The organism is Kitasatospora sp. NPDC042419 (genome assembly GCF_056437345.1).
Map to the genome: position 1 here is coordinate 1 of NZ_JBWKAW010000041.1, position 50,786 is coordinate 50,786.

50 protein-coding genes are annotated in these 50,786 nt (G+C 74.2%); 20 read left to right on the top strand and 30 right to left on the bottom strand.

Translation table 11 applies throughout. The features are described from left to right. Positions 1-362: 362 nt before the first annotated feature. On the bottom strand, positions 363-1,367 hold the full coding sequence (locus tag AC067J_RS39995) for a stage II sporulation protein M (RefSeq protein ID WP_478307721.1): 1,005 nt from the start codon (positions 1,365-1,367) through the stop codon (positions 363-365). A gap of 223 nt (positions 1,368-1,590) precedes the next feature. Between AC067J_RS39995 and AC067J_RS40000 the strand changes: the two genes are divergently transcribed. Continuing rightward, positions 1,591-2,532: an RDD family protein gene (locus AC067J_RS40000; protein ID WP_478307722.1), complete on the top strand. Its 942-nt coding sequence runs from the start codon at positions 1,591-1,593 to the stop codon at positions 2,530-2,532. Positions 2,533-2,644: 112 nt separating this feature from the next. On the opposite strand, the gene AC067J_RS40005 is transcribed toward AC067J_RS40000, so the two are convergent. Further along, positions 2,645-3,298 (bottom strand): hypothetical protein, encoded by a 654-nt coding sequence (locus tag AC067J_RS40005; RefSeq protein WP_478307723.1) that lies wholly within the window; start codon positions 3,296-3,298, stop codon positions 2,645-2,647. 194 nt (positions 3,299-3,492) lie between these two features. Between AC067J_RS40005 and AC067J_RS40010 the strand changes: the two genes are divergently transcribed. Beyond that, positions 3,493-4,062: a SigE family RNA polymerase sigma factor gene (locus tag AC067J_RS40010; RefSeq protein ID WP_478307724.1), complete on the top strand. Its 570-nt coding sequence runs from the start codon at positions 3,493-3,495 to the stop codon at positions 4,060-4,062. Further along, on the top strand, positions 4,059-5,213 hold the full coding sequence (locus AC067J_RS40015) for a hypothetical protein (protein WP_478307725.1): 1,155 nt from the start codon (positions 4,059-4,061) through the stop codon (positions 5,211-5,213). Before AC067J_RS40010 ends, AC067J_RS40015 begins: the two co-directional genes overlap by 4 nt. Positions 5,214-5,352: 139 nt before the next feature. Here the strand turns inward: AC067J_RS40015 and ahcY are convergent, their stop codons facing one another. From ahcY to AC067J_RS40045, 6 genes are all read right to left on the bottom strand, one after another. Further along, positions 5,353-6,801, bottom strand: coding sequence for an adenosylhomocysteinase (gene ahcY, locus AC067J_RS40020; RefSeq protein ID WP_478307726.1), 1,449 nt, complete (start codon positions 6,799-6,801; stop codon positions 5,353-5,355). A 362-nt stretch (positions 6,802-7,163) separates the two neighbouring features. Beyond that, positions 7,164-8,141 carry a cation diffusion facilitator family transporter gene (locus AC067J_RS40025; RefSeq protein WP_478307727.1) on the bottom strand — a complete coding sequence of 326 codons (978 nt, stop codon included), beginning with the start codon at positions 8,139-8,141 and terminating at the stop codon, positions 7,164-7,166. A gap of 91 nt (positions 8,142-8,232) precedes the next feature. Further along, positions 8,233-9,516 (bottom strand): SIS domain-containing protein, encoded by a 1,284-nt coding sequence (locus AC067J_RS40030; RefSeq protein ID WP_478307728.1) that lies wholly within the window; start codon positions 9,514-9,516, stop codon positions 8,233-8,235. A gap of 175 nt (positions 9,517-9,691) precedes the next feature. After that, positions 9,692-9,874 carry a Trm112 family protein gene (locus AC067J_RS40035; RefSeq protein ID WP_478307729.1) on the bottom strand — a complete coding sequence of 61 codons (183 nt, stop codon included), beginning with the start codon at positions 9,872-9,874 and terminating at the stop codon, positions 9,692-9,694. An 86-nt stretch (positions 9,875-9,960) separates the two neighbouring features. Then, positions 9,961-11,346, bottom strand: coding sequence for a phosphomannomutase/phosphoglucomutase (locus AC067J_RS40040; RefSeq protein WP_478307730.1), 1,386 nt, complete (start codon positions 11,344-11,346; stop codon positions 9,961-9,963). Positions 11,347-11,509: 163 nt separating this feature from the next. Continuing rightward, positions 11,510-11,875: a DUF3499 domain-containing protein gene (locus AC067J_RS40045; protein WP_376151580.1), complete on the bottom strand. Its 366-nt coding sequence runs from the start codon at positions 11,873-11,875 to the stop codon at positions 11,510-11,512. A 163-nt stretch (positions 11,876-12,038) separates the two neighbouring features. On the opposite strand from AC067J_RS40045, the gene AC067J_RS40050 reads away from it, so the two are divergent. Further along, complete coding sequence (locus AC067J_RS40050) at positions 12,039-12,494, top strand: metallopeptidase family protein (RefSeq protein ID WP_327677475.1); 456 nt, start codon at positions 12,039-12,041, stop codon at positions 12,492-12,494. A 69-nt stretch (positions 12,495-12,563) separates the two neighbouring features. On the opposite strand, the gene AC067J_RS40055 is transcribed toward AC067J_RS40050, so the two are convergent. The 3 genes from AC067J_RS40055 to AC067J_RS40065 all read right to left on the bottom strand — a co-directional run bounded on the left by AC067J_RS40055 (position 12,564) and on the right by AC067J_RS40065 (position 18,654). Then, positions 12,564-14,216, bottom strand: coding sequence for a DUF5719 family protein (locus AC067J_RS40055; protein ID WP_478307731.1), 1,653 nt, complete (start codon positions 14,214-14,216; stop codon positions 12,564-12,566). Positions 14,217-14,222: 6 nt separating this feature from the next. Next, complete coding sequence (locus tag AC067J_RS40060) at positions 14,223-18,113, bottom strand: glycosyltransferase (RefSeq protein WP_478307732.1); 3,891 nt, start codon at positions 18,111-18,113, stop codon at positions 14,223-14,225. Between the two features lie 271 nt (positions 18,114-18,384). After that, on the bottom strand, positions 18,385-18,654 hold the full coding sequence (locus tag AC067J_RS40065) for a WhiB family transcriptional regulator (protein ID WP_030310813.1): 270 nt from the start codon (positions 18,652-18,654) through the stop codon (positions 18,385-18,387). 619 nt (positions 18,655-19,273) lie between these two features. Between AC067J_RS40065 and AC067J_RS40070 the strand changes: the two genes are divergently transcribed. The 3 genes from AC067J_RS40070 to AC067J_RS40080 all read left to right on the top strand — a co-directional run bounded on the left by AC067J_RS40070 (position 19,274) and on the right by AC067J_RS40080 (position 22,296). Continuing rightward, positions 19,274-19,927: a cysteine dioxygenase gene (locus AC067J_RS40070; protein WP_478307733.1), complete on the top strand. Its 654-nt coding sequence runs from the start codon at positions 19,274-19,276 to the stop codon at positions 19,925-19,927. 69 nt (positions 19,928-19,996) lie between these two features. Next, positions 19,997-21,007: a 2-phospho-L-lactate transferase gene (gene cofD, locus AC067J_RS40075; protein ID WP_478307734.1), complete on the top strand. Its 1,011-nt coding sequence runs from the start codon at positions 19,997-19,999 to the stop codon at positions 21,005-21,007. Continuing rightward, positions 21,004-22,296, top strand: a complete 1,293-nt coding sequence (locus AC067J_RS40080) for a coenzyme F420-0:L-glutamate ligase (RefSeq protein ID WP_478307735.1) — start codon at positions 21,004-21,006, stop codon at positions 22,294-22,296. Before cofD ends, AC067J_RS40080 begins: the two co-directional genes overlap by 4 nt. Positions 22,297-22,310: 14 nt before the next feature. Here AC067J_RS40080 and AC067J_RS40085 read toward each other — a convergent pair whose 3' ends face one another. The 3 genes from AC067J_RS40085 to AC067J_RS40095 are packed head-to-tail and all read right to left on the bottom strand — an operon-like array spanning position 22,311 to position 23,988. Then, positions 22,311-22,757, bottom strand: coding sequence for a PIN domain-containing protein (locus tag AC067J_RS40085; protein ID WP_478307736.1), 447 nt, complete (start codon positions 22,755-22,757; stop codon positions 22,311-22,313). Then, on the bottom strand, positions 22,754-23,008 hold the full coding sequence (locus tag AC067J_RS40090; protein WP_478307737.1) for a type II toxin-antitoxin system Phd/YefM family antitoxin: 255 nt from the start codon (positions 23,006-23,008) through the stop codon (positions 22,754-22,756). Before AC067J_RS40090 ends, AC067J_RS40085 begins: the two co-directional genes overlap by 4 nt. 44 nt (positions 23,009-23,052) lie before the next feature. Beyond that, positions 23,053-23,988 carry a DNA-3-methyladenine glycosylase family protein gene (locus AC067J_RS40095; RefSeq protein ID WP_478307738.1) on the bottom strand — a complete coding sequence of 312 codons (936 nt, stop codon included), beginning with the start codon at positions 23,986-23,988 and terminating at the stop codon, positions 23,053-23,055. A gap of 39 nt (positions 23,989-24,027) precedes the next feature. Here AC067J_RS40095 and AC067J_RS40100 point away from each other — a divergent pair, with 39 nt between their 5' ends. Next, positions 24,028-24,519: an SgcJ/EcaC family oxidoreductase gene (locus tag AC067J_RS40100; protein ID WP_478307739.1), complete on the top strand. Its 492-nt coding sequence runs from the start codon at positions 24,028-24,030 to the stop codon at positions 24,517-24,519. 101 nt (positions 24,520-24,620) lie between these two features. On the opposite strand, the gene AC067J_RS40105 is transcribed toward AC067J_RS40100, so the two are convergent. Beyond that, the gene (locus AC067J_RS40105; RefSeq protein ID WP_478307740.1) at positions 24,621-25,961 is read right to left on the bottom strand and encodes a peptidoglycan recognition protein family protein; all 1,341 of its coding nucleotides are present in this window, start codon (positions 25,959-25,961) and stop codon (positions 24,621-24,623) included. A 104-nt stretch (positions 25,962-26,065) separates the two neighbouring features. Here AC067J_RS40105 and AC067J_RS40110 point away from each other — a divergent pair, with 104 nt between their 5' ends. From AC067J_RS40110 to AC067J_RS40120, 3 genes are all read left to right on the top strand, one after another. Further along, positions 26,066-26,857: a TIGR03089 family protein gene (locus AC067J_RS40110; protein ID WP_478307741.1), complete on the top strand. Its 792-nt coding sequence runs from the start codon at positions 26,066-26,068 to the stop codon at positions 26,855-26,857. 36 nt (positions 26,858-26,893) lie between these two features. After that, positions 26,894-28,255, top strand: coding sequence for an LCP family protein (locus tag AC067J_RS40115; protein WP_478307742.1), 1,362 nt, complete (start codon positions 26,894-26,896; stop codon positions 28,253-28,255). 215 nt (positions 28,256-28,470) lie between these two features. Then, positions 28,471-30,192 carry an LCP family protein gene (locus AC067J_RS40120; protein ID WP_478307743.1) on the top strand — a complete coding sequence of 574 codons (1,722 nt, stop codon included), beginning with the start codon at positions 28,471-28,473 and terminating at the stop codon, positions 30,190-30,192. Between the two features lie 29 nt (positions 30,193-30,221). Here AC067J_RS40120 and AC067J_RS40125 read toward each other — a convergent pair whose 3' ends face one another. Together AC067J_RS40125 and AC067J_RS40130 are read right to left on the bottom strand one after the other, a co-directional pair. Continuing rightward, positions 30,222-30,908, bottom strand: coding sequence for an acyltransferase (locus AC067J_RS40125; protein WP_478307744.1), 687 nt, complete (start codon positions 30,906-30,908; stop codon positions 30,222-30,224). Positions 30,909-31,022: 114 nt separating this feature from the next. After that, positions 31,023-32,063, bottom strand: coding sequence for a glycosyltransferase family 2 protein (locus tag AC067J_RS40130; RefSeq protein ID WP_478307745.1), 1,041 nt, complete (start codon positions 32,061-32,063; stop codon positions 31,023-31,025). A gap of 176 nt (positions 32,064-32,239) precedes the next feature. Here AC067J_RS40130 and AC067J_RS40135 point away from each other — a divergent pair, with 176 nt between their 5' ends. After that, a complete protein-coding gene (locus tag AC067J_RS40135; RefSeq protein ID WP_478307746.1) occupies positions 32,240-33,850 on the top strand; it encodes an LCP family protein in 1,611 nt (536 codons plus the stop codon). A 201-nt stretch (positions 33,851-34,051) separates the two neighbouring features. Here the strand turns inward: AC067J_RS40135 and AC067J_RS40140 are convergent, their stop codons facing one another. The 4 genes from AC067J_RS40140 to AC067J_RS40155 all read right to left on the bottom strand — a co-directional run bounded on the left by AC067J_RS40140 (position 34,052) and on the right by AC067J_RS40155 (position 38,630). Then, on the bottom strand, positions 34,052-36,616 hold the full coding sequence (locus AC067J_RS40140; RefSeq protein ID WP_478307747.1) for an ABC transporter permease: 2,565 nt from the start codon (positions 36,614-36,616) through the stop codon (positions 34,052-34,054). A 19-nt stretch (positions 36,617-36,635) separates the two neighbouring features. Then, the gene (locus AC067J_RS40145; RefSeq protein WP_478307748.1) at positions 36,636-37,424 is read right to left on the bottom strand and encodes an ABC transporter ATP-binding protein; all 789 of its coding nucleotides are present in this window, start codon (positions 37,422-37,424) and stop codon (positions 36,636-36,638) included. 379 nt (positions 37,425-37,803) lie between these two features. Beyond that, the gene (ssuE, locus tag AC067J_RS40150) at positions 37,804-38,358 is read right to left on the bottom strand and encodes an NADPH-dependent FMN reductase (protein ID WP_478307749.1); all 555 of its coding nucleotides are present in this window, start codon (positions 38,356-38,358) and stop codon (positions 37,804-37,806) included. Positions 38,359-38,543: 185 nt separating this feature from the next. Further along, positions 38,544-38,630 carry a putative leader peptide gene (locus AC067J_RS40155; RefSeq protein ID WP_355403890.1) on the bottom strand — a complete coding sequence of 29 codons (87 nt, stop codon included), beginning with the start codon at positions 38,628-38,630 and terminating at the stop codon, positions 38,544-38,546. Between the two features lie 319 nt (positions 38,631-38,949). On the opposite strand from AC067J_RS40155, the gene AC067J_RS40160 reads away from it, so the two are divergent. Both AC067J_RS40160 and AC067J_RS40165 read left to right on the top strand, forming a co-directional pair. Continuing rightward, positions 38,950-40,368, top strand: a complete 1,419-nt coding sequence (locus tag AC067J_RS40160) for an LCP family protein (RefSeq protein ID WP_478307750.1) — start codon at positions 38,950-38,952, stop codon at positions 40,366-40,368. Positions 40,369-40,416: 48 nt separating this feature from the next. Continuing rightward, positions 40,417-40,905, top strand: coding sequence for an LbetaH domain-containing protein (locus AC067J_RS40165; protein ID WP_478307751.1), 489 nt, complete (start codon positions 40,417-40,419; stop codon positions 40,903-40,905). A gap of 121 nt (positions 40,906-41,026) precedes the next feature. On the opposite strand, the gene AC067J_RS40170 is transcribed toward AC067J_RS40165, so the two are convergent. After that, positions 41,027-41,644 carry a hypothetical protein gene (locus AC067J_RS40170; protein ID WP_478307752.1) on the bottom strand — a complete coding sequence of 206 codons (618 nt, stop codon included), beginning with the start codon at positions 41,642-41,644 and terminating at the stop codon, positions 41,027-41,029. A 187-nt stretch (positions 41,645-41,831) separates the two neighbouring features. Here AC067J_RS40170 and AC067J_RS40175 point away from each other — a divergent pair, with 187 nt between their 5' ends. Continuing rightward, entirely contained in the window at positions 41,832-42,365 is a 534-nt protein-coding gene (locus tag AC067J_RS40175; RefSeq protein ID WP_478307753.1) for an NUDIX hydrolase, read from the top strand. Between the two features lie 52 nt (positions 42,366-42,417). Here the strand turns inward: AC067J_RS40175 and AC067J_RS40180 are convergent, their stop codons facing one another. Beyond that, positions 42,418-42,912: a barstar family protein gene (locus AC067J_RS40180; protein WP_478307754.1), complete on the bottom strand. Its 495-nt coding sequence runs from the start codon at positions 42,910-42,912 to the stop codon at positions 42,418-42,420. 1 nt (position 42,913) lies between these two features. Continuing rightward, positions 42,914-43,348 (bottom strand): ribonuclease domain-containing protein, encoded by a 435-nt coding sequence (locus AC067J_RS40185; RefSeq protein WP_478307755.1) that lies wholly within the window; start codon positions 43,346-43,348, stop codon positions 42,914-42,916. Between the two features lie 206 nt (positions 43,349-43,554). On the opposite strand from AC067J_RS40185, the gene AC067J_RS40190 reads away from it, so the two are divergent. Continuing rightward, complete coding sequence (locus tag AC067J_RS40190; protein WP_478307756.1) at positions 43,555-44,079, top strand: peptidylprolyl isomerase; 525 nt, start codon at positions 43,555-43,557, stop codon at positions 44,077-44,079. 39 nt (positions 44,080-44,118) lie between these two features. Here AC067J_RS40190 and AC067J_RS40195 read toward each other — a convergent pair whose 3' ends face one another. Further along, positions 44,119-44,712 (bottom strand): TetR/AcrR family transcriptional regulator, encoded by a 594-nt coding sequence (locus AC067J_RS40195; RefSeq protein WP_478307757.1) that lies wholly within the window; start codon positions 44,710-44,712, stop codon positions 44,119-44,121. Between the two features lie 98 nt (positions 44,713-44,810). On the opposite strand from AC067J_RS40195, the gene AC067J_RS40200 reads away from it, so the two are divergent. Further along, positions 44,811-45,251, top strand: coding sequence for a DoxX family protein (locus tag AC067J_RS40200; RefSeq protein WP_478307758.1), 441 nt, complete (start codon positions 44,811-44,813; stop codon positions 45,249-45,251). Positions 45,252-45,348: 97 nt separating this feature from the next. Here the strand turns inward: AC067J_RS40200 and AC067J_RS40205 are convergent, their stop codons facing one another. Continuing rightward, on the bottom strand, positions 45,349-45,843 hold the full coding sequence (locus AC067J_RS40205; protein WP_478307759.1) for a peptidylprolyl isomerase: 495 nt from the start codon (positions 45,841-45,843) through the stop codon (positions 45,349-45,351). Between the two features lie 146 nt (positions 45,844-45,989). Continuing rightward, on the bottom strand, positions 45,990-46,700 hold the full coding sequence (locus tag AC067J_RS40210) for a class I SAM-dependent DNA methyltransferase (protein WP_478307760.1): 711 nt from the start codon (positions 46,698-46,700) through the stop codon (positions 45,990-45,992). Between the two features lie 112 nt (positions 46,701-46,812). Here AC067J_RS40210 and AC067J_RS40215 point away from each other — a divergent pair, with 112 nt between their 5' ends. From AC067J_RS40215 to AC067J_RS40225, 3 genes are all read left to right on the top strand, one after another. Continuing rightward, complete coding sequence (locus tag AC067J_RS40215) at positions 46,813-47,421, top strand: NAD(P)H-dependent oxidoreductase (protein WP_478307761.1); 609 nt, start codon at positions 46,813-46,815, stop codon at positions 47,419-47,421. Between the two features lie 280 nt (positions 47,422-47,701). Then, a complete protein-coding gene (locus AC067J_RS40220; protein ID WP_478307762.1) occupies positions 47,702-48,301 on the top strand; it encodes a hypothetical protein in 600 nt (199 codons plus the stop codon). Positions 48,302-48,351: 50 nt separating this feature from the next. Next, on the top strand, positions 48,352-48,570 hold the full coding sequence (locus tag AC067J_RS40225) for a DUF397 domain-containing protein (RefSeq protein WP_478307763.1): 219 nt from the start codon (positions 48,352-48,354) through the stop codon (positions 48,568-48,570). A gap of 36 nt (positions 48,571-48,606) precedes the next feature. Here AC067J_RS40225 and AC067J_RS40230 read toward each other — a convergent pair whose 3' ends face one another. From AC067J_RS40230 to AC067J_RS40240, 3 genes are all read right to left on the bottom strand, one after another. Then, positions 48,607-49,092, bottom strand: a complete 486-nt coding sequence (locus AC067J_RS40230; protein ID WP_478307764.1) for a GNAT family N-acetyltransferase — start codon at positions 49,090-49,092, stop codon at positions 48,607-48,609. 58 nt (positions 49,093-49,150) lie between these two features. Continuing rightward, positions 49,151-50,407, bottom strand: a complete 1,257-nt coding sequence (locus tag AC067J_RS40235) for a beta-ketoacyl-[acyl-carrier-protein] synthase family protein (RefSeq protein WP_478307765.1) — start codon at positions 50,405-50,407, stop codon at positions 49,151-49,153. Between the two features lie 282 nt (positions 50,408-50,689). Then, positions 50,690-50,786: acyl-CoA dehydrogenase family protein (locus AC067J_RS40240; RefSeq protein ID WP_360021341.1), on the bottom strand; the 97-nt coding region annotated here is incomplete at its 5' end.

Consider the following 50,786-nt stretch of genomic DNA (forward strand, 5'->3'; position numbering starts at 1 on the left):
GCTTTCACACCGGCCCTCCGGGCGCTTCGTTCTTTCGTGTTTCCAGCTTACCAGATGTTTTCCGCTCCGTTTTCCGGAGTTTCATTCATCCGATTCCCACTGGGGGATTTCCTTCGACTTCGCTCCGAAGCTTATCAAAGCTTTCGGTGTGCTCAGTTCCGGGATTTACCTTGTCGGAGAGGATGCGCATTCATGAAACGCGCTCACCTCGACTCGGCGGTGTCGTAGACACTAACGCCTGTCCCCGACTGGTGTCCAGTCGGTCGCAACCGTTCAAACCTACTAGCCCAGCCCGACCACGTCAATGGTTTAGCTGAGATGCGAGAAGACTAGCAGGTCAGGAGCCTGCTGATCACATCGACTCAGGCGGCGACCGGCTGAAGGTCCGCCCGGTCGGCCTCCTCCAGATCGCCGGTTTCTCCCGTCGCCGCGGCCTTTCGTCCCAACACCAGCGCGTAGAAGAGGAAAGCGACCTCTGCCAGCACGCCGATCGCGATCCGTGCCCAGGTGGGCAGGCCGGAGGGGGTGACGAAAGCTTCCAGGACGCCCGACACGGCGAGGACGGTCGCGAGGCCCATGGCCATGCCGATGATGGACCGGCCCTGTTCTGCCAGGGCGGTCGCGCGGGTGCGCGGGCCGGGATCGACGATCGTCCAGCCGAGACGCAGACCCAGGCCACCGGCGACGAAGACCGCGGTCAGCTCCAGCAGGCCGTGCGGGATGAGCAGGCCGAGGAAGATGTCCAGCCGACCGGCGGACGCCATCAGGCCGACGCCCAGACCGAGGTTGAGGACGTTGCTCCAGAGCACCATCACCACCGGGACACCGAGCGCGACGCCGTAGAGCAGGCACTGCACGGCGATCCAGGCGTTGTTCGTCCAGACCTGGGCGGCGAAGGAGCTGGCGGGGCGGTCCGAGTAGTAGGCCTCGTAGTCGCCACCGGGCCTGGTCATCTCACGGATCTGGTCCGGGGTGGCCAGGCTGTTCCGGACCTCGGGGTGGCCGGCCACCCACCAGGCGACCAGTGCGGTCGCGAGCATGGAGAGGATCGCGACCGGCAGCCACCAGCGGCGTGAGCGGTAGAGCGCGGCCGGGAAACCCACGGTGTAGTAGCGGGCGACGTCCCGCCAGCCACTGGTCCGGCTGCCCGTGACCGAGTCGCGGGCCCGTGAGACCAGGCTGGTGAGCCGGCCTTCGAGGGTGGGGTCGGGCGCCGCGGCCTGGACCTTGGCGAGGTGGCCGGTGGCGCGCTGGTACAGGTGGACCAGCTCGTCCGCCTCCTCCCCGGTGAGGCGCCGCCGCCTGGCGAGGGCGTCCAGCCGGGCCCACTCCCCCTGGTGGGTGGCGACGAAGACGTCCAGGTCCATTCGGCGGCTCCATGGTCGGCGCGGGGGCGGGCAGGTCGGACAGGTGCGCCCAGCATGCCAGGGCACGGGTGCGCGCGGGCGTCCGGGACCTCCCTTCCCGACCGGGTCCGAGGCCCCGTATGTTGACGACTGCGGAACACGGGATCGTGGGGGCCGATCCGACGGATCCCCTTCTCCCCACGGATCGCGGACCACGAACCACCGACGGGAACGGACGGGTGTCTTGAGCGACCTGGTGACGGGCGAGGCGGTCGTCCTCGGCCTGCGCGCGGCGAAGCTTCCGAGCCGGGCGCTGGCCGTCGCACTGGACCTCGCCCTGCAGACCGCCGGACTGGTGGTGGTGTCGCTGGTCCTGAGCCTGACCCTCGTCGACATCGACGGCGCGGCGGTCGCCGCGGTGACGCTCGGGCTGATGGTGTTCTTCCTGGTGGCCCTGCCGGTCATGGTCGAGACCCTGACCCGCGGGCGCTCGCTCGGAAAGGCCGCGTTCGGGCTCCGGGTGGTGCGCAGCGACGGCGGGCCGGTGCGGTTCCGGCACTCGCTGGTCCGCGGACTGGTCGGCTTCCTGGAGATCATCGTGCTCTTCGGCGTACCGGCCGTGATCTGCTCGATGGTGTCCTCGGAGGGCAAGCGGCTGGGCGACGTCTTCGCGGGGACGCTGGTGATCCGCGAACGCGTACCCGGCAGCGGTGGTGCCGCCACGGCGCTGCCGCCGGTGCACCCGCAGCTGCTGCAGGCGATCGGCGGCGACCTGGTCGCGCTGGACCTCTCCGCCGTGCCGGAGCCGCTCTGGCTGGCCGTCCGCCAGTTGCTCGGGCGGGTCGGCGAGCTGGACCCGGCGGTGGCCCACCAGATGTCGGCCAGGCTCGCGGACGACCTGACCGCCCGCACCGGCCATCCGGTCCCGTACGGCGTGCATCCGGCGGCGTACCTCGGCGCGGTACTGACCGAGCGCCAGCGCCGTGAGTGGGACCGGGCGCAGGGGCACGCGTTCCAGCAGAGCCGACAGCAGGCACAGCACCAGGCGCAGGCCGCCCAGGCGCAGCCGCACCAGTCCTACCCGCAGCCGACGGCCCCCGCCGCGCCTGCCGCGCCCGCCGCCTCCGCGGCGCCGGAGCCCGCTCCGAAGCCGGCCCCCGGCACCGGCTTCGCCCCGCCCGCCTGAGCCCGCGCGCACCCCGCCCGCGCAGTCGCCCCCGCCCGGACGGACCTTCCGAGAAGCGGTCCGCCCCAGAACGCCCCAGAACGCTCCGGGACGCTCCCGGACTCCCCCGACCTCAGCCGCCCAGGCCCTCGCCGTACCCGAACTCGGCCGGCCAGGCGTTCGGCGGCGACTCCAACTCCTCCAGCTCGATCCCGCCCGCGGCCAGCACCACGTCCCCCGCCAGGTGCACCACCTGCTGCTCGCCCGTCTCCAGGTCCGCCACCTGGTACCGCTCGACCAGCAGCGGTCCCGAGTCGGTCGCGTGCGTGTCCACTCCCTCCAGCAGCCACCCCTGGTCGAAGGTGCGCGGCGCCAGCACCGGTTCGGTGAACGCGACCAGCCGTACCCGGGTGCTCGCCCCTTCCCGCAGCCGCAGCAGCCGGGCGGTGGCGACCAGGAACGCCGGCGAGCGCCCGGCGAAGCCGTGCGCCCGGTCGTGTCCCTCCGCCGCCTGCTCGCCGGCCGGGTCGTCCGCGTCGGCCCGCACCCAGGCGACCCCGTCGACGGCGCCGCCCCGCACCTGCCAGCCACCCGCCCGCAGTTCCATCCGCAGCGGCCGGGCCCGCGAGTCCAGCGTCAGGTCCACCGTGCCGAGGACGCGGCCGTCCGGCGCGTAGGTCTTGGAGACGTACCGCCAGCCGGCCGGGCCGGGCGCGCAGCTGAAGCGCTCCTCACCGAGCAGCAGGTGGTCATGGGTGTCGTGGAGCGAGTACCGGCCGTTGGGCATGCCCGAAAGCCTACGTCCGGCCCCGACCGGGCGTTCTCCCCCGTCCCGCCGCCTCCACCGCTCCCTGCTCCCTGCTCCCCACCCCGCCCCCGCGGCCGGGACGACTTCGAACAGCCGTGCAACCTCCCGCGGCGGCGCCGCATCAGGGAGGTGGACGCCGCGACCGTGGCGCCGCCGGAAGGGAGCAACCATCCATGGCGAAGCAGACCCGCGACGCCGAGTTCACGGAGTTCGTCGCGGCCAGGGCGCCGTGGCTCCGCAAGGTGGCCTACCTGCTCTGCGGGGACTGGCACCGCGCGGACGACCTGGTCCAGGAGTCGATCACCAAGCTGTACGTGCGCTGGGGCCGGCTCTCCGGCGTGGAGAACCTGGACGGCTACGCCCGGACGGTGCTGCTGAACACGTTCCTCGCCGAGCAGCGCTCCCCGTGGTGGCGGTGGACCGCCCGCCGCGGCACCGAGACGGTGCCGGAGGCCGCCGTCGCCGTGCCGGACGTGGACACCTCGGTCGACCTCCGCCGCGCGCTGGCCGCGCTGCCGCCCCGGCAGCGGGCCACGGTGGTGCTCCGCTACTACTGCGACCTGACGGTCGAGCAGACCGCCGCCGCGCTGGAGTGCTCCACGGGCAACGTCAAGAGCCAGTCCTCCCGGGGCCTCGACGCACTACGCCGCGCCCTCGACGTGTGGCAGCGCCGCGAGGACTTCCGCGAACTCCGCGAACTCCGGCTCCCGGTACCGGCAGAAGCAGAAGGGATCTCGCGATGACCGACCTCACCCACCGAAGCGACCTCACCCACCGAAGCGGCCAGACGGACCCGCTCCACACCGAAGGCGACGAGAGCCGCCTGGTCGCGGGGCTCGCCCGGCTGGCCGACTCCCCCGCGCCCGCCGGGCGCCCGGACACCGCCTCGGCGATCCGCGCCGGCCGGACCCGGCTGCGCCGCCGCCGGGCCGGGGTGCTCGGCGCGGTGACCGCGGTGGTCCTCGGCGCGTCGGTGGTCGGCGCGGCGCTGCCGTTCGGGAACCCGGACCCCCCGGACGCCACCACGTCGCGGCTCGCCGGCGGGGTGCCCGACCTCCCGCGGTTCGGTCCGGACACCGGCCGCGACCCGATGGTGGTGGACGCCGCCTACGGCTGGCTGCCCGCCGGCTTCGACCAGTACACGTACATCTCCGGCCCGCTCACCGCGCCGTGGAAGCTGAGCATCAAGGCGATCGGTCCGAGGCTGAACACCGAGAACCCCAACCGCAAGCTGATCTTCCTGGACGTCTTCGCGCCCGGCGAGGTGCCGCCCCTCGACACCACGGTGCAGGACGTCCAGTGGCACCTGGTCGCCACCGCGCCGGTGAACGGGCAGCCGGCGTACTGGCGCGGCACCGGGCCGGACAAGCCGACCGCGCTCGGCGGCCAGCGCATCCTCCGGTTCCGGACGGCCGACGGGCGCTGGGCCGAACTGACCGCGGCCTACATGGACACCGATCGCGTGGAGGAGCTGCTGCCCCTGATCGCCGCGGGCGTCCGGACCGGCCGGCAGGCCGCCGCCATGCCGTTCACCATCAAGGGCGTCCCCTCGGACGCCGTCCCGGACGGCGCGGTCTTCGACGTCGGTGTCGACCCCACCACGGGCTACCCGTGGGAGGCCTCCGTCAGCTACAAGCTGGGGAACGGGTACGTCAACGTCGTCGCCCGTCCCGACGTCGAGGTCGACCCGGCGTACAAACTGCCCCCGCGCCCTCCGGGCGAACCCGAGGTGCCCCGGGCCTGCAAGACCGAGCAGGGGTTGTACGTGTGCGCGATGTCCGACCTCGGCGACGCCCCGTTCGCCTCGGTCGGCGGCCTCCAGGGCTGGCTGGACCGCGTCACCGCACTGGGCACCGACCCGACCGGCTGGACCACCGACGTCGTCGTCCCCTGACCTCGCCCCTGACCGCACCCCCGGTCGCGCACCTGGACGGTCGCGCAGACGGTCACGCACCCCTGAAACGCCGGTGGCCGGCACCCCCGCGAAGGGGTGCCGGCCACCGGCGTGCTTCGACCGACCGCGCGCCAGCGGATCAGTAGCGGTACTGCTCCGGCTTGTACGGGCCGTCGACCGCGACGCCGATGTAGTCGGCCTGCTCCTGGCTGAGGGTGGTGAGCTTCACGCCCAGCGCGTCGAGGTGCAGGCGGGCGACCTTCTCGTCCAGGTGCTTCGGCAGCACGTAGACGCCGATCGGGTACTGCTCGGTCTTCGTGAACAGCTCGATCTGGGCGATCGTCTGGTTGGCGAAGGAGTTGGACATCACGAAGGACGGGTGGCCGGTCGCGTTGCCCAGGTTCAGCAGGCGGCCCTCGGAGAGGACGATGATGGTGCGGCCGTCGGCCTTGCGCCACTCGTGGACCTGCGGCTTGACCTCGGTCTTCACGACGCCCGGGAGCTTCGCGAGGCCGGCCATGTCGATCTCGTTGTCGAAGTGGCCGATGTTGCCCACGATGGCCTGGTGCTTCATCCGGGCCATGTGGGAGGCCATGATGATGTCCTTGTTGCCGGTCGTGGTGATGAAGATGTCGGCGGTCTCGACGACCTCGTCCAGGGTGGTGACCTGGTAGCCGTCCATCGCCGCCTGCAGCGCGCAGATCGGGTCGATCTCGGTGACGATGACCCGGGCGCCCTGGCCGCGCAGCGACTCCGCACAGCCCTTGCCCACGTCGCCGTAGCCGGCGACGACGGCGACCTTGCCGCCGATCAGGACGTCGGTGGCACGGTTGATGCCGTCGATCAGCGAGTGGCGGCAGCCGTACTTGTTGTCGAACTTCGACTTGGTGACCGAGTCGTTGACGTTGATGGCCGGGAACAGCAGCTTGCCGTCGCGGTGCATCTCGTACAGGCGGTGGACGCCGGTGGTGGTCTCCTCGGTGACGCCCTTGATGGTGGCGGCGACCTCGGTCCACTTGTTCGGGGTGTCCTTGAGCGTGCGGTTGAGCAGCTCCAGGATGATCCGGAACTCGTCGTTGTCCGCGGTGGACGGGTCCGGAGCGGCGCCCGCCTTCTCGAACTCGACGCCCTTGTGGATCAGCAGGGTGGCGTCGCCGCCGTCGTCCAGGATCATGTTCGGGGTCTGGCCGTTCGGCCAGGTGAGCGCCTGCTCGGTGCACCACCAGTACTCGTCCAGGGTCTCGCCCTTCCAGGCGAAGACCGGCACGCCCTGCGGGTTCTCCGGGGTGCCCTCCGGGCCGACCGCGATGGCGGCGGCGGCGTGGTCCTGGGTGGAGAAGATGTTGCAGGAGCACCAGCGGACGTCGGCGCCGAGCGCGGTGAGGGTCTCGATCAGGACGGCGGTCTGCACGGTCATGTGCAGCGAGCCGGTGATCCGGGCGCCGGCCAGCGGCTGGGTGGCGGCGTACTCGGCGCGGATCGCCATCAGGCCGGGCATCTCGTGCTCGGCCAGCTGGATCTCCTTGCGGCCGAACGGCGCCAGGGAAAGGTCGGCGACCTTGAAGTCACCGGTGATGTCGGTCGACATGCGTCTGCTCCTCGCTGATGGGGTGGGGCATGGCCAAGGTCCTCGGGGTGCGTCACAGCGCGGCGGGCCGCACGGGTACGCGGCGACGCCGGGACGGCCGCGGTCCGGGGCGGACCGGTGCCCTGCTGCTCGCACAAACCGTCGGAGGACCTCTGTCCCTCGACCGGCGCGCGCCCTCGCGGGCACGGGCGCCGATCGACCGCCATCAGCAGCGACGTTCTGGCTCTGAGGACGAATCTACACCGGAGGCCCCGGGCGGCGGCCCGGTACGACCGTTTTTCGGCCTCGCCCGGGACGGCGCGCACGCCCTCGCACACGCCCGCGCACGACACCCCGAGCGGGCGCGCGCGGTCAGTACGCGGTCAGTGCGCGGCGTCCGGCGCCGGCCCGCCGGGCGTGGCGTACGGGTCGTCGCCCTGGGCCTCCTTCTCCGCGCTGAAGATGTCCGGCTCCAGGTAGATCACCCGGGCGATCTTCACGGCGCGGCGGACGCGCGCCTCGGCGGCGTCGATGGCCTCGGCGACCTCGGTGGCGGTGGAGTCGGCGGGGACCGCGATCTTGGCTGCGACCAGCAGCTCCTCCGGGCCGAGGTGCATCGTCCGCATGTGGATCACCCGGGTGACGGAGTCGTGGTCGACCAGCGCGTCGCGGATCTCGGCCACCACCTCGGGGTGGGCGGACTCGCCGATCAGCAGCGACCTGGTCTCCACCGCCAGCACGAGCGCGATGGCGATCAGCAGCACGCCGATCGACAGCGTGCCGATGCCGTCCCAGACCGCGTCGCCGGTGATCACGGTCAGGCCGACGCCGAACAGCGCCAGCACCAGACCGATCAGGGCGCCGGTGTCCTCCAGCAGCACGACCGGCAGCTCGGGGGCCTTGGCCCGGCGGATGTACGCGGTCCAGCCGTGGCCGCCCTTGTCCTTGACGGCCTCGCGGTACGCGGTGAAGAAGGACCAGGCCTCCAGCCCGATCGCGAAGACCAGCACGCCGACCGGCCAGTACCAGTTGTGCAGCTCGTGCGGGTGGGCGATCTTCTCGTAGCCCTCGTAGATCGCGAACATGCCGCCGACACTGAACAGCACGATCGAGACCAGGAACGCGTAGATGTACCGCTCGCGGCCGTAGCCGAACGGGTGCTCCTGGGTGGCCGCGCGCTGCGAGCGCTTGCCGCCGACCAGCAGCAGCACCTGGTTGCCGGAGTCGGCGATCGAGTGGACGCCCTCCGCGAGCATCGACGAGGAGCCCGAGAACGCGAAGGCGACGAACTTGCTCACCGCAATGCCCAGGTTCGCGGACAACGCCGCGACGAGTGCCTTGGTACCGCCTTCGGTGCTCATGCTCGGGAAGGTCCCTCCGTCGGGGGCCGTCCACGCAGCCCGCGCCCAGTCGTTGTCGAGCGCATACGGTACCGGGCCCGCCCGGCCGTGTTCAGGACTGCGCCGCGAGCCCGAGGTAGACGGCGGCGAAGTCGGTGAGCGCGACCAGGTCGGCCAGCGCGTGCAGCGGGTCGGCCCGGCGGCTGGCGTACTCGGTCAGCCGGACGTCGTGGGCGGCGGCGAGCCGGTGCGCCCGGGAGGCGCCGAAGCTGCGCGGGCCCTCGTCGTCGGCCGGGACCTCGGCCGGACCGCCGTCCGGCTCACCGGGCGCGACCGGGGCGGCGGGGGGCCGCTCGCCGGGGATGTGCCGCAGCAGCAGGACCTGGAGGTGCAGCGGGTCCGGCTCCTCGACGCGGTCGCGGAAGAAGTCGTCCGGATCGGCGCCCGCGCCGAGTTGGCCGGTGAACATGCCGCGGTGCGCGGTGAGCACCTGCGGCAGCAGCCCGGCGAGGGCCGGTCGGCCGGCCCGGTCGGCGAGCTGGGCGGCGAACCGGCCCGCGGCCGCACCGGCCACCGGGCCCTCGGCCCAGAGCAGCGGCACCGTCCCGGCCAGCCGGGCGGCCAGCCCCTTGGCCGGATTGGTGTACGCGGCGGCGTCGGGGCGGCAGCGGACGGCGGTCTCGTCCAGCAGGTCGGCGGTGGCCGCCAGCGCGTCGTACGGCAGCTGGGTGATGCCGAGCTTCTGGCTGAGCGCCAGCAGCGGGGTCAGGTGGGCCCAGAGCGCGGCCGGGTCCTCGGCGGGCAGGTCGGGCTCGGCGCCGTGCGCGGCCGCGGACGGGGGGCCGTCGTCCGACGGGTCGACCGACGGGCCGGCCGGCACGAAGGGCAGCGGCAGGGCGCGGACCTGGAGCGCGGCCTCGGCGAGCGGGCTGCCCTCGGGCGCGGTGACGACGATGGCGCAGCCGCGCGCGTACGCCTGCTCGGCGAGGGAGACCAGGCCCTGCTCGTTGCCGTCGCCGGAGCTGACCACCAGCAGGTCGAGCGGGCCGGCCCAGCCGGGGAGCTGCCACGCCAGGCCGGTGGTGAAGACGGGCGGCGCGGTGGCCCGGTCGGTGCGCGGGACGGGCGCGGCGTCGGTGGGCGGCAGCGGGGTGACCAGGCTGGCGGTGCCGGCCAGGGCGGCGAGCATCTCGGCGGCGGTCAGGGCGCTGCCGTGCCCGGCGACCAGGACGGCGCGCGGGCGGCCGTCCGGGCGGAGCCGGTCGACTCCGGCGGCTTCGGCGAGCCGCAGTGCGGTGCGGACCCGGGCGCCGGAGCCGGCGAGGGCCAGCAGGGCGCGGTCGTGGTCGGCGCGCTGGAGGGCGGCCGGGTCGTCGAGCAGGGTGTCGTCGAGCATGCGGCGGGCCTCCGGCTGCTGGCTGGGCGCTGAGGGCTGCTGGCTGAGGGGGCGCGGCACGGTCGTACCGCGCGGAGATCGGGGCGTGCGGATGGTGCGGGTCGGGCGGGGCGTGCGGGTCGGGCGGGTACTGCGGGGCGTGCGGGTCGGGCGCAGTGGCGCCCGCCCCCAAGGATCACGCCGGGCGGCGGGCCTCGTCCACCAGCAGGACCGGAATGCCGTCCCGGACCGGGTAGGCCAGGCCGCAGCTCTCGCCGGTGCAGACCAGCTCCGGCTGCTCCTCGGTGCCGCCCTCGGTGAGCGCGGACCGGCACTGCGGGCAGACCAGGATCTCCAGCAGGAAGGATTCGAGCTTCATGGGGTTCGGGCTCCAGTTCAAAGGGGTGGCACGGCGGTGCCCCGGCCGAGAGGAAACCCTACCGGCCGGGGCACGACGGGTGTGCGTCAGGCGCGGACGAGCGCGAGGACGCCGTCGCGCAGCTCGGCCATCCTCGCCGGGTCCTTCGCCTCGACGTTCAGGCGCAGCAGCGGCTCGGTGTTGGAGGCACGCAGGTTGAACCACCAGTCCGGGCCGGCCACGGTGAGGCCGTCCAGTTCGTCGACGCCGGCGTCCTCCAGGCCGGCGTAGGCGGCGCGGACGGCGGCGGTCCGGTCGGCCTGGTCGGCGACGGTGCTGTTGATCTCGCCGGAGGCGGCGTACCGGTCGTACTCGGCGGTGAGTGCGGAGAGGGTGCCGTCCTGCCCGCCGAGGGCGGCAAGCACGTGCAGTGCGGCGAGCATGCCGGTGTCGGCGCGCCAGAAGTCGCGGAAGTAGTAGTGCGCGGAGTGCTCGCCGCCGAAGACCGCGTCGGTGACGGCCATCTCCTGCTTGATGAAGGAGTGGCCGACCCGGGTGCGGACCGGCTTGCCGCCGAGCTCGCGGACCACCTCGGGGACGGTCCACGAGGTGATCAGGTTGTGGATGACGGTCGGCTCGTCCTCGCCGGCGGCGCGGGCGCGGGCGATCTCGCGGGCGGCGACCAGCGCGGTGATGGCGGACGGGGAGACCGGCTCGCCGCGCTCGTCGACGACGAAGCAGCGGTCGGCGTCGCCGTCGAAGGCGAGCCCGAGGTCGGCGCCGGTCTCGCGGACCTTGGCCTGGAGGTCGACCAGGTTCTTCGGGTCGAGCGGGTTGGCCTCGTGGTTGGGGAAGGTGCCGTCCAGCTCGAAGTACATCGGGACGAGCTCGATCGGCAGGCCGTCGAAGACGGTCGGGACGGTGTGGCCGCCCATGCCGTTGCCCGCGTCGACGGCGACCTTGAGCGGACGGATCGCGGTGAGGTCGACCAGGCCGAGCAGGTGGTCGGCGTAGCCGCGCAGGGTGTCCTGCTCGGAGAGGGCGCCGCGCTCGACGTCCCTGGCCGGCACGGTGACGGTGTCGTCGGCGGCGGTCCAGGACTCGACCAACTCGCGGATCTCGGAGAGGCCGGTGTCCTGGCCGACCGGGGCGGCGCCGGCCCGGCAGAGCTTGATGCCGTTGTACTGGGCCGGGTTGTGGCTGGCGGTGAACATCGCGCCGGGCAGGTCGAGCGAGCCGCTGGCGTAGTACAGCTGGTCGGTGGAGCAGAGGCCGATCAGGACGACGTCGGCGCCGTAGCCGGCCGCGCCGTCGGCGAAGGCCAGGCTGAGCGACGGGGAGGAGGGTCGCATGTCGTGGCCGACCACGATCGCGGTCGCCCCGGTGACCTGCACGAACGCGGCGCCGAAGGCCCGGGCGAGGCTCTCGTCCCACTGGTCCGGGACGACGCCTCGGACGTCGTACGCCTTCACGAGCTGCTTGAGGTCGCGCACTGCGGCTCCACCCTGGTTCTCTGTCTGATCGACGGGTCGGTCGACGGGCTGGTCGCCCACGGTCACGATACGTCCGGGCCCGGCGGCGGCCGGTACCCGGTCAGGGGGCAGCGTACCGGGGCCGGTGGCGGCGTCCGTGCGAGGCGGGGTGGGGGCCCGGATGTCAGTTGTCGGGCGAGCGGAGCACCCGGAGGTGGCCGCGGCGGCCGCCCTCGGTGGAATCGCCCTCGGGGCCGCGGCCCTGACGGGGGGTCTGCGGGCGGGCGGCCTCGCGGACGGCGTTGGCGAGCGCTTCGAGGTCGTCGCTGCTGCGGCGGAGCGGGCCGGCCTCGGCGACCAGCCGGACCACCTCCCAGCCGCGCGGGGCGGTGAGGCGCTCGGCGTGCTCGGCGCACAGGTCGTAGCAGTGCGGCTCGGCGTAGGTCGCGAGCGGGCCGAGGACGGCGGTGGAGTCCGCGTAGACGTACGTCAGCGTCGCGACGGCCGGCCGGCCGCACGCGGTCCGCGAACAACGACGTACAGAGCTCACGAGGGTGGACGGTACAGCACTCCCCGCCGGGGAGCGAAGACCGCCTGCCCGGAGGGCGTCCCGTGTCGCGGTCCGCGCGCCCGTGCGTGCACCCGCCGCCCCGGGCGATTAGGTGCGGGGGTGGTCCACTTCCGACCGTCCAAGGACTACCCTCGGCAGTGATATGGACAGCTCCGCACCGCAGTCATCGACGGGTCCTTCGCGCCGCCCCCGGCACCGTGACCGGCACGGCAGGGGTCTGCGCGGCCCGCTGGCGCCCCCGCAGGTACCGATCTCGCTCACCCGCTCCGAGTTGTTCGACGACTATGTGCGCGAATCGGTGGAGCGGCTTGAACGGCGTTGGCCGCAGTTGATCGAAGTCGAGTTCGCCGTCCAGGAGGTGCCGCTGCACGAGCCGGACGGCTCGGCCGACCCGGACGGCGGGGTGCCGCTGGGCCGGGTGTCGCCGGGCCGGCAGGGGCGGAAGAGTCAGATCGTGGTGTACCGGCGGCCGGTGGAGATCCGGGCGAAGTCGCGGGAGGACCGCGCGGCGCTGGTGCACGAGATCCTGATCGAGCAGGTGGCGGAGCTGCTGGGGCTCTCGCCGGACGCCATCGACCCGCGCTACGACGAGGACTGACGGGCCCTGGCCCGACGCGCAGGGGGCGGTACCCGAACCGGGTACCGCCCCCTGCGCCGTCCTCCCGGCTCAGCGCAGGACCACGCCCGGGTCCTGGGCCGCCTTCGGGACCTGCACGCTGCTGCGGTCGTCGCGGAGCGCCTGGATGGTGAACATCGGCACGTCCTTGGTGGTGATCGCGAGCATCCGGGCGGCGGTGACCGGTCCGCCGGAGACGGTCTGCACGGTGAGCGCGTAGGAGCCGTTCAGCCCGGTGGGCTCGGGCGCCGGGATGGCGACCGTGCCGCCGGCCGGCAGTTCGACGTCCTTGGTGGCGGGGGTGCCGCCGCCGGTGCCCGCCGAGGCGGTGACCCGGACGGTGGCGGCCTCGCCGGTGGAGGTGAGGAAGAGCGTGGAGGCGCCGCCGCCGCGGTTGTCGGCCACGGTGGCGCGGGCGCCGACCGGCGCGGCGCCGCTCAGCCAGGCCGCGTCGGACTTGCCGTTGGCCGCGGCACGGTCGATCCGCAGGCTCGCCACCACCTTGGTGGGGTGCTTGTCGTCGGTGGGCGACAGGCGCAGGCCCGCCACCTCGTCGCGGGTGATCCTGCCGAGGTCGACGGCGGCCACCGTGCCGGCCTTGACGTGGATGGACTCGTTGCCGGCCGGGGTGAACCAGCCGTTCTTGCCGGAGAGCTCGATCTTCAGGTCGGCGTCGTCCTCCGGCGGGGCCCACACCACCAGCCGGGCGGCCGTGGTGTCGGCGGGCAGTCCGGGGATCACCTGGGTGGGGGCCGGGCCGGCGGAGGCCGGCACCCAGTCGGCGCCCTTGGAGCCGTCGGCGGCGTGCAGGGCGGCGCCGACCCGGCCGCTGCGGGCGACCACCTGCACGGCGAGGTCGGCGACCTGGCCCTTGCTGATCGTGGGCAGCAGCACCGACTGCGAGCTGCCGGGGGCGACGGTGATGCCGTTGGCGGCGTCGTTCTCGATCAGGCCCTTGTCGCCGTAGAGCTTGAGGTCGACCACGGCGGCGGTGGGCTCGGTGTTGACCAGGCTGATGTAGTCGGTGCGGTCCCCGGCCGTGGAGGCGCCGGCGAACCAGAAGCTGGTGCCGGACGGCGTGCAGGTGAGGCCGGACAGGCCGAGGCCGCGCTGCTCGGTGACCGTGGTGGTCTGGGTGACGGTGAAGCCGGGGGCGAGCGCGCCGGTGGCGACGGCCCCGGTGCCCGGGGCGGTGTCGCCGTTGGCGGCCGGGGCGGTCACCGGGGTGCCTGGCTTGGCCAGGGTGAGCCGGGCGTCGGCGGGCGCGGCGTTCTTGTCGACGGCGGGCGCGGGGGTGCCGGCCCCGGTCGGCGCCGGGGTGGCCGGGGCCGCGGACGGCGCGGCGACCGGCGGGGCCGCGGGCGCCGCCGCGTCGGAGATCCAGCCGGTGCCGCCAGCGGCCTCCCCGGCGCCCGGCGGGGTGTAGGCGGTGAGCGTGGTGGCGCCGGTGAGGCTCTGGATCGGCTGCGGGCAGACCGCGGAGGTCCGCTCGACCTGCGCCGAGGCGGCGCCGGCCGCGGTGGTGGTCGGGGCGGCCGGCGGGCGGAGCTCGGCGATCCCGTACACCGCCGCCAGCACCACGGCGGCGGCCAGCAGCGACCGGGTGGTCCGCGCCGCGCCGGAGCCCTTCGGGGCGGCGCCGGACGCCGGCGCTGCCCCCTCGGCCTGCGGGTCGGACTTCTTCTTGAACGCGGGCTTCTTCATCGCGGGTCAGCTCCCCGATCCGTGGTGGTGCGGGTAGCGGCCCGGCCCGTGCGGATCGTTCGGGTCGTGCGGACCGTTCGGGTCGTAGTAGGGCTCGGCCTGCGGCTGCCCCGGCACCCACGGCTGCTGGTCGGCCTGCTGGTACTGGTCGTAGCCGTACGTCGGGTCCTGCGGGTCCTGCTGCTGGTACGGGTCGTAGCCCGTGTCCTGCGGGTAGGCCTGCGGCTGGTAGCCGCCGTCCTGCCCGTACCCCGCCCCGCCGCCGTACGGCGCGGCCACCGGCTGCTGCGCGGTGTAGGGGTCGTAGCTGTACGGGTCGGCCTGCTGGTAGGCCTGGTACGGGTCGGCGTACGGCTCGGCCTCCTGGGCGGCGGCGGCCGCCTGGACCGCGCCGACCGGCTGCTCGCCGGCGGCCTGGGCCGGGATCGCGCCCGGCCGGCCCTCGTACACGCCGCCCTCCGGGTCGCCGTTCTCCGGGCCCTCGCCCTCGGCGCCCTCGCCGCGCTCGGCCATCCGGCGGGCCCGGCGGCTGCCGGGGGCGGGGGCCTGCGCCTGGGCGGCGGCGGCGAGTGCGGCGGCGGCGACCACGTCCTCGGGCAGGTCGTCGTCCTTGTGGCTGCGACGGCCGGGAAGGGCCAGCACCAGGACGGTCAGGCCGAGCAGCAGCTGGGCCCAGATCCAGCCGGTGTGCAGCAGGCTGCCCTCCCGGGTGACGGCCAGCTTGCCGCCGGCCGCCGGGAGCTTGAAGCCCTGCGCCCAGCCGTCGACGGTGGTCGCCTCCAGGGCGGTGCCGTCCAGGGTGGCCTGCCACTCGGGGCCGGCGGCCTCCGCGAGGCGGAGCACCCGGCCCTCGGGGCCGGCCGGGACGGTGGTGGCGAGGTCGCGCTCGCCGGACGGGACCACGACCGGGACGGTGCCCGGGGCGGTGATCAGGGCGCGGGTCGCCGGGGTGCCGTCGACCTGCCAGAGCGCGGCGCCGCCGTCCTGGTTGGCCTTGACCAGGCCGGGAGTGGTGTCGAGGACGTCCTTGAAGGCGCCGATCAGCGGCTGGTCGACCAGCACGTAGGCGATGCCGTAGCGGGAGAGCGCGTCGGCCTGGTCGGCGCCGGAGCCGGCCAGCAGGCTGCCGACCGTCCGGTCCAGGCCCGCGGTGGTGCCGGTGGCCGGGTCGACGGTGGACTCGGCCTGGCCGAGCGTCAGCCCGGCGCCGCGGACCACCGTGTAGCTGACCGAGCCGCCCTTGGAATCGCCGGTGACGACCAGGGTGCGGGAGCGGTCGGTGGTGCCGGCCTGCTCCGCGATGAAGGCGGGCACCTGGGCCGGGCGGGCCCGGTGCAGCGGTCCGTCGGCGCCGGTGAGCGCCCACCAGAGGCCGGTGCCGAGCGGCGCGAGCACCGCGGCCGCCACCACCAGGGCGGCGACCGGCTGGCGCCAGCCGAAGGCGATGCCGGCCACGCGGGCGTTGGCGCCGTCGGCGCCGATCGCGGCGGCGGCGAGCAGGGCGATGCCGGCCAGCAGGGTGGCCGGGCCGGACCAGGCGGGCACGTCCGGGCCGCCGGAGGCGGGGGTGACCGAGGTGCCGGCCACCGCGACCGCGAAGACCAGCCCGGCCCCGGCGGCGCCCCAGGCGGCGAGCACCGCGCGGCGGCGGTCGGCCCGCAGGAGGGCGGCCAGCGCGGCGAGCACCACGCCGGCGGAGAGCCAGACCGGCGGCACCCCGGCACCGCCCGGGTTCACCATGAGCAGGCCGGCCGCGGACGGGCCGGCGCCGTGCAGACCGGGCAGGCCGGCCTCCAGCAGCAGCCACCGGGGGTGCGACAGCACCTGGAACGACCAGGGGGCGAGCACCGCCACCGGCACCGCGAGGATCACCAGGACGCGCAGGCCGAGCAGGCGCAGCGCGGCGGCGCCGGAGCCGAAGGCGCCGCCCCGGATCACCGCGACGACCAGCATGGCCAGGCAGAGCGGGACGGCCAGGGCCCAGGCCAGCGGGACGAAGGCGGTGGCCAGGGTGAGCAGCAGGACGGTCATCCAGACCGGGCGCCAGCCGGGCCGGGCGCCCTTGGCGGCGCTCTCGGCGCGGATGCCGAGGCCGGCGCCGATCGCGGCGGCGCGGGCCAGCGGCGGCAGCAGCACGGCGAGGACGGCGGTGCCGATCCGGCCCTGGGCGAGCGCGCCGGTGGCGGCGGGCAGCAGCGCGTAGGTGGCGCTGGCCCAGGCGCGGACCAGCTTGGAGTCGATCAGCGGCCGGGACACCAGGTAGGCGCTGACCGCGGAGAGCGGGACGGCGAGGACGACCAGCAGGGTGACCGCGAGGTCGGCGTGGTCGAAGAGCAGCCAGGAGAGGACCGACAGCACCCCGAGGTAGGGCGGTGCGGCGGCGGTGGAGCCGGTGCCGACCGGGTGCCAGGCGTCGGCGTACATCGCCCAGAGGCCGGCGGCGCCGTCGGTGGCGGGCAGCAGGGCGCCGCCGAACAGGTGGCCGCCGCCGAACAGGTCGCGGCAGGCGACCAGGGCGAACACCAGCAGGGCGGCGAACAGCACCGGCGCGGGGCGCCGTGCCAGTTTCTTGACCAGGGTGAACTGCTCGACGACCAGGTCCTCGGCGTCCTCGTCACCGGGGCCGGCCTCGACGGAGCCGTGCCGGCCGGCTCCGGAGTCGTCCCCGCCCCCTATGCCGAGCGAGCCGATCGCGCCCTCGACCGCGAGCCGGGCGGTGGCGCCCGGCGCGGGGAAGAGCGTCCGGTCGTCCAGTGCGTCGGCGGCGCGGGCGCGCGCCCGGCGCTTGCGGGCGGCCAGCAGGCGGGGGAAGCGGATCAGTTCGTGGCCGAGGCCGGCCAGTTCGTCGAAGGCCTGCTTCGGGTCCTTGCCGAGCAGGTTGGCGACCACCCGCAGCACGGTGCCGAGCACCAGCCGCAGCAGGACGTAGGGGAAGAGCAGGCCCCGGGAGTTGGCGAGCAGCGTGTAGACGGCGCCGGCCTTGTCCATCCGGTGCGGGTGGGCGGGGCCGCAGTCGATGGCGCGGCGCTCGCGGCTGGCGGCCTCGGCGTGCCGCAGCACGGCGTCGGGGGCGACCACGACGCGGTGGCCGGCGGCGTTGACGCGCCAGCAGAAGTCGGCGTCGTCGCGCATCAGCGGCAGGGCCCGGTCGAAACCGCCGAGCTCCTCGAAGACGTCTCGGCGCACCAGCATGCCGGCGGAGGAGACGGCGAGCACCGGGCGGACCTGGTCGTGCTGGCCCTGGTCCTGCTCGCGGCGGTCGAGTCCGGTCCAGCGGCGGCCGGAGCGGGCGATGCTGACGCCGACCTCCAGCAGCTGGCGGCGGTCGTACCAGCTGCGCAGCTTGGGGCCGACCACGGCGGCGCTGGGGGTGGAGTCGGCGACCTGGAGGAGGCGGCGCAGCGCGTCGGTCTGCGGCTCGCAGTCGTCGTGCAGCAGCCAGAGCCATTCGATCGGCTGGGTCTCCCTGGGGCCGCCGCGGCCGAGGTCGTCGTCCTGGCCGAGCGGGTCGCCGAAGTCGTCCCAGCCGCCGGTGACCGGGTCGTAGCCGGAGGGGTCGAGGCGGTAGGGCAGGTCCTCGGGCCGCAGCGGCGGGCTGTTGAAGACGGCCTCGGCGACGGCGGTGCCGAAGCCGGCACGGCGGCCGAGGACGATCGGGCCGCTCTCCGGGAGCCAGTCGGCGAGGGTGTCGGCGAGCAGTCGCGGAGAGTCGTCGGTGGAGCCGGTGTCGACGGCGAGGACGCGCTGGACCTGGCGGTCCTGGCCGAGCAGGCCGGCGAGGGCCTGGGGCAGCCAGCGGGCGCCGTCGTGCGAGACGATCACGGCGGTGACCAGGTGGCGCGGATAGGCGGGCGGCCTGCTGGCGGAGAGTCCGCTCTGGTGGCTGTAGACGGTCATCGAGTGCGCGGGCCCCAGTTCTCGGTGGACACAGCCGGTGAACGGCAACCGGATGGCGCACCACACTAACGGCTCCGGATGACCGCTCCGTCCACGGTGTCCGTGCGAGCGGTGCGGGGGCGGTGGAGAAAGGGCCGGGAATGCGAAAGCGCCTCACCACCGGGGTGAGGCGCCTCTACGACGATGCGGATGTCCGGGCCGCGGTCGTCACCGCGGTCGTCGGGGGGTCGGGAGGGCTCCGGAGCGGTGACCGGGCCACGGGCCGGACCGGTCAGACGGCGCTCTTCTTGAGCCGGCGGCGCTCGCGCTCGGAGAGGCCGCCCCAGATGCCGAACCGCTCGTCGTTGGCCAGGGCGTACTCCAGGCACTCGGAGCGGACCTCACAGGCGAGGCAGACCTTCTTGGCCTCGCGGGTGGAGCCGCCCTTCTCCGGGAAGAAGGACTCGGGGTCGGTCTGGGCGCACAGCGCGCGCTCCTGCCAGCCGAGTTCCTCTTCCTCTTCGATGCCGTCACCGATCAACAGCTCAAAGAGCTCGCTCATGTGGCGCGCCTCCTCTGCCCCTATTGGCGTCCCCGTGGTTGCCGTTGCCTCGTGCGGCCGACGACACGAGTGAAATTACAGTTGCGTCACTCTGGCCCCGTCAAGCCGAGCTCTGGTATTGGGGCCAGGATTCACTCCCCGGCACCAAGCCGTTACGAATAGTGTACATAACCGGACACATCGGACTTGTCGCCCGATTGACCCGAAGGTTGATGAACCGTTCACAACCGGGGACCGAATGACATCCAGTCACCCTCACAGGCCGGTCATCGGGCTGCCTTCCCGGCGATCTTCCCATCGAAACATAGAGGGTGATTTATCACCCCATCGGGTAGTTCGTAGCCCATATCGCCCGAATGTCCGCTCTCCGGAGTTGACACCGCCCCTGCGGATGCGGTCTCCTTTCCCCTATGTCAGAGTTCGCCAGCCCCCGGAGCGGTTCCACGCTCCGCCGTGCCGTGAACTCCTGTTGTCGCCTCTGTTCCTGCCGCTGTATCTAGGCGCCCGCCGTCCCGCCGCGCGCCGCCCAGGAAGCACAGAGGCCGCCCGCGATTCCCGCCCCAGGACATCCCGGATCCGGCTGATCCCCTGACGAACCAGCCCTCCGAGGACGACTCCCGTGCGAATGATCCGCATCCGCAGGCGGAACCGCGACCGCAACAAGCTCGCCCGCCGCAGCCCCCTGGCCGCCCACCCCGTCACCCCGGTCACCCCGATCCGCCCGACCCGTGCCTGGGCCGACGGCCTCAGCGACGTCTCCATCGCCGGCGACCCGCTGGCCTTCCCGCACCTCGCCCGCACCGACCTGCCCAGCCACCCCACCACCGTCGCCGGCTACGCCCAGCTGGTCCGCGAGATCGCCGCCGACCGCTCCCGCTGGGAGCCCCTGGTCCGCTACGACGCGCTCACCCGCTGGTACGCCCGGCTGGAGACCGGCCCCGGCTACGAGGTGTGGCTGCTCAGCTGGCTGCCCGGCCAGAGCAGCGGCTTCCACGACCACGGCGAGTCCAACGGCGTCATGACCGTCGTCCGGGGCGAGCTCGTCGAGCGCTCACTCACGCACGCGGGCGAAGGGGCCCGGACGCTGCGCCCCGGCGGGCAGCGGGTCTTCTCCTCCGGCTACCTGCACGAGGTGGTCAACGGCACCCTGGAACCCGCCGTCTCCATCCACCTGTACACCCCCGGCCTGACCGCGATGAACCAGTACGGCGGCGCCGCCGTCCCCGAGCAGCACCCGCAGCAGCACCCGCAGGAGCAGGCCGAGGCCCACTGACCCGGGACCCCGGCGGCGGACGGTCGAGGGTCGGGCTGACGACCTGTCGGCGCGTGGCAGGATGGGCGCATGCGCATCGTGGCACTGGCAGGCGGGATCGGCGGAGCGCGTTTCCTGCGCGGACTCCGGGAGGCGATCGGTCCAGAGGACGAGATCACCGTCATCGGCAACACCGGTGACGACATCCACCTCTACGGACTGAAGGTCTGCCCCGACCTCGACACCGTGATGTACACCCTCGGCGGCGGCATCCACGAGGAACAGGGCTGGGGGCGCACCGACGAGACCTGGTCGATCAAGGCCGAGATGAAGGAGTACGGCGTCGGCCCCGAGTGGTTCGGGCTCGGCGACCGCGACTTCGCCACCCACCTCGTCCGCAGCCAGATGCTCACCGCCGGATACACCCTCAGCCAGGTCACCGAGGCGCTCTGCGTCCGCTGGCAGCCCGGCGTGCGACTGCTGCCGATGAGCGACGACCGGGTCGAGACCCACGTCAGGATCACCGACGAGCAGGGCACCCGGGCGATCCACTTCCAGGAGTACTGGGTCAGGCTGCACGCCGCCGTCGACGCCGAGGCGATCGTCCCGGTCGGCGCCGACACCGCCAAGCCCGCCCCCGGCGTGCTGGAGGCCATCGCCTCCGCCGACGTCATCCTCTTCCCGCCGTCCAACCCGGTCGTCTCGATCGGCACCATCCTCGCCGTGCCCGGCATCCGGGCCGCCGTGGCCGCCGCGCCCGCGCCCGTCGTCGGACTCTCCCCGATCATCGGCGGCGCACCCGTCCGCGGCATGGCCGACAAGGTGCTCGCCGCCGTCGGCGTCGAGGCCACCGCCGAGGCCGTCGCGCTCGACTACGGGAGCAGGACGGCGCCGCGGGACGGCACGGGCGAGGGCGGTGCCGGGCGGCGGGCCGGCCTGCTCGACGGCTGGCTGGTCGACACCGCCGACGAGGCCTCCGTCGCCGCCGTCGAAGCCGGCGGCATCGCCTGCCGGGCCGTCCCGCTGCTGATGACCGACGTCGCCGCCACCGCCGAGATGGCCCGGGCCGCCCTCGCGCTCGCCGAGCAGGTGCGCGCATGACCCTGCAGGTCCTCCCCGTCACCGGACTCCCCGAGATCGACGCCGACGCCGACCTCGCCGGGCTCATCGCCAAGGCCGCGGCGTACGAGGACGGCGACATCCTGCTCGTCACCTCCAAGGTGGTCAGCAAGGCCGAGGGCCGGCTGCTGCCGGCCGCCGACCGGGAGGCCGCGATCGACGCCGAGACCGTCCGGGTGGTCGCCCGGCGCGGCAGCGTCCGGATCGTCGAGAACCGCAACGGCCTGGTCATGGCCGCCGCCGGCGTCGACGCCTCCAACACCGCCCCCGGCACCGTCCTGCTGCTCCCCGAGGACCCGGACGCCTCGGCCCGCGCCCTGCGCGCCCGCCTCCAGCAGCTGACCGGCCGCCGGCTCGCCGTCGTCGTCACCGACACCTTCGGCCGCCCCTGGCGCTACGGCCTCACCGACGTCGCCATCGGCGCCGCCGGGCTGCCCGCCCTGGACGACCACCGGGGCCGCACCGACTCGCACGGCAACGAGCTGGCCCTCACCGTCACCGCCACCGCCGACGAACTCGCCGCCGCCGCCGACCTGGTGAAGGGCAAGGCCACCGGCACCCCGGTCGCCGTGGTCCGCGGCCTCGGCCACCTGGTCACCGCCGAGGACGGCGAGGGCGTCCGCCCGGTCGTCCGCCCGGCCGCCGAGGACATGTTCCGGCTCGGCACCTCCGAGGCGATCCGGCAGGCCGTCACCCAGCGGCGCACCGTCCGCGCCTTCACCCCAGAACCGGTCGACCCCGGCGCCGTCCGGCGCGCCGTCGCCGCCGCGGTCACCGCACCCGCGCCGCACCACACCACGCCCTGGCGGTTCGTCCTGCTGGAGACCCCCGGGGTCCGGACGGCGCTGCTGGACGCGATGCTCGCCGCCTGGCGCCGCGACCTCGCCGGGCTCGACGGCTGGGACGAGGAGAAGATCGCCCGCCGCACCGCCCGCGGCGACGTCCTGCGGGCCGCCCCCTACCTGGTCGTCCCCTGCCTGGTGATGGACGGCTCCCACGACTACCCGGACCCCCGCCGGTCCACCGCCGAGCGCGAGATGTTCACCGTCGCGATCGGCGCCGCCGTGCAGAACCTCCTGGTCACCCTCGCCGGCGAGGGCTACGGCTCGGCCTGGGTCTCCTCCACCATGTTCTGCCGCGACACCGTCCGCGAGGTGCTGGACCTCCCCGGGCACTGGGACCCGATGGGCGCCGTCGCCGTCGGCCACCCCGCCGAGGCCCCGCGCACCCGCCCGGAGCGCACCGCCGACGCCTTCATCGAGGTGCGGTAGCCGCACCGGGGGAGTCAGCCGTCCAGGTCGTCCGGCAGGAGCCGGAAGGCCTCGTGGTTGCTCAACGGCCGGATCGCACGGAAGTGCCGCCGGTCGACGGTCAGCACGGCGTCGGTGCGGAACTCGGCGGCCAGCGCAACGTTGACCGCGTCGGTCAGGCCGATGTTCAGCGCCGGGTACCTGCGCATCACAACCCTGGCTGCCGCCAGGTGTGAGGCGACCTCCGGCACCTCGAAACGGCCGACGGCGCACTTGTCGATCACGTCGTCGAGGATGCGCATCGCCCCGGCCGGACCGAGCGCCCTGGTGGCGAGGTAGTCCAGCTCCGCGAGCACCAGCGGCGAGACGACCAGGTGGCCCACGGTCCGCAGGGCCTTCCGGCAGGCGACGTGGTCGGGCTCGTCCCCCGCGTAGGCCGCGAGCAGGGCTCCGGTGTCCCCGACCACCGCGACCGCCGTCATTCGCCGAAGCCTTCCATGAGCCGGTCGAGGTCGGCCAGGATGCGCCCGCCGCCGCCGCCGATGACCGGCATGTCGTCGATCTCGTCCCCCATCGGGTCGGTCCGGAACCGGTACACCGGCTCGGCCAGGCCGGGCGGCACGATCGTCGCCACGTGGCGGCCGTCCTTGGTGACGGTGACCGTCTCGCCGCGCTCGACGGCTCCTATCACCTTGGCCGTCTGCTGGTTCAGCTCCCGCATGGTTGCTTCCATGCGGCCAGCGTACTACCACGTAGTACACCGCGTCCGGGATTCGGTCAGCGGTGGCGGTGGTCGTTGGGGGTGAGGCGCGGGCCGTAGCGGGGGGCGTGGGCGCCGGTGGAGACGAGCAGGCGGCAGAGCCGGTGGCGGTGCGGGCGGTACGGCTCCAGCAGGGCCAGCATCTGGGCGTCGTCGCTGCGCGGCCGGCCGGCCAGGGCCCAGCCGACCAGGTTGGGGAGGTGGAAGTCGCCGACCGAGACCGCGTCCGGATCCCCGTTGCTGCGCTGCAGGGTCTCGGCCGCCGTCCAGACCCCGATGCCCGGGACGGCCGTGAGGCGGGCGAACGCGGCGTCGTGGTCCAGCACCGAGGCCTCCTCCAGGCGGGGAGCCAGCCGGACGGCGCGCTGGACCGTCGCCGAGCGCTTCGGGTCCACCCCCGCGCGGTGCCACTCCCAGCTCGGCACCAGCGCCCACTCCCGGGCCGACGGCGCCACCCGCATGCCCTCGGCCGGGCCCGGCGCCACGGTCCCGAAGTCGAGCAGCAGGGTCCGCCAGGCCCGGTAGGCCTCCGAGGTGGTGACCTTCTGCTCCAGGATCGCCGGCACCAGCGACTCCAGGACCAGGCCGGTCCTGGTCAGCCGCACCCCCGCCGCGTGGCGCTGCGCGTCCCGGAGCGGGCCGGGCGGCAGCACCAGGCCCGCCGGGTCGTCCTCGGCACCGAGCAGCACGGGCAGCCGGTCCAGCAGCCATCCGGCACCCGGCCCCCAGGCGGTCGCCTCGACCGCCCCCTCGGACGGGCGGGCCAGCACCCGCAGCGTGCCGACGCCCGCCGGGGTGCGGGACGCCCGCCAGACCGCGCCGTCCCCGGTGGTCCGGTACGCCGGATCCGCGGGGCCGCGGCGCAGCGGGAGCAGGGTGCGGGCCGCGTCCAGCGGGAAGCCGGGACGCCAGCGGCGGGCGGCGCCGTCGGCCGTGGCGGCTGCGCCGTTCATCGCCGTGCACCTCCATCGCTCTCCCCCGACCATGGGGGTATGAACGATACGCGGCTGCCGGAGCTCTCCCCCGGGGACCAGAGCGCGGTGCGGGCGCTCTACCACCGGGCGCTGGAGGGGTGGAACCTGCGGGACGGCTCGGCGTTCGCCGGGCCCTTCGCGGTGGACGGGGAGGTGATCGGGTTCGACGGGACCCGGCACAGCGGGCGCTCGGCGATGGCCGCCGAGCTGGGCCGGGTGTTCGCGGACCACGCCACGCCGGAGTACGTCGCCAAGGTGCGGCGGGTGCGGGCGCTCGGCCCGGGGGTGGCGCAGCTGGACGCGGTGGCGGGGCTGGTGCAGGACGACGCGGAGGACCTCGACCCGGCGCTGAACGCGGTGCAGACCGTGATCGCGGTGAACGCGGGCGCGGGGTGGCGGATCGCGCTGCTGCAGAACACGCCGGCCCGGTACGACCTGCGGCCGGACCTCGCGCGGGCGCTGACGGCGGAGCTGCGGGAGCTGGTGCGGCGGGGGCCGGGGCCGGTGTAGCGCCCGCGCGGCCGCCGCCCGCACCGCCGCCCGCGCGCCCGGCGGGCCGGGGCGCGGACGGCGGCGGGGGCCGGCGTCGGGGCGTGGACGGGGCAGCGGGGTCAGCGGCCCTGCAGCTGGGCGGCCCGGGTGCGCAGGTCCGGCAGCAGCGGGTAGAGGGCCGCGCCGGGGCACTCGGTGTTGAAGCCGTCACGGTGACCGGAGACGGTGTCGAAGCTCACCCTCGTCCCCAGCGGGTAGCGGCTGGCGTTGGAGCCGGACACCAGCTGGGTACGGCCGGCGGCGTCCTGGTCGGTGAGGCCGAGCTTCCAGGCGGCGATCCCGGCGAGCCCTTCCAGCAGGGGCTGCGGCGGGACGTCGGTGACGTAGGTGCCGATCGCCGCGACCCCCGCCGAGTCGGTGTTGAAGCCCAGGGTGTGCGCGCCGTGCACCGGCAGGTCGGTGCCGCCGGCCCGGCCCTCGTAGACCGTGCCGCAGCGGTCGACCAGGAAGTTGTAGCCGATGTCCCGCCAGCCGTTGCCCTGCACGTGGTACTGGTAGATCGCCCGGATCACCCGGGGCGCGTCCGCGCACTCGTACGCGGTCGCCGTGGCGGTGTGGTGGACGAAGACCGCCCGGACCGCACCGGTGTACACGAAGTCCCGCTCGCGGATGGACTCGTCGGCGCCCCAGCCCGCCCGGGTGACGATCTCGGGCCGCGGCGCCTGGTGGCCGATCCGCCGGCCGCCCGGCGGATCGGCGGGCAGCACCCGGGCCGCGGTGGAGTCGGCGCCGTGCCCCGGGTCCACCAGGTCGACCCGCAGCCCGGCCGGCAGGCCCCCCGGGCCGGGGAGCACCTGGACGGCGACGCCGTCGCTCGGGCCGGTCCAGAGCGGTGCCGTGGCGCCGCGGGGAACACCGTCCGGGCTGTGCGGGACGCCGTCCGGGGCGTCCTCGCCGTCCGCCTCCAGCTCCTGCCAGCCGCTCCACACCCCGGTGGCCGCGTCCCTGGTGCGGACCCGGACGGTGCCGCCGGCCAGTGAGGTCGCGGGACCGTCCCAGCCGACGCCGAGCAGTTCGAACCGCGGGGTGGTGCGCGGCGAGAGGAGGTGACCGGCGGTCAGCGGCAGGGTGGTGACCGAGCCGCCGCCCGCCGACGTCCGGGTCCGGGCCGACGGATCGGCCGGAGCGGCGGCCGCCGCCGGCTGGAGGAGCAGGGCGGCGGTGCAGCCGGCGAGCAGGGCGGCGGGCAGGGCGGTGCGGACGGAGCCGGCGGGCCGGCGGGAGCGGCCGCCGGGGCTGCCGGAGCCGCCGGGGCCCGCAGGGCCGCCGTCGACCTCGGAACCGGCGGGGAGCGGACGGGAAGGGCCCGCGGGGCGAAGGGCCCTGAGGGAGCGGTAGGAGCGGAGGACGGACAGCGAGCGGCGGGAGGCGGGCAGGGCGGCCTGGAGAAAGATGCGCATAAACGGGATGTTCACCTCAAATCGGCCCACGCGCCACGCCGCCCCGCAGCTGCCCCGCCACCCCTCCCGGTCGTCCACCCGAAGGCCGTAGGCTGGGGCGCACCATGACTGCGCCTTTCGCTGCCGATGCCCAAACCCCCGTCGAGCTGCTGCACGCATTCCTGCGAGGTGGCACTCCCTCGGTCGACCCCGCGGCCCCGCTGGTCACCTTCTACGACGACGCCACCGGCGAACGGGTGGAACTGTCCGCCCGGACCTTCGACAACTGGGTGGCCAAGACCGCCAACCTGCTCCAGGACGAGCTGAACGCCGGCCCGGGCGACCGAGCCGCCCTGCTGCTCCCGGCCCACTGGCAGAGCGCCGTCTGGCTGCTGGCCTGTTGGTCCGTCGGAGTGGCGGCGGCTCCGGCCGGCGACCCGTCCGACGCCGACCTGGTGGTCAGCGGACCGGACGGCCTGGAGGCCGCCCACGCGTGCGAGGGCGAACGGGTGGCCCTCGCGCTGCGCCCGCTCGGCGGCCGGTTCCCGCAACGCCCGGACGGATTCCTGGACTACGCCGCCGAGGTCCCGGGCCAGGGTGACCGGTTCGCCCCGTACTCCCCCGTCACCCCGGACGCACCGGCGCTGGAGACCGCCGTCGACGGCCTGCCGCTGAAGCTGACCGGGGACCAGACCGTCCGGCTGGCCCGCGAGGGCGCGGCCCGGCTCGGGCTGCAGCCGGGCGACCGGGTGCTCTCCACGCTCTCGTACGACGACTGGACGGGCCTGGAGGCCGGCCTGCTGGCGCCGCTGGCGGCCGGCGCGTCCGTGGTCCTGTGCCGCAACTCGGACGGCCTGAGCGCCGAGCAGTGGGAGAAGCGGGTGGAATCCGAACGGGTGACACTGCGCCTCGGTTAACCCCCGGCCCGGGCTCGGCGGGTAGGGATCCCTGCCATGGCCGAGGATGACACCGAGCACCCCCCGACCGAGAACCCCGATGATCCGGACCCGGACGCTCCGGACACTCCGACCGCGCCCCGGCGACGGCGCCGGCGGTGGCTGATGATCACCGCCGGCGCCCTCGCCTTCCTGCTGGTCGCCTGCGGCACGCTGCTCTGGATCGCCTACCGCAAGCTCGACGGCAACATCCGGACCGACTCCACCACCGACCAGCTGCTGGCCCGGCTGGAAGCCGAACGTCCCAGCCGGACCGCCGGGGCCCGCGGCGCCGAGAACATCCTGCTGATCGGCAGCGACGACCGGACCGGCGCCAACGCCACCTACGGCGCGGTCGGCGGCCAGCGCTCGGACACCACGATCCTGCTGCACCTGGCGGCGGACCGGCACCACGCGACCGCCGTCTCCATCCCGCGCGACGTCATGGTGACCGTCCCCGCCTGCGAGAAGCCGGACGGCACCCGGAGCCGGCAGGGCCTGATGCAGTTCAACGCGGCCTTCGAGACCGGCGGACCGGCCTGCTCGATCCGGACCGTCGAGCAGCTCAGCGGCATCCGGATCGACCACTACGTGATCCTCGACTTCGCCGGGTTCAAGCGCATGGTGGACGCCGTCGACGGCGTCGAGGTGTGCGTCCCCCAGGCGATCCACGACAAGGACGCCAAGCTGGACCTGCCGGCCGGGCGGCACACCCTGCGCGGCGAGCAGGCGCTCGGCTACGTCCGGGCCCGGGAGACCCTCGGCGACGGCAGCGACACCCAGCGGATGGGACGTCAGCAGCAGTTCATGGCCGCGCTGATCCGCAAGGTGCAGTCGCAGGACGTCCTGCTCAACCCCACCAAGCTGTGGCCGGTGCTGGACGCGGCCACCTCCTCCGTCCGGGCCGACAGCGGACTCTCCTCGCTCGGCGCGCTGTACGACCTGACCCAGGACCTGCGCGGCATCCCCTCCTCCGACGTGGTGTTCCTGACGGCGCCGCGCCGGCCGTACCGGTTCGACTCGGACCGGGACGAGTTCGTGCAGCCGCAGACCACCCAGCTGTTCACGGCGCTGCGGGACGACCGGCCGGTGACCGTGCGGCCGCCGGGGTCGACCCCCTCGGCGGGGGCCTCCCCGTCGGCGAGCGCCCTCCCGACGGGGGAGCCGTCGGACGGGCCGTCGGGCGGACCGTCCGACGGGCCGTCGACGGGGCGCCCGGACGCCACGGCGGCGGGTCCGGCGGGCTCCGCTCCGGCGTCCCGTCCGGCGTCCGGCCCGACGGGCGGGGCCGGACGGACGGCCGGCGCCTCGCCGACCGCCACCGCTCCCCCGTCCTTCGAGGGCCGGACCGCCGACGTGGACGCCTGCACCGTGCATTGACCTCGGGTCAGATCACCTTTTCGTACACGGATAATGGTCCTCGCAGGTTCTCCCCGGGAATTCCCAGGAGTCGATTCACCTGCGGAATTCCCCGTGGCCGGACATGGCGGATATCACACCAGGAACAATTCCCCCACCCGGCTCGTCTAGGGTGTCCGAGTCGGTCGCGCAATTCGCGAACCGACCACCGGACCGGTCGGAGGGAGGGGATACCCGTGCAGCAGGACAGCCAGGACGTCGACCCCGCCGACCAGTGGGTGCTCGACCCGGAGACCGGCCAGTACCGCCTCGACCCGGCCGCCGGCATCCCCGCCCAGCGCCGCCGCGCCCACCCCGGGACCGCCGGAACGGGGACGGCGGGGACGACCGGTACCGGCGGGACGGCCGCGACCGTCCCCCACCAGGCCCGGACCGGCGGCCGGGCCGCCCACCGCCGGGCGGGTGCGAAGAAGCGCAACCGCCGGCGACGGCTGCTGAAGTGGACCGGCGGGATCGGCGCGCTGGTCCTGGTGGCCGGCTGCGGCGGCGCCTACTACGCGTACCAGCACTTCAACAACAACATCACCGCCGTCAAGGTGCAGCTGGGCGACGAGGCGGAGCGGCCCAAGGCGGTGCCCGGCGACGCGCTCAACATCCTGGTCATCGGCACCGACAGCCGGGAGGGCCTGGGCCGCCAGTACGGCGACGAGGGCAGCACCGGGCACGCCGACACCACCATGCTGTTCCACGTCGCCAAGGACCGCAGCAATGCGACCGCGATCAGTATTCCGCGCGATCTGATGGTGGAAGTACCGGAGTGCCAGAGCGCGGACGGAAAGAAGATCCCCGGCTCCACCCGCACGATGTTCAACAACAGCCTGGGCCAGGAGGGCCGTGACCCCGGCTGCACCTGGAAGACCGTCGAGAAGCTGACCGGGATACGCGTCGACCACTTCGTGATGGTCAACTTCGAGGCCGTGAAGACGCTTTCCACCGCCGTCGGCGGCGTCGAGGTGTGCGCGGCCAAGGACATCGACGACCCCGACTCGCACCTGAAGATGAGCAAGGGCCGGCACGTCGTCCAGGGCGACGAGGCGCTGGCCTTCGTCCGCACCCGGCACGACGTCGGACTGGGCGGCGACCTCACCCGGATCCCGCTCCAGCAGCAGTTCATCAGCTCGATGATCCGCTCGGTCAAGAGCAGCGACACGCTGACCAACCCGGCCAAGCTCTGGAAGCTCGCGGACGCCGCCACCAAGGCGCTCACCGTCGACTCCGGGATCGGCAGCGTCGACAAGCTGAAGGACCTCGCGCTGGACCTCAGCAAGGTCGACACCGAGCACATCACCTTCACCACGGTGCCGGTGGTCGACGATCCGGCGGACGAGAACCGGCTGGTGACCAAGCAGCCGGACGCCGGACAGCTGTTCTCGATGATCGGGAACGACCGGTCGCTGACCGGGACGGCCGCGCCGGCCCCCGCGGCCCCGGACGGCGGCGCCGCGGCCGCCCCCTCCGCCGCCGCCCCCGCGACCACCCCCGCCCCCGCGAGCGCCGCGCCGGCCGCCCCGGCGGTCGACGCGAAGGACGTGCGGGTGACGGTGCGCAACGGCACCGGGGCACCGGGCCAGGCACAGCAGACCGTCGACCGGCTCCAGGTCCGGGGCTTCGCCAAGGCCGCGACCGGCGCCAACGCCACCGCCACGCCGACCACCACGGTCTCCCACCCGGCCGGGAAGGCCGCCGAGGCGGCCGCGCTGGCCGCGGCGCTGGGCCTGCCGGCCGACGCCGTCAGGGCCGACCCGAAGGCGGGCCCGAAGGACGGGCTGGTGGTGGTGCTCGGCAAGGACCTGCCGGCGGCCCAGTCCCAGACCCAGGCCCCGAGCGCGGTGCCGACCGAGGCCCCGAAGGACCTCCAGCGGGTCCAGGCGGACGACACCGACGTCTGCGCGAAGTAGCGCCGCCGGGGGCTGCCGGGGCGGCCGCGTCAGGGCTGCCGGGGCTCCTCCAGCTCTTGGGGCTCCTCGGGCTCTTGGGGCTCCTCGGACTCCTCGGGCTCCCGGGGGGCGAGCACCCCGTCGGTCTCCCGGTACTCCTCGCCCGTGCGCGGGCAGCGCCAGCGGCCCTCGCCGTCCGGCTCCAACGGCTCACCGGCCCGGCCGACCCACTTGATCCGGCGGGCCGGGACACCGGCCACCAGCGCGAAGTCCGGGACGTCCCGGTGCACCACCGCACCGGCGGCGACCAGCGCCCAGCGGCCGACCGTCACCCCGGCGACCAGGACGGCGCGGCCGCCGATCGAGCAGCCCCGCCGGAGCGTCACCCCGCGGGCGTGCCAGTCCTCGCCGCGCTTGAGCCGTCCGTCGACGTCCACCGAGCGCGGGTAGAGGTCGTTGGTGAGCACCGCCGCCGGGCCGACGAACACGCCGTCCTCGACCACCGCCGGCTCGTAGACGAGCGCGTGGTTCTGGAGCTTGACCCGGTCGCCGATCCGCACGCCCGGGCCGACGTAGGCGCCCCGGCCGATGATGCAGTCGGCGCCGATCACCGCGTCCTCGCGCACCTGGGCCAGGTGCCAGACGGTGGTGCCGGCGCCGAGCACCGCCCGGTCGTCGACGTCGGCGCTGGCCTCGACCCGGGCAACGGCGGCGGACCCGCCCTCGACTGTCCCCATGGCGCCCGACGATAGCGCCGGGCAGGGGGACGGGAGGGCGGGTCCGCGGGATTGGCCGGATCGCCGTCGGGCGCACCGCGCACCGGATGGCGCGCCGGGTGCCGGGGGCGCGGGTCAGCGGTGCTCGGCGACCACGTTCCCGGAGGACGGGGCGCGGCTGCCGATCACCTTGCGGGCCAGCGAGCGCGGCGAGGTGAGGAAGCCGAAGCCCCAGCTGAGGTGCATGGTGGCGAAGGCCACCGGAAGCATCGCCTTGGCCCTGACGGAGAGGCCGCGCCCCTCGACCAGCGCGCCGCCGATGATGCCGAGCAGGTAGGCGCCGGGCAGCGCGAGGAAGCCGGGGTGGACGGCCGCGCCGAGCACCAGCCCGAGCACCACGCCCAGGAAGGCGGTCGGCGGGGCGAGGTAGCGGAGGTTGACCGAGCCCCGGTGGTAGCGGGTGACCACCCGGCGCCAGCGGCCGTAGTCCTTGTACTGCTTGGCCAGCGCCCGGATGCTGGGCCGGGGCCGGTAGGTGACGCGCAGCTGCGGGGTGAACCAGACCAGGCCGCCGTCCTGCCGGATGCGGTAGTTCAGCTCCCAGTCCTGGGCGCGGACGAACTCCTCGTTGTAGCCGCCGAGCCGCTCCAGCACCTCGCGCCGGAACACCCCGAGGTAGACGGTGTCCGCCGGGCCGGCCAGGCCGCCGGTGTGGAAGGCCGCGTTGCCTACCCCTATCTTGGAGGTCATCGCGGCGGCGACCGCGTTCTCCCACTCGGTCTCGCCCTCGGCGTGCATGATGCCGCCGACGTTGGCGGCCTCCATCTCGCCGAGCAGCCGGACCGCCGTGGTGATGTAGCCCGGGGTCAGCAGGCCGTGCCCGTCGACGCGGACCACTATCGGGTGGCTGGAACCGCGGATCGCGGCGTTCAGCCCGGCGGGCGTGCGGCCGGTGGGGTTCTCCACGGTCCGTACCCGCGGGTCCTCGGCGGACAGTTCGGCGGCGATCTGCGCGGTGCGGTCGGAGGACGGACCGAGGGCGATCACCACCTCCATCGGGCCGGCGTACTCCTGGTCCAGGATGTGCCGGACGGCCGTACGCAGGTGTCGTTCCTCGTTGAGCACCGGCATGATCACGGAGACCGCCGGCAGCTCCTCAGCAGCCTTGGTGTTCATCGGGGCCAACCGTACCGGTGAGGGTGGGCCGCCGTCTTGTCCCGGTCTGGGGGGCTCCGCCCGCCTCGCGGTCCGGAGCTGCCGGAGGAACGTTTCAGCGATCGGGGCCCACCGTACTCCCCGGCCACGGCGCGCCCTCACCCGGCCCGGTGGAGGCCGCCCCTACCATCCGAGAGATGCCCGTCTCCCCCCTCTCCACCCGGCCCGGGGCCCTGCCCCGAGGGCGCCGTCCATGGCCCCGCAGGCTGGCCGCAGGCGTCGCCCTGAGCATCCTCGTCACCTCCGGCGGCGGCTGGGCACTCCTGCACGGCATCGGTTCGATCGACCGGGTCGACGCCTTCAGCAACGACCTCGCCCGACCGGCCGACGACGGCTCCACCACCTTCCTGGTGGTCGGCACGGACGAGCGCGACGGCATCCCGGAGCGGACCCTCAAGGACGTCCTGCACGCCGGCGGCGGGTCCTGCCACTGCACGGACACGATGATGCTCGTCCAGCTCTCCGGGGACGGCTCCCGGGCCAGCGTGATCAGCATCCCGCGCGACTCCTACGTCGACATCCCCGCCCACCGGGACCAGGCCACCCGCAAGGAGGTCCCGGCCGCCAAGGGCAAGATCAACGCCGCGTACGGGCTGGGCGGCCCGCAGCTGGCCGTCGCCACCGTCGAGCAGAACACCGGGCTGCGGATCGACCACTACCTGCAGGTGAACTTCGCCGGGTTCGTCTCCGCCGTGGACGCCGTCGGCGGCGTGCGGGTGTGCACCGCCAAGCCGCTCAAGGACGAGTACTCCGGGCTCGACCTGCCCGCCGGCACCAGCACCCTGGACGGCGCGGGGGCGCTCAAGTACGTCCGGGCCCGCCATGTGGACGGCAGTTCCGACCTGGGCCGGATGCACCGGCAGCAGAAGCTCGTCGCCCAGCTGCTGCACCAGCTGACCAGCGGCGGCACCCTGCTCAACCCGGTCCGGCTGGCCCGGGTGACCGACAGCGTGCTCGGCTCGGTCAAGGCCGACAAGGGGCTCACCGCGGACGACATGATCACCCTGGCGACGCGGATGAAGGACCTCACGGCCGGGCGGGCCGACTTCGCGACCGTACCGCTGGCCGTGGTGGACCACCCGGTCGCCGGGTGGGGCTCGACGGTGCTCTGGGACCGGGCCGGGGCCCGGGCGCTGTTCGACGCGGTCCGGGAGGGGCGGCCGCTCGCCGGGACGGCCGCCTCCGCGACGCCGTCCGGCCTGCCCGCGGTGGCACCGACGGCGGTGGCACCGACTGCGATGGCGCCGACGACCGGGCCGGCCGTCCTGCCGGAGCAGGTGCACGTCCAGGTGTTCAACGCGGCGGGGATCGCGGGGCTGGGCGCCCGGGCCGACGCCGAGCTGCGGCGGGCCGGGTTCGCGACCACCGGGGCGCCGTCCAACGCCCCGGTCGGGACGGCGGGCGGGCGGACGGTGATCCGGTACGACCCGCGCTGGGCCGAGTCGGCACGGACGCTGGCCGGTGCGCTGCCGGAGGCCGAGCTGACGCCGGTCCCGGGGCTGGGGCCGACCCTCCAGGTGTACGCGGGCACGGACTACCCGGCGGGCGGGAGCCCGGCACCCGGCCCGTCGGCGAGCCCGTCGGCGGCGGCGCCGGCGCCCCCGGCACCCGGTACGGGGAGCGCGGCGGGCACGGCGGGTGCGGCGGCCGGTGCGGCTGGTGTGGCGGGTGCAGGGGCCGGGGCGGGTGCGGGCTCGACGGTGGCCGATGCGGGGGCGGGGCGGGCGAGCGACATCATCTGTCCGTGAGCGGGGGCAAGGCGGGGGCGGGTCGGGACCGAGCCGCTGCCGGGCAGCGCGGGCAGCAGACCGACCGGCCGCGGGAAGACAGGCGGGCGGGGACAGGCAGTCAGACCGCAGGGGCAGGGTGCGTGTCGGCACCCTGCCCCCGGGTCGGACGTCCCCCGGTCCCCCGACCCGGGGGACGTCCTCAGCCGGTCCCGTCCTGGATCAGTCCGTCGCGATCGCCGCGAGGACGTTCATCCGCCCGGCCCGGAAGGCCGGGACGAGGGCGGCCAGCAGGCCGATGACCACCGAAGCGGCCAGCGTGATGGCGATCGTCCCGACCGGGACGGCGAGCGCCTCCAGGCCCTGCGTCCTGAGCACCTGCTGGCCGGTGATCCCCCAGGCCAGGCCGAGGCCGGTGCCGAGGACCGCGCCGAACAGCGCGATCACCACGGACTCCAGGCGGATCATCCGGCGCAGCTGGCGGCGGGAGAGCCCGATCGCCCGGAGCAGGCCGATCTCGCGGGTCCGCTCGACCACCGAGAGCGCCAGGGTGTTGACCACGCCGAGCACCGCGACCACGATCGCCAGGCCGAGCAGGCCGTAGATCATGTAGAGCAGGGTGTTGACCTGCTCCTGGACGAGTTCCTTGTAGCCGGCCTGGTCGCGGACGGAGGCCTGCGGGTACTCCTTGAGCGAGTCCTCCAGCGCGGTCAGCGTCTTGGCGACGTCCGCCCCGGTGGCGGCCTTGCCGAAGAGCACGGCGTCGACCGGCAGGTCGGCGGCCGGGATCGCCTTGGCCACGGTGCCGAGGTCGGCGAAGGTGGAGCCGTCGAAGAGCGAGTTGCCCTTCGTCATGACGACCCCGACCGGGAGCGACTGCGTGCGGCCCTTGCCGTAGTCGATCCGGACGGTGTCGCCGACCTTGAGGCCGTGCTCCTTGGCGTAGTCCTCGCCGACGGCCAGCGAACCCTGCTTGAGGGAGTCGGCGGCGCCGGTCTGGACCGGCAGGCGGAAGTCGTCGGCGAAGGAGGAGGAGACCGCGGAGATGCCGTCCTCCTTGGTCTTGCCGTCCGGCGTGGTGAAGATCGCCGGCAGGAACTTCTGCTCGGTGACGTGGTCCACGCCCGAGGTCTTCCGCACCGCGTCGACCATGGCCGGGGTGATGCCGGTCTGCCCGGCCGAGATGATGTAGTCGGCGCCCACCGAGCGGTCGATCTGCTGGTTGGTGGACTCGATCACCGAGGAGGTGAACACCGAGGCGCCGATCACCAGCGCCAGCCCGATCATCAGCGCGGCGGCCGTGGCGCCGGTCCGGCGCGGGTTGCGCATCGCGTTGCGCTGGGCGAGCTTGCCGGACGGGCCGAACAGCGAGGGCAGGAACGCCCCCAGCACCCGTACCAGGGTGGTCGCCAGCAGCGGGCCGAGGACCACGAAGCCGACCAGGGTCAGGAACACTCCCAGGCCCAGGTACTGGCCGCCGGTGGCCGCCTTCTCGGCCTTGGCCGCCAGGACCAGCAGGCCGCCGCCGCCCACCGTCAGCGCCAGGCCGAGGACCGCGCGGACGGTGTTGGAACGGGCCTCGGCCGGGGTCCCGTGGTCGCGCAGGGCGGCGATCGGCGCGATCCGGCTGGCCCGGCGGGCCGGGATCCAGGCCGCGAGCACGGTGATCACGATGCCCACCGCGTACCCGGCGAGCGGGACGTTCAGCCCGATCTTCAGGTCCGAGGCGCTGAGGTGCATGCCGACGGCGTTCATCAGCTCGATCAGGCCGACCGCCAGGCCGAGGCCGGCGCCGATGCCGAGCGTCGATCCCACCGCGCCGAGCAGCAGGGCCTCCACCAGCACCGAGCGGTTGACCTGGCGGCGGCTGCCGCCGACGGCGCGGAGCAGGCCGATCTCCCGGGTGCGCTGGGCGACCAGCATCGAGAAGGTGTTGATGATCAGGAAGCCGCCGACCAGCAGCGAGACGCCGGCGAACCCGAGCATGGCGTACTTCATGAAGTCGAGGAAGGACCCGACGTCCTTGGCCCCCTCCTCCTTCTGCTCGGCGGCCGTCTTGGCCTGGTAGCCGGCGCCGAGCTTGGCGAGGGCGTCGGCCTTGAGCTGCTCGTCGGTGCGGCTGCCGTCGCCGAACAGCTCGACGGAGGTGTAGGCGGCCTGCCCGAGCAGGAGGCTCTGCGCCGTCCGGGTGTCCAGGAAGGCCAGCGCCGCGCCCGGGTTGGTGGTCTTGAAGGTGACGATGCCGACGATGGTGAAGTCGTGCTTCTCGTTGGTGAGCACGCGCAGCTTGCCGCCGAGGGCGAGGCCGGCCTTCTTCGCCGTGTCGGCGTCGAGGATGACCTGGTCGGCACCCTGCGGCGCGTGGCCCGAGGTGATCTCGACCGGGCTGCGCGGGGTCTCCACCCAGTTGCCGGTGAGCGTCGGGGCGCCGGTGGTCGGGCCGACCTTCTTGTTGGTGGCCGGGTCGACCAGGACGGCGTTCTGGACGGTGACCTGGCCGATGGCGGACTTCACGCCGGGAACGGCGGAGACCTTCTGGACGGTGTCGACGGGTATCGTCCGCGCCTTGCCCCGGGCGTCGTCCTCGTCGCCGAACTCGCTCTTGGCGGGCTGGACGGCGAGGTCGGAGGCGGTCGAGGCGAAGAGCTTGTCGAAGGTGCTGGTCGCGGTGTTCGAGAACACCAGCGTCCCGGAGACGAAGGCGACCGACAGCACGACCGCGATGAGCGAGAGCAGCATCCGGCCCTTGTGGGCGAAGAAGCTCCTGAGTGACGTCTTGAGCAGCATGGTCCGGTGTCCCCCGCGCTCAGCTGGTGCGCTTGCCGTCGAAGCGGCGCATGCGCTCCAGGACGGAGTCGGCGGTCGGGGCGTACATCTCGTCGACGATCACGCCGTCGGCGAGGAAGAGCACTCGGTCCGCGTAGCCGGCGGCGACCGGGTCGTGGGTGACCATGACGATGGTCTGGCCCAGCTCGTCGACCGAGCGGCGCAGGAAGGCGAGCACCTCGGCGCCGGAGCGCGAGTCGAGGTTGCCGGTGGGCTCGTCCCCGAAGATGATCTCGGGGCGCGCGGCCAGCGCCCGGGCCACCGCGACGCGCTGCTGCTGGCCGCCGGAGAGCTGGGTCGGGCGGTGCTTGAGGCGGTCCGCCAGGCCGACCGTCTCCACCACGCGGTCGAGCCAGGCGCTGTCCGGCTTGCGGCCGGCGATGTCCATCGGGAGCGTGATGTTCTCCAGCGCGTTCAGCGTCGGGAGCAGGTTGAACGCCTGGAAGATGAAGCCGATCTTGTCCCGGCGCAGCTTGGTGAGCTGCTTGTCCTTCAGGCCGGTGACCTCGGTCTCGCCGATCCAGATCCGCCCCGCGCTGACCGTGTCCAGGCCGGCCAGGCAGTGCATCAGGGTCGACTTGCCGGAGCCCGAGGGCCCCATGATCGCGGTGAACCGGCCGCGCTGGATGTCGACGTCGACCGAGTCCAGGGCGGTCACCCTCGTCTCGCCCGAACCGTAGGCCTTGGTCACCTGACGCGCCGAGGCGGCGACGGCGGAGCTCCCGCCGGGAAGCTGGGGGTCGTACACGGCTGCTGCTGCCGTCGTCACTTGCGTCTCCTAAGAAGTGGGCCCACCCGTTGCCCCCCAGCCTCGTCTTCACCACCGGCCCTGCGACATCGCGCAGGGGATAGTTCTCGACCGGGAGTCAGCCCCACCCTCCCGGTGAACCGGAGACCCGGGCCCGACCGAAGCGGGCCCGTATCGGACGGGCGAGGACATGAACCACGTTAGGAGCGGGGACCCACCGCCCTCGTCATCCGACGGGAGGAAGCGTTCCAACCGTAGTTGTACGGGGCGCGGCACCCCTCCCCCTAGGGGTAGCAGCACCCCTCCTCAGGGTGGGCCCGTACGGGAACGTTCCTGACGGCGCGTCAGCGCCGTCGGTTCGCGCCCGCACGGGCCGCGGCAGTGGGCCCGGAGCGCCCGGTCAGGACGCCAGGACCGGTGCGGCGAGCCGCTCCAGGGCCGTCGCGAACGCGTCCACCACCGGGCGGAGGAGCACGTCCGTCTCGCGCTCGATCACGGTGGCGCCGTCATCCCTGACGGTGATGTGGCGGTCGAGCACGAACCAGCCCTGGGTGATGTGACCGGCCCCCATCGAGCTCAGCACCGGGCGCAGCGCGTAGTCCACCGCCAGCACGTGCGCGGTGGAGCCGCCGGTGGCGAGCGGCAGGACGGCCTTGTCCCGGAGCGCGAACTGCGGCAGGACGTCGAGCAGCGTCTTGAGCAGGCCCGAGTACGCGGCCTTGTAGACCGGGGTGCCGATCACCACCCCGTCCGCCTGGGCGAACAGCTCCAGGGCGGCCACTATCTCGGGATGCGAGAAGTCGGCGGAGAGCAGCGCGTGCGCGGGCAGGCTGCGCACCTCGAAGGGCACGACGTGGTGCCCGCGCGCCTCCAGCTGCGCGTCGACGTGGCGCAGCAGCCGGGCGGTGCGGGAGGTGGCGGACGGGGAGCCGGAGACGGACAGGACGGTGGCCATGGGTTCACCTCGGGGAGGAAGCGGGCGGGACTGCGGGCGGCACGGCACCTCGGCGGCACCGGGCCCACCGGCCCGGCGGCGGGCCGGACGGGGCGGGCCGGGCGGGCAGCGGTCAGCGCGCTGCGCGGGCAGCGTCGGGAAGGGGGGAGAGACGAGGAGTGAGTGCTGGGTTCGACGGGCGCGCGTCAGCCACAACAGAGCGAACAGGACACACGCAGAAGGTCGACGTGGCGCCGACGCGTGAGAGTCCATCGCTGATCCATGGCATTCATGCAAACACGCAGCGTTCCGGGCGGTCAAGGATCGTCCCGGCAGCCGAACACCAGGTGAGACGGACGGTGAGACGGCCGGTGCGGCGGGTGGCGGGCCGGGGGCCGCGCGGACGGTGCCGCGGGGGCGGCCGGTGCACGGTGGGCGAACGGCCGGTGCGCGGCGGGCCGGTGGCGCGCGGCGGCGGTCCGGGCACCCGGCGCACGCCCGGCCGGGACCATGCCGCGGAACGATCCGGCGCGTGCATCAAAACTGCTACAAGGGTCCTGGTGAGGGCCCCGGGGGGAGTCACCGTACCCCGCGTCGGGCATCCTCTCCCACATGAACACGTGGCAGGAGGGCCGCCCCGGCGGCGGCGGGAACCCGTACGGCAGCGGCAACGGTGGCGGTGGCGGCGCGTACGGGCACGGCGGTGGCGGCACCGCGGCCGAGCCGCCGCTGCCCTCCTCGCTGAACCCGCGCGGGCCGGGCGCCCCGGCGCCCCGGCAGCCCCAGCCGCCGCAGTCCCCGCCCCGGCAGCACGGGCAGCCGGGGGGCGGCGGGCAGCCGCCCGCACCCGGGTACGGGCCCTCCCAGGGCTACGGCCCGCCCCAGCAGTACGGGCAGCCGGGTGCGCAGCCCGGCGCGCGGCCCGGGGTGCCCGCGCAGGGGACGCCCGGCGGCCCCGGCCCCGGCGCACCCGGTGGCCCCGGCACGCCCGGGGGGCCGATAGCCCCCGGCGGCACCCAGCCGCCCTCAGCCGCCCGCCCGTCGCGCTGGCCCCGGCGCCGGATCGTCAAGTGGTCGGTCTTCGGCGTCCTGATCGCGATGATGGTCACCGCCGTCTCCACCTGGTTCTGGGCGGACTCCAAGCTCAACCACGAGAACGTGCTCGCCGACTACCCCGGGCGCCCCGCCGCGGGCAAGGGCACCAACTGGCTGATCGTCGGCTCCGACAGCCGCAACGGCCTCTCCGACTCCCAGGAGGAGGACCTGCACACCGGCCACGCGGGCGGCAAGCGCAGCGACTCCATGATGATCCTGCACGTCGGGGACAACGGGAACACCCTGATGAGCATCCCGCGCGACTCGTGGGTGCCGATCCCGGACCACCCGGGCGACAACGGCAAGACCGTCAAGTCCGCCCCGGCGAAGATCAATTCGGCCTTCGCGATCGGCGGCGGCAAGCTGCTCGCGCAGACCGTCGAGCTGAACACCGGCATCCGCATCGACCACTACGCCGAGATCGGCTTCGCCGGCTTCGTGGGCATCGTCGACTCGGTCGGCGGCGTGGACATGTGCATCGACCAGGACGTCAAGGACAAGGACTCCGGCCTCGACCTCAAGGCCGGCTGCCAGACCCTCAGCGGCACCCAGTCGCTGGCCTTCGTCCGCCAGCGCCACCAGATGGCCGACCAGGACCTCGGCCGGATGCGCAACCAGCAGAAGTTCCTGGGCGCCCTGGCCAAGCAGGCCGCCTCCCCCGTCACCGTGCTCAACCCGTTCACGTTCTACCCGCTGGTCTCCTCCGGCCTCGGCACCCTGATCGTCGACGAGGACGCCGGACTGACCGACCTCGGCTCGCTGTTCCTCGCCATGAAGGACGTCAACGGCGGCGGCGGCAAGAGCATCACCGTGCCGATCGCCAACCCGGACTTCAGGACCAGCACCGGGGAGTCGGCGGTCAAGTGGGACACCGCCAAGGCGAAGCAGGTCTTCGACGCCTTCAAGAACGACGCGGCCGTGCCGGACGTCAAGTGACCGCGGGTCCTGCGTGACCCGCCGTAACACCGCCGACACAATGGGTGGATGTCTCTCGTCACCGCGCTGATCCACCGCCGCCGCCACCGTCTCCTGGGCCGCCTGGTCCAGGAGGCGCTCGCCGTCTACGGGATGGAGGTGCCGGCCGCCGCCGAGATCGGGCCGGACCTGATCGTCTTCCACCGCGGCTTCGGCACCGTCCTGCACCCGTACACCACGCTCGGCGCCGGCGTGACGCTGTACAACGGCGTGACCGTCGGGCGGGCCGACCCCTGGGTGCCGCAGGAGCAGAGCCCGATGCGGCGCGTGGTGGTCGAGGACGGCGCGGTGCTCTGCGCGGGCGCCAAGGTGATCTGCAAGGAAGGCGTGCTGACCGTGGGCGCCGGCACCGTCGTCGGCGCCAACGCCGTGCTCACCCGCTCCACCGGCCCGGGCGAGGTCTGGGCCGGGGTCCCCGCCCGGAAGGTGGGGATGCGGGCGGGGTGGCCGGGGAAGGCGCACGCGGCCCCGCGGCCGCAGCCGGTGGCGGGAGGCTGAGCGGGGCCTCGGGCGGGGCCCCGGAGGGCTCCGGCGGGCCCCGGACGGGGCTCCGAACGGATCTCCGGGCACCCGGGCGGCTCCGGGTGCGGGGCAGGGCGGTGCGGGGCTCCGACGGGGCTCAGGGGACGACGATCTGCGGGAGGTGACCCGTGGCGCACTCCGCGTACCGCTGGACCGGCTCGCCCTCCCCGCCGCACCCCTCGGTCTCGCCGGCGAAGCCGTAGTGGATCTCCGGCCCGCCGCCGTCGGCCCACCAGGCGTCCGCGAGGTGCACCACGAGGGTCGCCGGGCGGTGCGGCTCCGGGCGCTCCAGGACGAGCTCGCGGAGGGTCTCCCCGGGCCGGAACGTGACCACCGTCTCGCTGGTCCGGATCCGCGCCCGGCCCTCCTCCCGCTCGCAGGCCCAGTAGGCGGCCACCTTGACGTCCAGCCGGCCCCCGACGCCGCCCTCGCCCGGCCGGACGTACTCCTCGTCGGGCACCCAGCGGGCGTGGTTGCGGATGTCGTCCGGGCCGAACCACTCCGCCCAGGTGATCCAGTACCCGGCGACGCGCTTGAGCGTCATGCCCTCGCGCACGATCCGCACCGGGATGCGGGTCAGGTTCGCCGGCTCGTCGATGAGCACCACCCGGCCCTGGCGGTCGACACGGGAACGGCTGTGCGCCTCGAAGGACAGGACGGTCACCCGCTCGAACGTCACCTCGGCGTCGTCCTTGCGCCGGCCCGACTGACTCATGGGTGAACCACCTTGCCGAATAGCTGAGTTGATCTCGCCCGCGGGCACCCGGAACCGGATTCCGCCCGCGCCAGGGCAGCATACGGTGCACGCACGGTCGCGATGGGTGATTCCGGCGAACCCGCCCGAACCGGCCGACACGCGGCTATCCTGCGCGTGCACACCATGTGGAAGGGATCGGTCCCCGATGGGCGAAGCACACTGGCGGGAGCTCCACCGGGAGCCCGTCCACAGCGCCTTCGGGCGCGGCACGGACCGGGTCACCTTCGCCCTGCCGGACGGCCGGGAGGGCGTCTACCACCTCGCGAACGAGTACTCGGCCGCGACCGTCGTCGCACTGACGGCCGACCGGCGGATCCTGCTCACCCGGCAGTTCAGGCCCGGCCCGCGGGCCCTGCTGTACGAACTGCCGGGGGGCGTGGTGGAGCCCGGGGAGGCGCCGGAGGACGCCGCGGCCCGCGAGCTCGCCGAGGAGACCGGCCACCGGGGCACCGTCGAACTCGCGGCCGCCGCCTGGCACGACGCCTACTCCAACGCCCGCCGCTACGCCTTCGTCGCCACCGACTGCACCCCGACGGCCCGGCTCGCGCCCGACCGCAACGAGTTCATCGAGGTCGTGTCGATGGACCTGGAGGAGTTCAGGGCCACCGTGCTGCGGCGCGGGCTGCTCACCGACGTCGGCCCGGCCTACCTGGGCCTGGACCACCTCGGACTGCTCTAGGGCGTGTTTCGGGGCGTCCGGGCGGGCGGCGGCCGGGTGCTCCGGCGTCCGCTCAGGTCTCCCGTCCTGCCGCGCGAAGGCGCCGTTCGGCCTCGGTGTTCGCGTCGGCGCCCGCGCCGGCACTCGTGGTGAAGAGCACCCGGAGCGGCGCTCCCGCGCCGGGGGCGGGGGCGACCGCGTCCAGGATCCGCAGGAGCAGGGCGAGTTGGCCGTCGGGCTCGTCGGCGAGGAGCGACTCGGCGGCGGTGACGAGGATCAGCAGGCCGTCGGCCGCGGCGTCGCCGGGCGGGTGGAGCGCGTCGCCGAGGCACTCCTCGAAGGCGTCCCAGTTGTGGCCGAAGTAGCCGGGGAACGCCAGCGCGTGGGCCCACTCGGCGAACAGCGCGGGCCTGCTGCGGCAGCGTTCGCCCCGGACGAGCCCGAGCCGTGGGGCGCCGGCGGCGAACCCTGCCCAGGGCCGGCCCGGCAGGAGGTCCCACCGGGCCGGGCCGAACACGTCACCGCCGCCGCCACCGCGTCCGGACGGGGCGGAGACGGCGGCGCTCACGTCAGCAACCCTCCGAGATCTCGCGGAAGTTGCCGTAGTGGTCGGAGGTGTACCAGACCTGCACGGTGGCCTCGTCGCGGACCAGGCGCTCGGCGTCGCGGTGGGTGGTGGGCGCGGGGCGGGGGTTGACGTCGTACTCGTGGTAGGCACCGCCGGACGGGAGGTCGCCGCTGCGGTTGCCGTAGGGGTTGCCGCCGCGGATGAACTCCGGGCCGGGGATGCGGAAGTCGACCGGGCGGGGGTTGGTGGGCCAGCCGATGCCCTCCCAGATGCGGCAGGCGCGTTCGACCTGCTCCGGGAGGGCGTCGACGGGGAGCGGGGGCCGGAGGACCGCGCGGGTGGCGGCGGGGGCCGGGGCGGCCCAGGCCTGGGTGGGGACGACGGGGCAGGCGAGGGCGAGGACCAGGGCGGCCCCTGCCAGGCGGCGGAGGGTCATGACGTACCCGTTTCGGTGCGGTGGGGCGTATGCAGAGAAGGGGTACCGCGCGGGAGCCGGGGCGCGGCGGGGGACGCGCCGGGGCCGGACCGGTGCCCACCCGTTCGGGTGACGGAGGCGGACACCGGCCCGGGACGGGACGGCGGGCCGGCCGGACGGCCCGTGGCAGGATCGGGCGGACGTTCCCCACCACTCCCGGAGACATCGTGGCCGAGCAGTTCTACGCCGTCCTCAAGACCAACCACGGCGACATCACCCTCAAGCTGTTCCAGTTCCACACCCCGAAGACCGTGCGCAACTTCGTCGGGCTCGCCGAGGGCACCCTGGAGTGGACCGACCCGGCGACCGGCGAACCGGGCACCACCCCGCTCTACGACGGCACCACGTTCCACCGGGTCATCCCCGACTTCATGATCCAGGGCGGCGATCCGATCGGCGACGGCACCGGCGGCCCCGGCTACACGTTCCCGGACGAGTTCCACCCCGAGCTCTTCTTCACCAAGCCCTACCTGCTGGCCATGGCCAACTCGGGTCCGAACTCGAACGGTTCGCAGTTCTTCATCACCGTCCGCGCGACCCCGCACCTGAACCGCAAGCACACCATCTTCGGTGAGGTGGCCGACGAAGCCGGCCGGAAGGTCGTCGACTCGATCGCCGCCTCCCCCACCGGCCCGGGCGACCTCCCGCTCGACGACGTGGTCATCGAGTCCGTGGTGATCGAGCGCCGCTGACGGCCCCGGAGCGGGAAGCCGGCCCGTCCGGCTTCCCGCTCACCGCGCCGGGCGCGCGAAGGCCAGCTCCAGCACCGCCCGCGCCAGCTCCTCGACGCCGCCCTCCCCCCGGCCCTCCCCCCGGCTCTCCGGCAGCGCGCCGTTCAGCCAGAGGCCGGCGAAGCCGTGCGCCAGGGACCAGGCCGCGATCGTCGCCACCCGGTCCGAGCCCTCCTCCGGGGAGAGCTTCCGGCCGCTCGCGGCCAGCACCGCGCCCGCGCGCTCCCGCGCCGCCGCCATCTCCGGATCGTCCGCCCGGTACAGCTCCGGCCGGAACATCACCTCGAAGTACTCCCGGTGGTCGACCGCGAAGCGCACGTACGCCACCCCCGACCCGAACGGGTCCCCCGCCGCGCGCTCCAGGCTGTCCGCGAACAGCTCGAAGCCCTCCGCCGCCACCGCCGTCAGCACTCCCGTCTTGTCCCCGAAGTGGTGCGCCGGCGCGGCGTGCGACACCCCCGCCCGCCGCGCCAGTTCGCGCAGGCTCCACCCCGACGGCCCCGATTCGGCGATGGCCTCCAGCGCGGCGTCCAGTACCGCCCGCCGCAGGTTCCCGTGGTGGTAGCCGGACCGGCCCGGGTCGGTCTTCTCCATGCGCGTTCCTCTCCTGGGTGTCCCCTCCACCATATCTAGTCATTGACAAGATTACCTCCGAGCGCCAATCTTTCCAGTGACAAGATTGGAGTCCACCCATGGCACCCCTGATCGCCCTCGTCGGCGGCTTCGCCGTCCTCCGGCTGCTCGGCCTGATCGCCCTCGACGGCCTCGACGCCTGGCAGCCCGCCCTCCGCGGCGCCCTCGCGCTGATGTTCGTCACCACCGGCGTGCCGCACTTCGTGCCGTCCTGGCGCCGCCAGTTCGTCGCGATGATCCCGCCCGCGCTCCCGGCCCCCGCGCTACTCGTCACCCTCACCGGCGTCCTGGAACTCACCGGCGCCGCCGGCCTCCTGGTGCCCCCGCTCGCGGCCCCCGCCGCCGCCGGCCTCGCCCTGCTGATGCTCGCGATGTTCCCGGCCAACGTGTACGCGGCCCGCAACGGCCTGACCCTCGCCGGGAAGCCGGTCACCCCGCTGCCCGCCCGCACCGCGCTCCAGGTGCTCTTCGTCGCCGCGGCCGTCGCCGCCGCCGTCTGACCCGGCGGCCGCCCGGGGCCGCGACCGGCGGGGAAAAAGCGCGGACGCGGCCCGCGTGGTGCGGGCCGCGTCCGAATGCGGTGAAAGGGCCGGGCCCTTACTCCACGATGCCGGAGGAGGCGATGGTGATCTTGGCCGAGGTGCGGCCGCTCTGCGAACCGAGGCCCTCGATCTTCTTCACCAGGTCCAGGCCCTCGACGACCTCGCCGAAGACGACGTGCTTGCCGTCCAGCCAGTCGGTCACGATGGTGGTGATGAAGAACTGCGAGCCGTTGGTGTTGCGGCCCGCGTTGGCCATCGAGAGCTGGCCCGGCTTGGTGTGCTTGAGCGTGAAGTTCTCGTCCTCGAACTTCGCGCCGTAGATGCTCTTGCCACCGGTGCCGTCGCCGCGGGTGAAGTCGCCGCCCTGGAGCATGAAGCTCGGAATGACGCGGTGGAAGGACGAGCCCGCGTAGCCGAAGCCGTGCTCGCCGGTGGCCAGCTCGCGGAAGTTCCGGGCGGTCTTCGGGACGATGTCGTCGAAGAGCGTGAACACGATGCGGCCGGCCGGCTCGTCGTTGATGGTGATGTCGAAGTAAACGTTGGAACCCATGCAGGGATCATGGCATGCCGCGCGTCCCGGCGCGCGACACCCCCCGGGCCCCGGCGGCCCGCCGCGCCGTCCCGGCCGCGGACCCGGGGGGCGGGACCACCGCGCCGCCTTCGGGCGTCCGGGTGACCGGCCGGCCCCGGGGGCGCTCAGCCCGCCGTCCCCGCCCCTACCCCTGCGCCCGCCCCCGCCCCCGCGCCCGGGTGGGGCCGGCCGGCGCCGAGCGGCCGCTGGGCCAGCAGGTACGCCTGCGGGGTGCTCTCCTCCCCCACCGGCTCGCGGACCAGCCGGGTGGTGACCGTCAGGCCCGCGTCGGCGGCCAGCCCGGCGACGTGGTCGGGCTGCCGACGGCGGAAGTCCAGGGCCACCGGGTGGCCGAAGGGCCGGTCGATCCGCAGCGGCCGGTCGCCGACCTGGAAGGCCAGCAGCAGGTGGCCGCCGGGCGCGAGGACGCGGTGCAGCTCCGCGAAGACCCGGGGAAGCTGCTCCACCGGGGTGTGGATGATCGAGTACCAGGCCGCGGCCCCGGCCAACTCGCCGTCGGCGTACGGCAGGTCCAGCAGCGAGCCGACCTCGAAGCGGAGGCCCGGGTAGGTGGCCCGGGCCAGCTCGACCATCCGCGGCGAGAGGTCGAGACCGGAGACGTCCACGCCGAGGCCGGCCAGGTGATCGGTCACGTAGCCCGGACCGCAGCCCAGTTCGACCACCCGGCCGCCCGCCGCCAGCTCGGCGAAGGCCGCCAGCACCGCCCGGTCGACGGGCCTGGCGGCGAGCACGTCGCGGTACCGGTCGGCGTAGTCGGCGGCGACGGCGTCGTAGAACGCCCGGGCGGTGGTCAGGAACTCCGGCTCGGTGGTCACGGCCCCCGACCCTACCTGGGCGGGACGGGCCCTTCGGGGGGTCTCCCGGACCGGTCCGGCCGGCACGCCATAGCATCGCCGCCAAGGAGAACTGATCAAGGGGGAACGGGACATGAAGCGGATCGGTGTCTATCTGGCGCACCCGCGGGCGGGCAGCTTCAACCACGCGCTGTTCGACGCCGTCGTCGACGAACTGCGGGAGCGGCAGGGCTGCGAGGTGGTCGCGCACGACCTGTACGCGGAGGGGTTCGCGCCGCTGCTCACCGCCGAGGAGACGGAGACCGTGGCGGAGCACGGCCGGCAGCAGGGTGCCGGCGATCCGCAACTCGCCCTCCACCGGGCCGAGGTGGCCACCCTGGACGGGCTCGTCCTGGTCCACCCGAACTGGTGGGGCATGCCGCCCGCGGTGCTCACCGGCTGGGTGCAGCGGGTGCTCGTCCCGGGAGTGGCGTACAAGCTCGGCACCGCGGACGGCGAGCCGGTGGGGCTGCTGCGGGCCGGGCGGGCGCTGGTGCTGAACACCTCGGACACCCCGGAGGCCCGCGAGCAGGAGGAGTTCGGGGATCCGCTGCAGCGGATCTGGGCGGCCTGCGTGCTGCCCTACGTGGGCGTCACCGACGTGCGGCGGCGGGTGTTCCGCACGGTGACGGACTCCTCGGACGGCGCCCGCGCGGAGTGGCTCCGCCAGGCGCGGCAGGAGGCGGCGGCGCTGATCGGCTGAGGCGGGCCGGAGGAACGGCGCGGCGCGCGTAGACGGCGGGCCGCGGAGTGACCGACCGGGCCGGGGCGCGCGGGTGGCGGCGTGCGCGGGCGTGCTAGTGGTTGTCTGCAACAGGTGCGAACGCTCACCCGCGTCGCAACCCCGGCACCACCGCGTCACCGCGTCACCGCGCGACCCCGCGCCCTGCGTGCCCTGCGTGCCCTGCCACCCCGCACCGCCCGCGCCACCCGTGTCACCCCGTGCGAATCCGTGCTACCCCGGCCACCCACAAGGGAGACCCATGTTCACCGCACACACCCCCCGCCGCACCCCCGTGCGCCTGCTGCTCGCCGCCTTCGCCGCACTGGCGCTGCTGCTCTCGGGCGCCGCCACCGCGACCACCGCATCGGCCACCACCACCGGGCTGGACGGTGTCTGGGCCTGCACCGTCCCGGCCGGGTACACCTACGACCAGGTGTCCATGAACCGGACCTGCAGCTCCGGCAGTTGGAACGCACCGCAGTTCCACCTGCGCACCCCCGCCGACGGCCTGACCGCGTGTACCAGCGCCCCCGGCTTCGTCTACGACTCCATCACCTGGGGCAGCGCCTGCAGCCAGCAGCCCGGCGTGACCTCCAACGCGTACCACCTGCGGACGCCCTACGACGGCCTCACCGCCTGCATGGGCACCCCCGCCTTCACCTACGACCTGATCACCTACACGAGCGGGTGCAGCCTGAACCAGGGGACCCAGGCCACGACCTTCCGCCTGCGCAAGCCGGTCAGCGGCCTCTGGGCCTGCCAGGTCCCCAGCGGCTTCACCTACAGCGCCACCACCCAGAACTGGGACTGCAGCCACATCCAGGGCGTGCCGTCCACCAAGTTCCTGTTGCTCGGCTGAACCCGGCCGTGGGGGCAGGCCGCCCGGCGCCCGCCGGGTAGCCTGCCCCCATGGAGAACGACACGGCGCCCGGCGCCGAACCCCTGCACTGGCAGAAGGGGACTCTGGACCCCGACGCGTCCGCGCCCTGCCTGGAGATCGCCGCCGACGGGGACCTGATCAGGCTCCGCGAGTCGGACGCGCCCGACCTCGTCGTCACCACCAGCAAGGCGAAGCTGCGCGCCTTCATCCTGGGCGTGAAGGCCGGCGAGTTCGACCACCTGGCCTGAGGCCCGGGCGCGGGCCCGGGCCCGGGCCCGCGCCGGTCAGCCGAGGTCCAGCTCCGCGACGGCCTGGTCCCCGCTGAACTCCCCGGTCGGCCGGAAGCCGAGCTTCGTGTAGAACGCCCCGGGGCCGTCGTCGTCCGGCACGTAGGTGACGGTGATCCGGCTCCCGCCGCGCCGGCGGACCTCGTCCCCGACCTGCTCGACCGCGAAGCGGCCGTAGCCCCGGCCCTGGGCGTCGGCGGCGATGTTGAGCCGCCAGAGGCCGGAGCGCGGGAGGTCACCGGGCCGGTCCGGGTGGAAGGTGACGTCGAAGAAGGCCATCACGAACCCGACCGTCCGGTCCCCGTCGAGGATCAGCCGGGGCCAGGCCGTCTCGCCGTGCGCGTAGGCCTCGGCCAGCGACTTGACCACCGGGGAGACGAACCGCTCCTGGTCCGGACGGACCTTCAGCTCCAGGGCCGCGTCGATGTTCTCCGGGGTGACCGGTTCCAGGCGCAGCGACGGCGATACCGATGACGTAGACATGGCGGCCACCCTAGTGAGCGGCCTCCGGACCGTCTCCCGGTTTTCACGGTGCCGGCCTTCAGGGTGCCGGCGTGAAGACCAGCGAGGCGTTGTGGCCGCCGAACCCGAAGGCGTTGGTGAGCGCCGCGGTCAACGGCCCGCGGCGCGGCGCACCGGCTACCACGTCCAGCCCGACCGCCGGGTCCTGCACCTCCAGGTTGCGGGTGGCCGGCACCACCCCGTCGCGCAGCGCCAGCACGGCGGCGAGCGCACCCACCGCGCCGGCCGCGCCGAAGAGGTGACCGGTCATCGACTTGGTGGCGGTCACCACCGGGTGGGTGCCGATCGCCTCGGTGACCGACTCCGCCTCGACCAAGTCGCCCAGCGGGGTGGAGGTGGCGTGGGCGTGGACGTGGGCGACGTCCCGGGGCGAGAGCCCGGCCTCGGCCACCGCCCGGCGCATCGCCCGGACCTGACCCTCGGCGGCGGCCGCGGTGATGTGGTGGGCGTCCGAGGTGACCGCCGCGCCCGCGAGCACGGCGTGGGCGCGGGCCCGCCTGGCCGCGGCGAAGCCGGCCCGCTCCAGCACGACGACCGCCGCGCCCTCGCCGATCACGAAGCCGTCCCGGCCGACGTCGAACGGCCGGGAGGCCCGGCCGGGCTCGTCGTTGCGGGTCGAGTGGGCCCGGGCCTGGGCGAAGCCGGCCAGCGGCAGCGGGCAGATGCACGCCTCGGCGCCGCCGGCCACCACCACGTCGGCGCGGCCGAGCCGGATCAGGTCCAGGCCGAGCGCGATCGCCTCCGCGCCGGACGCGCAGGCGCTCACCGGGGTGTGCGCGCCTGCCCGTGCGCCCAGCTCGATCGAGACCCAGGCCGCCGGGCCGTTGGCCATCAGCATCGGCACGGTGTGCGGGGAGACCTTCCGCACGCCGGAGGCCTCCAGGACGTCGTCCTGGCCGAGCATGGTGAGCGCCCCGCCGGTGCCGGTGCCGATCACCACGGCCAGCCGCTCGGCGTCCACCTCGGGCGCGCCCGCGTCGGCCCACGCCTCACGGGCGGCGATCAGCGCGACCTGCTCGCAGCGGTCCAGCCGCCGCGCCCGCACCCGGTCCAGCACCTCGGACGGCTCCACCGCGAGCTGCCCGGCGATCCGGACGGGGAGCCCGGCGGCCCACTCCGCCTCGATCGGGCGGATGCCGGAGCGGCCGTCCAGCATCGCGGCCCAGGTCGAGGCGGCGTCCCCGCCGAGCGGCGTGGTGGCGCCGAGACCGGTGACGAGGACGGGCTCGGCGACCGGGCCGGCGGCACGGCGGGGGCGATTGTTGTCAGTACCCATCGAAGGAGCTCCATGACTGTTGTGGAGGTTGTGAGGTAGAGACAATTCGCCGCATCGGTGGATGCGGGGAGCTCTCGCCTCTTCGGCCACACTGCCACGGTGATGACGGTCATTCAGGTGCGCAAGCCAACCGATTCGCTTCGGGGGATCTTGTAGGAACCATCCAGATCACTCCGGTCGCAGGAGCAACGGCGGAGGCCCCCGGCCGCAGTAGCGGTCGGGGGCCTCCGGGCCGGCGTCACACCGGGATCGAACCAGGGTCGGAGCGGGGTCGGAGCGGGGTCACGGCAGGTTGCGGGCCATGACGATGCGCTGGATCTGGTTGGTGCCCTCGTAGATCTGCGTGATCTTCGCGTCCCGCATCATCCGCTCCAACGGG

Bases quoted from the DNA above. Each gene is read 5' to 3' on its own strand.
- AC067J_RS39995 (WP_478307721.1), bottom strand. From the start codon at position 1,367: ATGGACCTGGACGTCTTCGTCGCCACCCACCAGGGGGAGTGGGCCCGG.
- AC067J_RS40005 (WP_478307723.1), bottom strand. From the start codon at position 3,298: ATGCCCAACGGCCGGTACTCGCTCCACGACACCCATGACCACCTGCTG.
- AC067J_RS40010 (WP_478307724.1), top strand. From the start codon at position 3,493: ATGGCGAAGCAGACCCGCGACGCCGAGTTCACGGAGTTCGTCGCGGCC.
- AC067J_RS40015 (WP_478307725.1), top strand. From the start codon at position 4,059: ATGACCGACCTCACCCACCGAAGCGACCTCACCCACCGAAGCGGCCAG.
- ahcY (WP_478307726.1), bottom strand. From the start codon at position 6,801: ATGTCGACCGACATCACCGGTGACTTCAAGGTCGCCGACCTTTCCCTG.
- AC067J_RS40025 (WP_478307727.1), bottom strand. From the start codon at position 8,141: ATGAGCACCGAAGGCGGTACCAAGGCACTCGTCGCGGCGTTGTCCGCG.
- AC067J_RS40030 (WP_478307728.1), bottom strand. From the start codon at position 9,516: ATGCTCGACGACACCCTGCTCGACGACCCGGCCGCCCTCCAGCGCGCC.
- AC067J_RS40035 (WP_478307729.1), bottom strand. From the start codon at position 9,874: ATGAAGCTCGAATCCTTCCTGCTGGAGATCCTGGTCTGCCCGCAGTGC.
- AC067J_RS40050 (WP_327677475.1), top strand. From the start codon at position 12,039: ATGGACAGCTCCGCACCGCAGTCATCGACGGGTCCTTCGCGCCGCCCC.
- AC067J_RS40055 (WP_478307731.1), bottom strand. From the start codon at position 14,216: ATGAAGAAGCCCGCGTTCAAGAAGAAGTCCGACCCGCAGGCCGAGGGG.
- AC067J_RS40060 (WP_478307732.1), bottom strand. From the start codon at position 18,113: ATGACCGTCTACAGCCACCAGAGCGGACTCTCCGCCAGCAGGCCGCCC.
- AC067J_RS40065 (WP_030310813.1), bottom strand. From the start codon at position 18,654: ATGAGCGAGCTCTTTGAGCTGTTGATCGGTGACGGCATCGAAGAGGAA.
- cofD (WP_478307734.1), top strand. From the start codon at position 19,997: ATGCGCATCGTGGCACTGGCAGGCGGGATCGGCGGAGCGCGTTTCCTG.
- AC067J_RS40080 (WP_478307735.1), top strand. From the start codon at position 21,004: ATGACCCTGCAGGTCCTCCCCGTCACCGGACTCCCCGAGATCGACGCC.
- AC067J_RS40085 (WP_478307736.1), bottom strand. From the start codon at position 22,757: ATGACGGCGGTCGCGGTGGTCGGGGACACCGGAGCCCTGCTCGCGGCC.
- AC067J_RS40090 (WP_478307737.1), bottom strand. From the start codon at position 23,008: ATGGAAGCAACCATGCGGGAGCTGAACCAGCAGACGGCCAAGGTGATA.
- AC067J_RS40095 (WP_478307738.1), bottom strand. From the start codon at position 23,988: ATGAACGGCGCAGCCGCCACGGCCGACGGCGCCGCCCGCCGCTGGCGT.
- AC067J_RS40100 (WP_478307739.1), top strand. From the start codon at position 24,028: ATGAACGATACGCGGCTGCCGGAGCTCTCCCCCGGGGACCAGAGCGCG.
- AC067J_RS40105 (WP_478307740.1), bottom strand. From the start codon at position 25,961: ATGCGCATCTTTCTCCAGGCCGCCCTGCCCGCCTCCCGCCGCTCGCTG.
- AC067J_RS40110 (WP_478307741.1), top strand. From the start codon at position 26,066: ATGACTGCGCCTTTCGCTGCCGATGCCCAAACCCCCGTCGAGCTGCTG.
- AC067J_RS40115 (WP_478307742.1), top strand. From the start codon at position 26,894: ATGGCCGAGGATGACACCGAGCACCCCCCGACCGAGAACCCCGATGAT.
- AC067J_RS40125 (WP_478307744.1), bottom strand. From the start codon at position 30,908: ATGGGGACAGTCGAGGGCGGGTCCGCCGCCGTTGCCCGGGTCGAGGCC.
- AC067J_RS40130 (WP_478307745.1), bottom strand. From the start codon at position 32,063: ATGAACACCAAGGCTGCTGAGGAGCTGCCGGCGGTCTCCGTGATCATG.
- AC067J_RS40135 (WP_478307746.1), top strand. From the start codon at position 32,240: ATGCCCGTCTCCCCCCTCTCCACCCGGCCCGGGGCCCTGCCCCGAGGG.
- AC067J_RS40140 (WP_478307747.1), bottom strand. From the start codon at position 36,616: ATGCTGCTCAAGACGTCACTCAGGAGCTTCTTCGCCCACAAGGGCCGG.
- ssuE (WP_478307749.1), bottom strand. From the start codon at position 38,358: ATGGCCACCGTCCTGTCCGTCTCCGGCTCCCCGTCCGCCACCTCCCGC.
- AC067J_RS40155 (WP_355403890.1), bottom strand. From the start codon at position 38,630: ATGAATGCCATGGATCAGCGATGGACTCTCACGCGTCGGCGCCACGTC.
- AC067J_RS40160 (WP_478307750.1), top strand. From the start codon at position 38,950: ATGAACACGTGGCAGGAGGGCCGCCCCGGCGGCGGCGGGAACCCGTAC.
- AC067J_RS40165 (WP_478307751.1), top strand. From the start codon at position 40,417: ATGTCTCTCGTCACCGCGCTGATCCACCGCCGCCGCCACCGTCTCCTG.
- AC067J_RS40170 (WP_478307752.1), bottom strand. From the start codon at position 41,644: ATGAGTCAGTCGGGCCGGCGCAAGGACGACGCCGAGGTGACGTTCGAG.
- AC067J_RS40175 (WP_478307753.1), top strand. From the start codon at position 41,832: ATGGGCGAAGCACACTGGCGGGAGCTCCACCGGGAGCCCGTCCACAGC.
- AC067J_RS40185 (WP_478307755.1), bottom strand. From the start codon at position 43,348: ATGACCCTCCGCCGCCTGGCAGGGGCCGCCCTGGTCCTCGCCCTCGCC.
- AC067J_RS40195 (WP_478307757.1), bottom strand. From the start codon at position 44,712: ATGGAGAAGACCGACCCGGGCCGGTCCGGCTACCACCACGGGAACCTG.
- AC067J_RS40200 (WP_478307758.1), top strand. From the start codon at position 44,811: ATGGCACCCCTGATCGCCCTCGTCGGCGGCTTCGCCGTCCTCCGGCTG.
- AC067J_RS40205 (WP_478307759.1), bottom strand. From the start codon at position 45,843: ATGGGTTCCAACGTTTACTTCGACATCACCATCAACGACGAGCCGGCC.
- AC067J_RS40215 (WP_478307761.1), top strand. From the start codon at position 46,813: ATGAAGCGGATCGGTGTCTATCTGGCGCACCCGCGGGCGGGCAGCTTC.
- AC067J_RS40220 (WP_478307762.1), top strand. From the start codon at position 47,702: ATGTTCACCGCACACACCCCCCGCCGCACCCCCGTGCGCCTGCTGCTC.
- AC067J_RS40225 (WP_478307763.1), top strand. From the start codon at position 48,352: ATGGAGAACGACACGGCGCCCGGCGCCGAACCCCTGCACTGGCAGAAG.
- AC067J_RS40230 (WP_478307764.1), bottom strand. From the start codon at position 49,092: ATGTCTACGTCATCGGTATCGCCGTCGCTGCGCCTGGAACCGGTCACC.
- AC067J_RS40235 (WP_478307765.1), bottom strand. From the start codon at position 50,407: ATGGGTACTGACAACAATCGCCCCCGCCGTGCCGCCGGCCCGGTCGCC.